Below are 50,788 nucleotides of genomic sequence, written 5' to 3'. Positions count from 1 at the left end.
GCCGCGCTTGGCGACAATCGAGCATGGCATCTTCACGACAACGGATTAAATCTCGGACCGCTTCATCATCGGCATTGGGCACATGAATAGAGTGAATCAATCCTGCTCGCGCCATTCTCGCTAAAGCGATGGCATCACGCCTATCGGTTTTAACTTTATCACCGGGCGCTTTAGGGATAAGGGCGGGAGCCACTACCCAGCATTCAATACCGTGTTTAACTAAATGACGATAAAGCCAAAATCCGCAGGGCCCAGCTTCATAAACTACGCAGAGATGAGTAGCCAAGCCTTTGTATTTTTTGATAAGTTTGTTGATAGAACGAATATTGGTGGGAATGGTGCCATGGAATATAGGCTCATCTCTCGAGTTATCAACACAATAAGCGACATCTGTGGTTTCTTTGTGAACATCTAGTCCAATGAAAAACGTGCTAGATGTAGACATGTCGATCTCCTGTTCTGTTAAGACTTTGCATCTAACAGTGTGGCTCTAGTTTGACTAACCCACGATAAACGCAGGAGGTCGGCACTTTCACCGGGGATCATTATGTCTAGAGTTTTTTCAAGGTATGAATAATATGTCAGGTGATACTAGTACGACCCCTAGTAAGTGTAACTCTTGCAAGGAAGACTTAAATCAAGGCTCCACGAAATGTCAACATTGCGGTACATCTCAGGGTAATGGTAGGTACATAAATATTTTTTCATTGTATGCTGGTGCCCTCATAGCATTAGTATCGTTAGTTACAATTGGTGTTGGTTTTTTTAAAAGTCTAATTGAAAATGATTCAGCAAAAATAGTTGCTTATGTTTCTGACTTTGATGCTACAAAGATTAACATATCAGCTTCTAATTTGGGAAAAAAGCCTGGTTTACTATATGACATAAAGCTTAGTCACCCTGATGCTATAAATTGTAAAAAAGGCACAAATACAAATAGTGAGAATCTAAAGTTTTCTGCCACCGTCATTGAGTCGAGTAAAACGATTGCGATTCCAGTCGAGAGTAATGTTGCTTATGGTGCTTTTGCTAATTTTGTTCCAGAAGCACTATCTGACCAAAAATCAAAAAAACAACTTGAAGGTTTTGAGGTATGTTCAATAACTTATGCATATTTAGATTATGACGGAACGCATAAATCAGACACATCAAAATTCCATTGTAATCCCCAAGGTAAGTGCAAATAAAACTCTAACAAGTACTTCAAACGGAACAAAAAACAGTTGGTTAGGTTCCGTTTCGCTTCACATTTTAACCAACTATTTTTGTCCGCTTAAGTGGGCGTTAAATTTTCACAGGAGGTGAACTATGAAATCATGGATCATTATTTTGGCCGGTTTGTGGTCAACATGGCACTTCATGGACATTGAGTCTGATAGTGGGTTTTTCAGTGTGCTTCTTCCAATCATATTTGGTCTTTTTGTTCTTGCCTTAGTAATAAAACTTACTGGAGTTTCAGGTACAAGTGGTGGCGGTTATTGCGGCGGTGGCTTTGGTGGTGGAGACTCAGGCGGCGACTCGGGTGGTTGTGGCGGTGGTGATTAACGCTACACGATTTAACAATCGTTTCTAGCGGAACAAATAGCGCCGCTTAGCAGCTAAATACAATTGTCTGCTAAAGGTGGCGTCAGCGACTATTATAGTTCACACACATTGCAAAGATTGAGGGATTTATGAAAGGTAAAGGAACGTGTCTATGTGGTTCGGTTAAGTTGGAAGTAGAGTACGTCAGTAACGAATTGGCCGCTTGTCATTGTAGTATGTGCAGAAATTGGTCTGGCGGCCCGATGTTAGCTATTGATTGTGCTGATTCAGTTAAAATATCAGGTGAATCAAACGTTGTTAGGTATCAGTCATCGGATTGGGCTGAAAGAGGTTTCTGCGGTAAATGTGGTACTCACTTGTTTTACTATTTAGTGCCAAGTAACCAGTATCACCTTCCTGTTGGGTTATTGATATCAGAGGATGATTACACGCTAACTCATCAAATATTCATTGATGAAAAGCCCGAATACTACGAATTTAAAAATGAAACACAAAATATGACGGGTGCGGAAGTTTTTGCCCACTTTGAAAGTGGAGAGTAAATGGCTAATTGGGCGTTAACCCCGCCTATTCAATGCTTCCGTTAATCTTAATCCCTTTTGAATAAGAGAATGCGCTAACGCATTTCTGTACCGAAACGCGTTTGAAATGACCAATATTTATTGTCTTCCGGCACTTTGTTGTTTTACTTAAAGGCTATTGCCAATAACGCTTACTCGTCAAAACAAAGCAAGCAAATTCAAGTGGTAGCAGCAAGCGCTTGCAGAAATTTGTTCGATAACTTTTCCGTTTAATATTTTAACGTATCGTCTGTTGCAAGATGCAAAAGGCTTTAGTTTTTCTTTTATTTACCTCATTTAATTTCTTACTAATCATATTGTTACAAGTTTGGCTCGGCTCTTGCTGATAAGCAGTATCTGACCTAAATCAGTAAACGATAGGATTACTTATGAAACCATGGAAACCTTTAGCTTTTGCCTTACTCTGCTCACCCTTGAGTAGTTATGGTGCAGCATTTTCTAGTTGCCCTACACAGGCATTTCTCGTGCAACAGAACGTGGCGCAATTGTATGGCGTTAATCTCGCCACTGGCTATTACCAAACGCTATCTGAAGACATGGGAACCACCGGTAAACTCAATGCCATTGGCTTTAATCTGCATGACGATTATTTGTATGCTTGGAGTTACCAGCACAAGACGCTGGCGCGAATTGGCGACGACTACCAAGTAGAGCCTTTAGCGCTGAATTGGAATGGCTTTGCTAGCGATGTGAGCTTTTATGTTGGTGATGTGGCTGTAGAGAGCAATGCCCATTACCTTTACCGCAGCGGTTCGGCATATGGCTTGTTTAGAGTGTCGTTAGACTCAGCAGATGCAGATTATTTAAGCATGCAACGTGTTATTGATGGCAGTGCGCTTAATCTTAGAATTTTTGATATGGCGTTTCACCCTGATAACGGCATGCTTTATAGCGTAGATAACCAAGGGCGTTTATGGCGAATTAACCCAGAAACTGGCGCCAGCGAGAACCTTGCCAATGTTGGCCAAGTAGGTACGTTTGGTGCGGTGTATTTTGATGTGAGCGGTCATTTGTACATTAGCCGTAATTCAGACGGTTTAGTGTTCCAAATTGATATTGCGTCTAACTCTCCTGAGGCTCAGCTTTATGCTCAAGGACCTGCATCAAGCAATAATGACGGCGCACGTTGTGCTATTGCTCCTATAGTAGCCGCCGATGATGCCAATATTGACTTTGGTGATGCACCAGACAGCTTTGGCACTTCATTAACTAACAATGGTGCTCGCCACCAGTTAGTTGATGGGGGGATTCAGCTTGGTTCAAATGTTGATGGTGAGGCAGATGCTTATGTTTACCCAGCTAGTGATGATAGCTCACGCTTATTTGATGATGAAGATGGGATCGCATTTGTTACCGATGTGCAAGTAGGTTTGGACTTTGTTATTCAAGTGGACAGCTCGGCGAATGGCTTTTTAAGTGCTTGGTTCGACCTTAATGGCAATGGCACTTTTGATAATGAGGAGCAGTTGCTTACCGACCAAGCAGTGGTGGAAGGAGTGCAATCACTATTAGTATCGGTGCCCGAAGGCTACGAAAGTGGCGACCGTTGGGCGAGGTTCAGAATCAGCTCTGGCGGCGGAAACGCTGCTACAGGTGGTGCGCCAGACGGTGAGGTAGAAGATTATCAAATCTATGTGGGCGACTCTGCTACGCAAGTGAGTTACTACCCAAGTGCTGATGGTTATGCCACGGTAGCGTTTGAAGATAACTGGCCGGCTGCCGGTGATTACGACTTAAATGATTTAGTGGTTAATCTGCAAACCAAGGTACTGAGCTTTGCTAACGGCCATGTAGCCCGCATTGAGCTGCAAGGTGAAGTACGTGCAGTAGGTGCCAGCTTCCATAATGGTTTTGCTATACGCATACCGGGGATTGATAAGTCACTAGTTGATGTTGCCGCCATTCGTTATGAGATAAACGGTGAATTATTACTAGCCAGTGTATTGGACGAGAATACTAACGATATTACCGCCATTATTGCCGCTGACGTACGTGAATACATTAACAATCAAAATCAATGTGACTTTTATAAAACCCAAGCTGATTGTAGAGGGGCCGGGCAATTGCACTTTAAAGTGTTACTACCGATGCATGAGGGCTTAGCTAAAAATGCTTTACCGAGTGCGCCGTTCGACCCATTCATTTATGCCACAGAGCATTCTCGTAACCCTTATTTTGCCAGCTCGCCAGGGCGTGGTTTAGAGATTCATAGTAAAAATCAAAGCCCAAGTGCCGCTGTAGATAGCAGCTTATGGGGAAGCTTTGATGATGTATCAAATCCCTCTGCCAGCAGCTACTACCAAACAGGTAACGGCTTACCGTGGGCGATTATTGTGCCGTACAACTGGCAGTATCCATTCGAGCGTATCAGCGTGGCTGATGCTTATCCAAAATTCCTAGAGTACGCCCAAAGCGAAGGCCAACAAAGCAGTGATTGGTATCTGCTTGAAAATGCCCGCGGCGAACTTATTTATCAAGATTAGGAGCAAGATGATGACTCAGTTAATTAAGCTAAAACAGTGTGTAAGCAATAGCCTATTGGTATTAAGCGTTAGCGTATTGGTGGCCTGTGGTGGCGGAGGCGGGGGTGGAGAGAGCGCGACAGTTGTTGATACCACAGAGCCTAGCCCTGAGCCGGTAACAACAACGCCAACCGAGCCTACTACGCCAGAACCAAGCCCAGAGCCAGTGGCAACGAGCTTAGAAGAAGTACAAGTAGCAGAAAGTTTTACGTTTAGTAACCAGCAAGATGTGGCGGTAAATGTCTCTTACCCCTATCAAGAAAGTGAGCGTGCTTACTTAAACATTTGCACTCAATGGAAGGATCTTGCTAATAACAGTGTTGAATACAGCTCTTGTGTATGGCGTGGTCAAATTAGCCAAGCACAAATGGCAATCAACTTTACATTGCCTGCACATGCTTCAACCTTAGTTGCCGAAGTGTGGCAGCTATCTTCGGGCAATGTAACACGTATTCATCAAGAGCTAAGTATTGATGAGCTTAGTGCTGCTACACCTACGTTTAGTTTTTAATAGGTGACCACTATGCAAGCCTATATCACCAGCATCACTAAGCCTCGACAGGATGCTGTTTGGCTGTTTATCGACAGCCAAACAGTGGGGGGCATTGAGTCTCATGTGGCTAATTTAGCCATTGCGCTACACCAGCGAGGTCATAAGGTGTCGGTGGTGTTTTGGCGAGACTACGCCCAAACACACCCGATGTTGCAGCAGCTTAATCAGCAAAAAGTACCTTGGCTGATTTTAGATGGCAGCGTTGGCAGCTTATTGCATGCGGTGAACGACTTGTTACCTAGTGTGATACATAGCCATGGCTATAAAGCGGGTTTAATCAGCCGTATGTTACGACTCATCAAACCCATTAAGCTGGTCTCTAGCTTTCATGCTGGCGAAGTGAGCAAAGGGCGCTTAGCCTGGTATGACTGTATCGATCGTTATTCTGCGGGTCTGTCTCATGTAAGAATCGCAATAAGTGAAGACATTGCGAACCGTTTAGCGGCTAGCTCAGAGATCATCAATAACTTTGTTGAAATGCCAAACCAAGTGCCTTCAATTGATAGCCAAGATAAACCCACCATAGGATTTGTTGGTCGTTTAACCCACGTTAAGGGGCCTGATCGTTTCTACCAGTTAGCGAAAGCCTTACCGCAGTTTAACTTTGTTGTGTTTGGCGAAGGTGAGCTTAAGCCCAGTAAATCATATGCTTTGCTGGAAAACTTACAATGTCGTGGAAAGCAAAATTGTATGGACGCCTGTTGGCAGGAGATTGATTTGTTGTGTATGCCTTCGCGAAACGAGGGATTACCTTTAGCGGCACTTGAAGCGATGGGGCGGGGTATTCCGGTAATAGCGAGTGATGTTGGCGCGTTGCCTACGCTAATTTCAGATCATGAAAATGGCTTTTTGTTAGCGGGTTTTGATTTACAGCAGTGGATTTCTTCTATTGTTGAGTGGTCTGAGAATGCAGCACTAAGGCAGTGTGTAGCCATTCAAGCTAGCAAAACGGTAGAGCAGCATTATTCTGCGCAAGCGGTACTGCCGCAATTTGAAAGTATTTACCAATGTTTAAGTGATGCGTAGCAGGCGGTTGAGCTGAAGAGTATTGCCTTAAAGTGGCTTAGATCATGTAAAAAAGCAGTGAATTCATCACTGCTTTTTTGTTTATGCTCGACGCTAGTTTTTCATTTTCATCTTGCAATCATCTATCACCGCTTTTGTGATAGGGCCACGAGACTGCTCGCTTTTAAGTACCTTAGTACAATCGAAATCTTGATTGAAAACGTAAATACCGACTGCTTGAGCAGAGCCCGCTGCAAAGGCAAGCGCTAAAAATAAACTTAATACTTTCATAGTTATCCCTTTTTCAAAGACCTCTTTTTGCACAACTACCAAGAGGTAAAACCGTTAAGTAGATTGAGAGGCCAATGCGTTCATTAACGATACTGCAATGATCCATCATGCAGTGTAAGTAATGAGTTAACTTACAGTTAAATGTTAGATTAAAGATTCAAATTTGTGAAATAAAATAAAGGTGAAGTATTAGTCTTTTCTTTTGACGTGGGTTGGTTTTATTTTTATTTTTATTAAACAATGGCTTGAGAGGATTGGTCGATACTAATATTTTATAATGATGGTTTTTGTAAACGATATTTCGTAACTCGCTTTACCTTTTAGTCTTTACTTAAAAAGCAAAGCGAGTCATGAATGCTTCATTTTAATAGGAGTAAGTTGCGAGCATCTGCCAAGGTTTCGATGACGCGGCGTTTATCTGGGGATAAACTTAAGGCTTTTAGTCTCATCATCATCGCTGACATTCGTTGTTTCCTTTCATTGAATAACTCCGCTTCAGCAGTGGCTATTCTGGCTTTCGCTTGGGTGAGAGCGGCAGTGGATTGGCTGCTGATGTTTGTAGCATAGCGCTGATAAATAATATGCATTGCGTTAAGTCTCTGCTGACTTTTACTGCTTTCAGAACCATCGCGCATTAGGTATTCGCAGTCACAATAGCTGCCCACAGCCACCGGCCCAGTTAAGGCGAGTTTTAACCAAAGATCCCAGTCTTCTGCAGATGGCAGTTGTTCGTCAAAACCGAAGCATGATAACAAGGCCTCTCTAGACGCTAGCACGGTTGATGTGCCCACTACGTTTTCAGCAAATAACTTGGCCGCTGCATTAGTTTGGAATTGGTATGATTCTTTTTGTTGGCTAAGGTGGCGATAGCTGGGCCAAAACTCAAAGCAGGTTCCGCGGTCTTCGCCCTGTTCGCTTACGTGGCGATAGTCGGTAAAGCTAAAGCTAAGTTCGGGGTGTTGTTGATGGTAGTCAATTTGGCGCTGTAACTTACCTTCCAGCCAAATATCGTCGGCATCTAAAAAGGCAATGAGTGGGGCATTAGCTTGTTTTATCGCAGTGTTTCGCGCATAGGCTGGCCCATTGCCGCTTAATTTTATACTGCGTAGGTGAGGGTGGCTGTGTTGATACAGTTGTAGCCATTGCCAGGTTCCGTCACTGGAATTGTCGTCGACAACAATGATCTCTAAGTTGTCTACGCGCTGCTGCTCTACGCTCGCTAAAGCTTGCTTTAAATAGTTTAAGCAGTTGTAGCTAGGAATTATCACACTACAAACGGGGCTTGGCTTAGTGGGCTTCGACATATTGGTGTCCTTGGCATTGAGGTTGCTTATGTAGCTACATAAGCACGACTTATGCCAGAGAGATAGAAAGATGAATTTAAGCCTTAAGCAACATGCAAGCATTCCCCGTAGTTACTTAGCTGTAGTGAGCGCTTTGTTAGCGGTAGCCTTAATTAGCTTAGTGTGGCTTAAGGTTCCTAACATACTGATTCCAATGGCTTTAGGGGTTATTCCTTTGTGTGTTGTGGTGGTGTTTAAGCTGCCTTTTTGGGTTGTGTTAGGCTTTGTTTGCTTCTCATTTTTTCGTATTCACGAGGCTTTTCCGGCACTGTATGTATTACGAATTCCGCAGCTTTTGGCGCTAGGTTCGCTAGCCTGTTTAGCTTGGCATTTGTTTATCTCTCGCAAATTGCAAATCTTCTGGAGTAGAGAGTTAAGCTGGTTAATGGCTTTTTTTATTTTGTGTGCAATTGGGGTTGTTTTTGCAAGTAGCAGACCCGTAGCCATGGCTTACTTTAATGGTGTATTTAGTAAAATTGGTTTAATGACGGTAGCTATTGCATGGTTAATGCGTAAGCCGGAAGACTTTAGTAAAGCTGCAATCGCCTTTTTTATCTGCGGTTTAATGATTGCCATTGTGGCCTTGCAAAATGCTGCTGCTGGCAGGGAGATGGTAGAGGGGACTCGCGTTACTATTGGTCGATCTATGGGATCGGTACTGGGAGATCCTAATGACTTAGCCTTAACCTTATTGTTTCCTTTAGGTTTTGCCTTAGCATTTAGTTTGCAGCGAGGATCTTGGTTTATTCGGCTGTTAGCCGTTTGCAGTACCATTGCGATTATTGCGGCTATGTTAGCCACTCAGAGTCGCGGCGGATTGCTGGGCATTGCTACCATTAGCGCGGTATTGGCGTGGCGACGGGTTGAAAACAAAGCCTTACTAATCAGTATTGGCGCCTTAGCTCTACCCATTTTGTTTGTGCTAGCCGGGGTGTCAGAGCGCAGCTCGGGTGGTGCCGGCGAAAGCGGTATTGACGAATCCTCAATGGGGCGTATTTATGCCTGGCAAGCGGCATTTAAAATGGCCCTGTATAACCCCTTAACCGGGGTAGGTTTAGATAATTTTTATGCCAATTACTATTTCTTTTCATCGCATTGGGATGGAAAAAACCATGCTGTTCATAGCACATGGTTTGGGGTATTGGCTGAAACAGGTTTTTTAGGGTTTACGGTCTTCTGCATCTTAGTATTTAAGGTTTGTCGCTTGGCTCATGGGAACCTGCATTTGTTAGCCAAACAGCAAGCCAATGCTAATCTAGGTTTGCTTGCATGCGCAGAAGGGGTGTTTGCTGGCTTACTCGGCACCATTGTATCTGGCACCTTTTTAACTCAAGGCTTTACTTGGCCAGTGTATATTTTTACCGCCTTAGTGGTGGCTATTGCTCAACTACTTCGTCAACCATTGCAGAATGCAAAACCCGCCATTTAGTGTAAATGTAATTTGCTATTTCCCTCCTTATCTTACTGAAATTATTAAACTTTAAATTAGTGGTCTAGCTCTTGCTGTATTGCTGTTATAGGCGCTGCTTTATTAAGTTTAACCATTATCGGCAGCATCATAACAATGAGGGCTATCCCATGTTTAATGTGTCGATAATCGTTCCGGTATACAAATCTGAACAATACCTAGCCAGCTGCTTAAAGTCGCTAGCCAAACAAACCTTAGAAAACGTAGAGGTAATAATAGTGATAGATGCTTCTCCTGATAGCTGCGCCGCTATTGCGGGAGAGTATTGCTTAAACTACCCGGAGCGTTTTCGAAAAATCGTTTTAGAGAAAAATGTCGGTGTATCAATGGCTCGCAATATTGCCATGCAATCAGCTCAAGGTGAGTATATTGGTTTTGTAGATAGTGATGACTACGTTGAAGCCAACATGTTTGAACTGATGTTTTCCGAAGCGCTAAATAGCAACGCTGACGTAGTGAGTTGCCAAATGCGCTCATTTGAAACACATGACTCTAGTGTTGAGTATCACAACCTTCCTACTAAAGAGTATTACGACGATACCTTTGTTACCAATAAGCTATTTCGTCGAGTGTATCTGCTGTCTAAGCAAATCAATTTTTACAGCAATGTGATTTTTGAAGATGAACCTTTTGCTTACACGGCGCGTTTCGCCACCGATAATCTCGCAGAGGTAAACCAGGTTCTTTACAACTACCGAATGAGCCCCGAAGGACTTTGTAGGGGTGATAATCATGGCCGATTTAACCTTTACGACAAGCAATTAATGCTGGCGCGTTTCTTAGCTGACATGGAACGCCGAGGTGCGATTGATGCTCACGCTGAAGAGTTATTGCAGTGTTTAGCTAATCACGCTTTAAGCGCACTCTACTACCACATTTCTGCGATTGATTTGGTCGGCTTCTTTAGTTTTGTCGATCATTTAGTGATTAAGTATCAACTATTAGTGCGCGCAGGTGATTGCTCGCAGGACTATAAGGTGAGTCGCTACCTTAAGTTTAGAGGCTCTGCTCCCCGCATCATTTTGCTCAGCTATTTTGTGAAGGCTCGTCAAGCAAAGCAAAAATTCTTAGACAATATTGATCTTGCCAACCTCACCGCACAGGGAGCGAAGTAATGAGTGTGATTCTTAATCGTTCGCCTAGTGTTTCAATTGTGGTGCCGGTGTTTAATACCGAACAGTATCTGTGGCAATGCCTAGAAAGCCTAGCCGAACAAAGCTTAACGTCAATTGAAGTGATTGTGGTGATTGATGCTTCGCCAGACAATGCTTATCAGCTAGCTAAACAGTTTGCCGAGCAATCAAACTTGGCGATGAGAATAGTCAACCTTACTACCAACGTAGGATTGGCTCAGGCTCGCAATATTGGAATGAGTCACGCCAAAGGGCAGTACCTTGGTTTTGTGGATAGCGACGATTACGTAGATAACCAAATGTATAGCCATTTGTTTAACCAAGCGGTTGCTAACAATGCTGATTGGGTGAGTTGTGGTTTTAGTAAGTTCTCTGCTCAAGGGGTAGAGCAATACGCACATAGCAACATAAGTGAGAATACTTCGGTATGTAACAAGTTGTTTCGTCGTAGTTTTATTCATCAACACCAAATCTGTTTCCCTGCAGGGGAATTATTTGAAGATGAAATCTTCTCTTATATGGCGGAGCTATACGCCCAAACAATATTGCATATTGAAAATCCGTATTATTTTTATCGCCATAACGCCAACGGTATTTGCCGCAAACCGGGGGCTGACAAAAGCCGTTTGTATGCGCGTATGTGCTCAATTGGCGACTTTATGCAACGCATGGAACAAAGCGAGTTATTGCCAAGTGCAGCGCCATTATGCTTAGAAATGCTTTGTCGACATGCCTATTTGCAGTTACGTACCCAGGTGAGTTGGTTTGATTTACTATGCTATTGGCGCTTCACTCAACATTTGATCGAGAAGTATCAATTAGCTCAAAGCATCGACTTGGTGAAAGACAATTATTTTGTGAGCAGCTTTAACAAGTGGCAACATCGCGAATGGGCTTTATGGCTAATTCGCCTTCGAGCGGGGAGAGCCAATTATGCTGTGGAATAAGATACGCAACGCTCGCCAATCGCTGCAAGAAATGGGTGTGTATGGGCTACTAATGTTGCTGCAAAAAGGCATGGGGCTGATGATGCTGCCTGTCACTACGCGTTATCTGAGCTTGCATGAATATGGCCTGTTAGAAAGCTTAGTTGTGGTATTTTCTCTGTGTTCATTACTAGAAATTAGCGCAGGCGCCTTGCCGCGCTTTTATCCAGAATGCAAAACGGCAGCGGCAAAAAGTAATCTTATTTCATCTTCATTATTACTCAGCCTCACTTATGGTTTATCACTGGCTGTTTTAGCCGCTGTTAGCTTGGCAATGTTGCCTTTTGATTTGTTCTCGACTTTACACTTTTGGCAGTTTGCTGGGGTAGCTGCGGTGATTGCTTTTTCGATTGCCCTGCAGCCTTTAATGATGTGGTTGCGAATTGAGCGCCGAGCCGATTGTTACTTCTATTTGGTTGTTTGCCAGTGCCTTACCCAAGTAGGGCTTACTTTGTGGGGGCTGCAACAAGGCTGGGCTATGGACGCCGTTATCGTCGCCAGCGTTGCAGCAAATGCCGTGGGGCTAAGTTTAGGAATTTGGTTTTGTCGGCAACAACTCAAGCTTAAACTTGATTGGGCTTTAGCTAAATTAACCATGAGTTACCAACGCTGTTTAATTGGAGCGTCGTTAGCCTTGTTTGTTATGCACGGTCTTGACCGACTGTTATTAGCTGAATGGTTGGGCGCAGAAACGCTGGCGCAATATGCCATTATGATTAAAGTGGTAGAAGCAACCGCGATGGCATTTGGCGTATTAGAAAGCTGGTGGTTACCGCGCCGATTTGCGGTATTGCAGCAAGCCAATGGCCAAGCGGAAGTGGCCTTAACTCATCAGCGTTTAATGTTGGTGATTATGTTATTGCTATTAAGCGCTGCGCTATTTGCCCCCTTACTGATTAAACAAGTGCTGCCGTTAGCTTATTTGGGCGGTATAGATTGGCTGCCACTAATGCTGCTAGCGCTAGGCTTTAAATTAGCGACAGCGGTAACAGACATTGGCTGTTATTTACCTAATAGCCCAGTATGGCTACCTAGAATTAATATTGCTTCTGCACTATTGGCGGTTGTGCTTTATTACAGCTTGATTCCTACTTGGGGAGTGTGGGGCTTAATTGTTGCCTCAAACATTGTCTTTGCGTTGCGCTTTGTATTGTTCACCGCCATTAGTTTGGTTCTACAACCTTTGCGCTATCGCGTATCGACTTTGCTAAGTGCTTTTGTTCCTCCCTTATCTGTGTTGCCTGCATTAGCCTGGTTAAATCACAGCATGTGGTTACACATTCTGCCCGCTTTGGCGTTATTGTGGCTGTTGGTGTGGGCTGTTTGGATCATAAAGCCTAGCCACGATGTACCCAATGCTGCCTTGGGCACCGTTGCTAATCAGTGATTTTATTTAAGGCTGCACCAATGGGCGCTTAGTCAGGTTTTAAGTGCTTTGTCTGTGTCTTCTTTTTATCTTGGTGTAAGCACTGTGAGTGCTTACACGTTCCTTCCCCCTTCTCACTCCTCGTTTTAGCTAAAGCTCGCTCTACGCGTAATGCGTTTGGTCGATAAAGCTTAGTCATTTAGCCCTTATTGCGACCTTAACTTATCAGTTAACCGCTGATTTTCATTTTGCAAAACCACTTTTCGAAAGGTTGTAACTAATTGTTTTAACGTTGATTTATTTGCTGGCACGGATGCTGCTAATACCTATTCACTAGCAACAATATGATGAATAGAGGAAAAGCGGATGAGCAGCCTTTTTTTGCACAATACCAAGTTATGGTTAAAACGTAGCGAATCGCCGTTAGCGAAAGCAGTGTTTTCATTCTTAAAAAACCTACGGCTTTTTCAATTACCTAAAATCCCCGTGTTGTTTAGCGGCTTGTATCGTTTACACAAACTGTTGAGTGGTGTGATGCAAAGTACGCTGAGGATCTTATGGTGGACTCCGCTATTTAGAAGCAAAACGCTGGGGCCGTCAAAACGCCTCTACTTATATGGCGGAATGCCGTTGCTCGGAGAAGGCTTGGTTGTTCACTTAGGCAACGATTGCCGTGTTTCGGGCGCAACCACATTTAGTGGTCGCTGCAGTGCTGCGCAGCAAGCGGTATTGCACATTGGCAATAATGTTGATGTGGGTTGGCAAACAACTATCGCAGTGGGTAGCAAAGTAACGATTGGGAATAATGTGCGTATTGCCGGACGCTGCTTTATTGCGGGTTATCCGGGGCATCCATTAAATGCCGAGCAGCGAGCGGCCGGATTACCAGAAAAAGACGAGCAGGTAGGGGATGTAATACTGGAAGATGATGTTTGGTTGGCTACGGGAGTGTCTATTATGGCCGGCGTCACTATTGGCAAGGGAACCGTTGTAGCGGCGGGCAGTGTAGTAACTAAAAGCCTGCCAAGTGGTGTTATGGCTGCTGGCGTTCCTGCCAAAGTAATAAAAGCGATTGAGGAGAAGTGATATGAAACGCGATCTCATTGTATTTGGTGAAGATTGGCAACGTCACCCTAGTAGTAGCCAACATGTAATTACCGAGTTGGCTAAAAACCATCGTATTCTTTGGGTTAATTCTATTGGTTTACGTCGTCCGCGTTTAAGTTTTCGCGATGCAAAGCGGGTTATAGAAAAAGCTAAGTCGATGTTAAGGACAACTAAAAAAGCATCTGGAGTAAAGGAACCGTTGACGGAGTTTTCGGGTAAGCCTTCAATTAAACCAAGCAGCATTCATGTGTTATCTCCGATTGCATTTCCCGCACCTCGTAGTCGCTTTTTTCGTTGGTTAAATCGCTGTATTTTGAAAATGCAGGTTAACAAACAAGCTGAACAGTTGGGTATTAGTAAACCTGATCTTTGGATAGCGTTACCTACAGCAGTAGATATGCTGGGGCACCTTAACGAGCGCCAAGTGATTTATTATTGTGGCGATGATTTTAACGCTTTAGCGGGAGTGGATCATCAGCACGTGACCCATTGCGAACGAGAGCTTGTGAATAAAGTTGATCATGTACTAGTGGCTAGCGATATGCTGTTGCGTAAATTTAGTAAACAACCTGCGGTAGCAGCAAAAACCCGAGTACTACCTCATGGCGTTGATTACAATTTATTTGTACATCCATCAAGTCCTGCGCCTTCATTGTTGGAAGGTGGGCCTGTAGCAGGATTTTACGGCAGTATTGCTGCTTGGTTAGACATTCCGCTAATCGTAAAAGTAGCGAAAGCACTGCCAGAATGGCGCTTTGTATTTATTGGCGATGTACAAACCGATGTATCCGCGTTTAAAGCGGTGAGTAATATTGAAATTGTTCCAGCGATAGCGCACAACGAGTTACCTCGTTACGTACAACATTGGCAGGTCTCTTGGTTGCCGTTTAAAGCCTGTAAGCAAATTACGTCGTGCGACCCACTTAAGTTGCGCGAATATCTCGCAGCGGGTAGGCCGGTGGTGAGTACGCCGTTTCCCGCTCTAAAACCTTATGCCGGAATGGTGACTCAAGTGAAAGAAGCCTATCAAATGGTACAGGCTTTAGAAGATAGTTTGAATACACCACAAGCCTTGCAGCATCGCAGAACGTCATTCCAACGGATGAGCGTGCGGTCTGAAAGTTGGTACGAACGGGCTAAGCAAGTGAATCAATTGCTATCTTGTTAGGTATAACATAGCCATATAAAAGGTGAGGCTTTGCAAATGAGCAAAGTCTTGGTTTTATTAAGCCACATTTTGCTGGTTCTTTTCATCGAGTGAGGAGAGATTTATTAAGCTTTTCGAATCTTGTTGATTCTCCGCTTGCTGAGGAATAGCTTGGTTGTTTACTGTTGTGGTTGCCGGTCGAGCGATGAACTCGCCACCACAATTGGGATGAGTTAAACCGGTAGCAATGCTATGTGGTTCATGTTGTTGCCAAAACTGCTCGATGAGGTTGATTGACGAATTAATCACTGAAACCTCTAGAGAGCCACAGTTTATACATTTGGCTTTATTGGAACGCTGCCTAGCAACATCTAGCTCAGCTCCTAGCGTTAATAATGTTTCCACTGAGCGGCGGCGCATACGGCGTAGCTTTCGGTTAAACAAGCGTTGCCAATAATTAGTTTTAAGGGTGCCCTCGTAAGCGGCTACCTGTTGTACCAATTCACCCATTTCTTTAATGATAAGGTCAAGGTCTCTCAATTCTTCGGCGCTAACCAGTTGTTCACACTGCTTACACCAGCCTAAGGTTTTACGTAACGGTAACGCCAAACCATGGTGTAAAAATACTCTCCAGCCATTCACTTGTTTAGTGGTGGTTTCACAATCACAGCGGTTACAAAGTATTTGGGTAAGCGGCTTCGGCATAGCGTCATCCTTTAGTGATACTGATTTAAGTGTGGCTTATGATTGATAGTTTTGAAACCGCTTACTGGTTTTAGGGGGGAGATTCAAAATATTATTTTTTGAATAAGCGCTTTTCGACCCGCCAGTGGTATAGTATTTGGCAAAAATAGCTGGAGATGAACATGGCTAATATTCCAAATAATTATGCAAGCTTAGAACAAGGGTATCGCGAGAAAGCGCTAAAGCTGTTTCCTTGGGTATGTGGGCGTTGTGCTCGTGAATTTCCTTATTCAAATTTACGCGAATTAACGGTTCACCACATTGACCATGACCATACCAACAACCCCAACGATGGCACTAACTGGGAGTTACTGTGTTTGTATTGTCACGATCACGAGCATTCTAAATATACCGAGGCGGCACAATATGGTTCAACGGTAGAAGCAGGGGCCGACTTAAAACAAGAACAAGCTACTTCTAATCCTTTTGCTGACCTTAAAGCAATGATGGCAAACAAGAAGTAAATACCTCTCTGTGCCTTTCATTTATGTTGAGTTGCGTTGCTGCTTAAGCCCACTATGCTATTTAGTGGGTAGGGGAGTCGTCCAATTATTGTTATGACAGATTGAAAAAAGGCTTTTTAGGCTAAAGTTTGCTAGTTATTGCGTTTTTAATTAACCAATTGCTGCAGTTTGAGATACTTTTTTTAAGAAAATTTGCAATAAATCGCTCAAATACAGTTCACCCTCTCGCCTTGTGCGACAGTAGTGGTATACTCCCCGCGAATTTGAAACAATTGATTAGAGTTGAACAATGGCTGATTTATCAAAATATAGAAATATTGGTATTTTTGCTCACGTTGATGCAGGTAAAACTACCACAACTGAGCGTATCCTAAAACTTACTGGTCAGATCCACAAAACTGGTGAAGTACATGACGGTGAGTCTACTACTGACTTCATGGAACAGGAAGCTGAGCGTGGTATTACTATTCAGTCTGCAGCAGTAAGCTGTTTCTGGGATGACCACCGCTTCAACGTTATTGACACTCCTGGACACGTTGACTTCACTGTTGAAGTATACCGTTCACTTAAAGTGCTTGATGGCGGTATTGGCGTATTCTGTGGTTCTGGTGGTGTTGAGCCTCAGTCAGAAACTAACTGGCGCTACGCGAACGAATCAGAAGTTGCACGTATTATCTTCGTTAACAAACTAGACCGTATGGGCGCTGACTTCTACCGTGTTGTTAAGCAAACTCAAGACGTACTAGCGGCTAACCCGTTAGTAATGGTTCTGCCTATCGGTATCGAAGACGATTTCGTTGGTGTTGTTGATCTACTAAGTGAAAAAGCGTACATCTGGGATGACACAGGTCTTCCAGAAAACTACGAAGTAACTGATATCCCTGCGGATATGGTAGAAAAAGCGGCTGAATACCGTGAAATGTTAGTAGAAACTGCCGTTGAGCAAGACGATGACCTAATGGAAGCTTACATGGATGGCGTAGAGCCAACTATTGAGCAACTTAAAGCGTGTATCCGTAAAGGTACGCGTACTATGGACTTCTTCCCAACTTACTGTGGTTCAGCGTTTAAGAACAAAGGTATTCAATTAGTGCTTGATGCTGTTGTTGATTACCTACCAAGTCCAACAGAAGTTGATCCACAACCTCTTATGGACGAAGAAGGCGAAGAAACTGGCGAAAAAGCTATCGTTTCTACTGATGAAACATTCAAAGCATTGGCATTCAAAATTATGGATGACCGCTTTGGTGCATTAACCTTCGTACGTATCTACTCTGGTAAATTGAACAAGGGTGACACCATCCTTAACTCGTTTACTGGTAAAACAGAACGTATCGGCCGTATGGTTGAAATGCAAGCTGATGACCGTAACGAATTAACGAGTGCGCAAGCTGGTGACATTATCGCCATCGTGGGCATGAAGAACGTACAAACTGGTCACACCTTATGTGATCCTAAAGACCCTTGTACGCTAGAGCCTATGGTTTTCCCTGTTCCAGTAATTTCGATTGCTGTTGCGCCTAAAGATAAAGGTGGTTCAGAGAAAATGGGTATCGCAATTGGTAAAATGGTTGCTGAAGATCCATCTTTCCAAGTTGAAACTGACGAAGATTCAGGCGAAACCATTCTTAAAGGTATGGGTGAGCTTCACTTAGATATTAAAGTTGATATCTTGAAGCGTACATACGGCGTAGATCTTGTTGTTGGTCAACCACAGGTTGCTTACCGCGAAACTATTACTCAAGAAATTGAAGATAGCTACACGCACAAGAAACAATCTGGTGGTTCAGGTCAGTTCGGTAAAATTGATTACCGTATTAAGCCTGGTGAAGCAGGTTCTGGTTTCACTTTCACCTCTTCGGTTGTTGGTGGTAACGTACCTAAAGAATTCTGGCCTGCAGTACAAAAAGGCTTCAATTCAATGATGGAAAACGGTCCTCTAGCGGGCTTCCCATTATTGGATATGGAAGTTGAATTGTACGATGGTGCATTCCACGCAGTAGATTCATCAGCCATTGCTTTTGAAATTGCAGCTAAAGGCGCTTACCGTCAATCTGTTCCTAAGGCGGGACCTCAACTTCTTGAGCCAATCATGAAAGTTGACGTATTCTCTCCAGAAGATCACGTTGGTGATGTTATTGGTGACTTGAACCGTCGTCGTGGCATGATTAAAGACCAAGAAGCTGGCGTAACCGGTGTACGTATTAAAGCTGACGTACCACTAGCAGAAATGTTTGGTTACATTGGTTCTCTACGTACTATGACTTCTGGTCGTGGTCAGTTCTCTATGGAATTCTCGCACTACGCTGCTACTCCACAAAACGTGGCTGAGTCAGTAATTGCTGAAGAAAAAGAGAGACAAGCTAAAAAGTAACTTAACTTTTTAGTACGAAGCCGCTCCTAGAGCGGCTTTTTTTATGCCTAAAATAAGGTTCTATCTATTTAAGTTAGCGATTAAAAAAAGCAGCCACTGGCTGCTTTTTTTGATTTGATAAGGATGAAGGTTGCCGGTTAAAACTTGATTGAGTGGCGGCCGGTTTTTTGATTCTTTTTAGACGTATCTGCCGGTTGTTGACGTGCTTTGGTTGATGGCTTTTTGCTCTTGGCTTGTTTGGTCGCTTTATTATTGGTTTTAGACGCGGCCTTTTTTGATGTTTTATCTTGGGGGAGCATCGCAGGCGTTTTTGTCTCTGTAACAGCTTGATCGCACACGACATACAAAAATTGGCCATTAAACTCAATGATGTCGCCAGCATAGATCTTCTTACGCTTTTGTTGCTCTAACTCACCATTTACACCAACGTAACCCTCGGCTATGGCCAGTTTAGCTTCGCCACCACCGTTCACTAAGTTACCAATTTTCAGTACCTTATAGAGCTCAATGGGCTGTTGTTCTACAAAGACTTCAAGTGCTTCTACTTCAATTTCTTCGGGAGAGTCTTCGTATTCGTTCATTGATATTGGCCATTCTTTTAAAGTGCAGGGATTATCGCGAGCCGCTTTGCTGGGGTCAAGCGAGTAATCGCGTCATTAATGATGAAATAATAGTAGCCGTTTGGCTTTCTAGTGCATTAAGGACTAATAATATGTTCAGCTAATAGTGTATCGAGGGCCAAGTAGAATGGGCGTACGCCACGGATTAAGCATACTCGTTTTGGGCGTTCTGACAGCTTGTAGTCCAATGCCTGAGGCGATTCAGCAGCAACAAGACTTTATTAAAATAAACTTGTTAAATAACCCTAATGTTAACCATTACCAAGTAGTTGATGGTGAATTTTCTCTCAGCGCACACAGCAATGGGCGGGCTAAAAAAGCGGTGATGCTTTGGATACATGGCACGCCAGGTTCCTGGCAAGATAGCGCTTATTTGATCACAGAACCGAGCTTGCTTAGTGAGGTATTAGTGGTCAGTATCGATAGGCCAGGCTGGGGGGAATCTCAATACACAGCTGCTCCTCAACCTGTTGCGAGTATGTTTGACCAGGCGCGATTGATAAGCCCTCTTATTCAACAACTAAAACGGCAGCATCCTGATGTGCCGTTGATTGTTGTGGGCCACTCTTGGGGAGCGTCTTTAGCGCCTATTTTAGCCCAACAACATCCCAGTGACGTAGGCGGCTTACTATTATTGGCTGGGGGACAAAGCGCTGAGCTCACCGAGCCTCGCTGGTACAACAAATTTGCCGCTAACGGAGTGGGCCATTTTTTGCTGTCTCTATCTGAAATGGGGAGGCAACTTAATCAAGCTAATTTAGATATGTACGCTTTACAAGATGGGTTAGCTAACTCTGCTGAGCGTTTAGCATCGATAAGTATTCCGGTCGTTTTGGTGCAGGGCGGTGAAGACCATTTGGTTGATCCTAAAAATGCCGATTTTGCTGAGAAGTATTTATCAACGGAACATAGCAAGGTGATTCGTCTGCCCAAGCAAGGGCATTTTATGCAGGTTGAACAAGTTAGCTTAATTGTTAGCTGCACATTTGCATTAGCAGCCAATCAGCTTGACGATTGTAATCCCGTTTAGCCACTATTTGTTAGCAAACTGCTTTACCTGAAAATTAGCAAAGTCGACATGCGTTTCTGGCTTGAGTTTGTGCGCTTCGACTGTTGAGCGGTAGATCCCCCATTTCGGGCGCACAAAGTGCTTGCTAGTGTTACCACGCCACATATCAAGGTTGTTCTCATGAAGATTAAAAATCTGATGGCCGTCGCTCAGTCGAGTGAGGCTTAAGCTAAACCAACCTTGGTCACTGTATTGAGCTTTTACCACAGCTTCTAGCCATTGACCTTGTACCAAATGCCAATCGTTACGAGCTAACACATTGGTTTTTACTAAAGGGCTATGACGAACTTCTATACCTGATTTGCCATTTCGGGTATTGCCGGTGAGGGTAATAATTGGCATTGAATCCTCGCCCCCTACGGCTTTTAGCTGAAATAAGTGCGTAAACTTGTTGGTTACTTGCATTTGCTCACTGATTCGAAACTTCCAAGAGTATTCGAAAACGCTATTTTCATAGCCTTTTAGCTTGTCTGGCGAGCCACCGTATATTTTGATCTCGTTGCGTTGACGGTCAATGAACTTACCTTTGTGACCATCTGCATCACGATGCAAGATAAAACGAAAGTAAGGGCCTATTTCTGGGTCTCTGTGTTCTTCAATGTGGGCTACACCTTGATGGTCGCCGCTGAATCTATCGGGAGATTCTGCGGCGTTGCTTCCAAACTGTGCTTGCACTAATTGGTAAGGTGTTAAACCGCTATTTTCACCATCTGCGTTTAAACGAGCATTGGCTATAACTCTTTCACCAAGCACTTGGCTTGAGGACTCAAGCTTAAGCGCTGAGTGAGTAGGTATTGCGCTACTGCAAGCCAGTAGCGCAGGTACACTAACCAATACCAATAAATACCCAACGGTGTGTTTAGCTTGAACATTCATCCTGTTTACTCTTGTTTAAGTGTATGTGCTTAAGTGGTTAATGGTTGCTCAGAAGCTGCAATGCAGTCTTTAAGTTTAAAGATGGCTAGTTGGCCAAGCTGTTGCTCAGACTTAACCTTTAATGATTCACTGGCTTGCTCATTGTGCTCCGCGTCTTTATGAGCAGAATGACCGAGATCTACTATTTTTTGTACATTGTTTGCAACTTGCGAAGCTACTGCCATTTTCTCTTCAGCAGTGCTGGCAATTTGTTGACTATAGGCGCGAATTTGCTCCAGCATTACTGCAATATTCTCTAATTGCTGGTCACTTTGCTCGGCTTGGCTTAAGCATTCAGCCACCATTGACTCACCTTGTTTCATTAACGCAACCGCAGCGTTTGCACCTTTTTGTAGTCCGTCTATCACACTGAAAATCTCGGTCGTTGAGTTTTGGGTTCGGCTAGCCAGATTGCGCACCTCGTCTGCAACGACCGCAAAACCGCGACCTTGTTCACCTGCACGGGCTGCTTCAATAGCTGCATTTAGCGCAAGTAGGTTAGTTTGCTCGGCGATGCCTTGAATAACATCAAGGATAGAGCCAATGTCGTCGGAATTCTGTTTTAAGGTATCTACTTTCTTGGCGGCATTTATGATGGTGGCTTTAAGTTGATTGGTTGTATTGCGAGTAGTATGTGCGGCTTTTCGCCCTTGTTCAGTGAGTGCTGATACATCGCCAATATCATCGCGCGAGGTATTAGCTTGCTGGGAGACATCTTGTACGCCTTCTTCCATAGCTTTAACGGCATCGGCCACAATGTTGGTTTGTGCGCGTTGCTCGGAAATAATGGTGCGAGAATGTTGGCTAGCATTTAGGCCGGTTTCGGCACTGCTTTCTAGTTGCTTAGCACTGTTTACCATAGAGCTTATAACTTGGTTAAATTGCTCGGTGAGTAAGTTCAGTTGTTGGGCAATTTGGCCAAATTCATCATTCTTCTCAATAGTAATTTGCTCACTAAAGTCACCGTCGACTAACTTTTTCATTTGTGCCAAAGTGCGTTTTAGTGGCCCTTTGATGCTAGAGGTTACGCTCCACGCTACCACCAGTGAGATAGTTAACGAGGCTAACACCACCGCAATCATGGTTGTTATGGCAGTTTGAGAGGTGTTGCTTACTTGGGCTTTTGCCTTAACAATCATGGATGACACCGCATCGCTGGCGAGTGTTAGCTGTTCTAGGGCTTCTGCGGTTTGGGTATTAATTACCTCAAAGTTATTGCGTTGTTGTTGGCTCAAATGAGCTAGGCGATCAATTTCACTAAACAAACCATTTTTGTTAATGGATTCATTGAGCAACACAAAGTAGTTCACGACACTTTCAATATCATCTTCAATGTAGAACTCAAGCTCGTCGCGTTTTTCTATCATTTGTGCATAAAGCTTTTTAAGTTGAACCAATTGCTCAGTGGTTTGTTTGACCGTTTTGGCATAAAAGGCTTCGTCTAGCTGGCGCTCTAAAATGGCACCATCGGCTTGTAAAGCAATGGCTATCCATTGAGCGTCACCATCTACAGAGTCAGCAATAAACTGAAGATCCTCGTGGTAGCCACTCCATTGCTGTTTAAATTGGCGACGCAGGCTTTGAACGGCTTTGTTAGTTTTTACCCACTGTTGGTGATTGGCAAACTGGGTGCTAGCTGTGGTAAAGGTTGTTTCAGCGTGGGCTTTAACGGGTTTAAGTATTTGGTTTAGCTCAGGGTAGCTTTTGGTGAGTGTCAGTAAGTCTTGATAGGTGTTTTGATAGGTTAGGGTAAGGGAAGCTGCTTGGTCTTCTAACTGATTCATTTGCTCAAGAGATTCGGTGTTGCTATGTAAGCCAATCACCCAGGCTGAGTTAAGCAGCAAGCCCGATAAACGGTTGGATAGCTCTGCAGTGGGCGTTAGCCTGTCAACAGTCTCGTTGAGTTGAGACTCCAAACTTCTAATATTAAATTGGCCAATCAATGCGATGGCAATTAACAGCACCAGTAGAGTGGCAAAACCGATTAGCGTTCTCATCACAACAGAAATTTGCATGGGCCATCCTTAGCGTTCAGTTGATTTACAGCTTGTTTATTGCGCAATGTATTTATGTTGTTATGGTATTACAAATAAATTATTGCGCAGATGTGATTAAACCAACACTTATGCCATAAATGAAAAGCGTTAAAGAGAGCTAACGCAGGTGCTTTGAGAGCGATATGTTTAGAAGTGGGTCAAGAGAGCTTAGATAGAACTTGAAACAGCAGACTTCATACAAAGTCTGCTTACAGTTTAGTTTACTTTGGGGTGTATTCTAGATAATCGTAGTAAGCCCAGTTGTTTTGATTGAAGTACTCTTGTGGAAAGTACTGTGCATCTGCTGAGTTATCACCATGCCAATGATTAATCATTATACGCGTGGGATCGACTGGCCAAGCATATTGTGGAACTTCATTTGCAGCGACATAACCATCTCCATTGTCTTTATACAAGCTGCGAATGATTCGCGTATTTCCTGAAGAGTCTATTAAGTACCAATCGATTTTCCAGCTCGACCAATCAAAGCCTATATGGACCATATCTTGGTGAATGTTGAGTCCGTATTGGCCTAAATCTATATCTTGCTCCCAACTCTGATATTGGCCTCCTTGGGGTTGGTAGATAAGATTAGTGTGCACCACGTTGCCAAGGCTAGGCAAAAACTCGATATCAATTTCTTGCCAAGCTCGGCCTGGAACATCGTGCCATGAGGTGTACGTAAAGATTGAAGATACGGTGCCGCGCGCGTTACCTGTTTTTAGGCTCGATTGCACTTTGCCATAACTTAGTAACGATTTTGTTCTAAGTTCGGCGCATTGGTTTGGCGCTACGTTAAGTGTAATTCCGTGTGAACTGGGTGAGATTTTGGATGGGGTAAACTTACAGCCAAAAGGGCTGCCGTTACTGCCATCGCGAGCTTGCCAAATGCCAGACTTGTACCCCCAGCTAAAATCATCTTTAAAATAATTAGCATGCGCTGGTGCGACCGTCACTACGGTTAATGCAATTGCAAATATAGAGGTAACTTTCATTTCTATCATTTTCCTTATGTAGAGTTTGTTGTTTTTTTAATGGTGTTACTTTTGTCTAAACGTCACTAAACCCAATAAATACTGAGCTTGAGTAGCGTTTGGGACTCGATGCAGCCTTGCCTAACATAAGGTCAACAGCTCAACATTAACTGAAGAGGTATTGATTTAGGCACTGCTTTAAATGCGTTGTTGATAGCGATTAACCACTGACTGCGTAATGGCTTAAACCTTTGGTTATCGACACGTAAAATAGCTAGTCGAATGAGTGAAGCGGCTAGATAATCTATCCACTCAGTAGCGTTAAATTCTGTAAATGAGTTCATTAGTCGTTAATGGCGTTCATAAATTCTTAACAATTGGTTAATACTTTTATCTTGAACGCTTGGTAAAACAATTGTTGTTTTATTAGGCTGTGACAGTTTTAACGATTAAGAGCGTTTGCCTGAAACACCATCAAGAAACTTAGCTTTTGCTGATCTTAAGAATGCAATACTCTAGAAAATGGCCTGCCAATAAATTTAAGCAGTAGCGTGAGAACACTTGTCTCAGAGAAATTGTTGGAATGCCCAAATTTAGCTGGGCTAATATTCTTGGTATGTATGGTTTTTTAGATTTACTTACTATTTTTTTACCTAATTGATATAAATCAATTTTTGACTTGGGTGGTCGGAGTAGTCTGATAGTTGAGCTTAAACTGAAATTTTCATCCTTGGTTGAGCATAATAATTCTAATAAATTCAAACTAGTATTTGATACGCGTAACTAAACCTTGTCGATTGTATTTGCAATTAGTTAAGGCTCCAGAATGCATTTATCTACTGCCCAGTTACTAGAAATCGTTTCAGCATTTCCTGATTCGACTCTCGTGTTCACTGAAGACGGCTATTGTATCGCTCACCTTGGCGATCAAGAAACGCACTCTTTTTCCTGTAGTCGCTTGTTAACCGGACGTTTTGTTGCGGACGTATTTTGTGAAGAAAAAGCTAAGTGGTTTATGCAGCAAATACGAATGAGTATCTTTGAGCAAAACTTACGCGTATCTGAATATTCCATCTCTCCCATGGATATGAGACTGCCTTGCAGCGAGAGCAGCAAACTACAGCGTGAAGAGTGGTTTGAAGCTCGAATTTTGCCATTACAGTCCTTTATTGATGGGCATCGCGCGGTGGTGTGGGCTGCACGCAACATCAATGAGCGCTATAAGTTGGAGCAGCAGTTGCGCTTTTTGAGCGAAACCGATGCGCTAACAGGCGCTTTTAATCGTCGTCGATTTTTCGAAAGCTTAGCGAATCATTTTCAAACCTATCATCGCCATTATTTGGATTGCAGTTTAATAATGATCGATATTGATCACTTTAAAGCAATTAACGATGAGCATGGTCACCCTTGCGGTGATCGCATTTTGAAGCAGTTATATGAGGTTATTAAATCTCAGTTAAGAGATGTAGACCTATGCTCACGTATGGGCGGAGAAGAGTTTGCGATTTTGTTACCGCATACTGAGGTTAACGACGCGTTCGTTAGCGCTGAGCGAATTAGAAAGGCCGTAGAACAGCAACTGTTTAGTTATCAGCAAGGTTGTTTACATGTCACCGTTAGTATTGGAGTTAGTAGTATTGAATCAAGTGATATTAGTCGTGATAGTGTTTTACAGCGGGCTGACGATGCCCTTTACCAAGCTAAAAAATCTGGTCGAAATCGTAGCTGCCAACATCGCCAATTAGTGAAGGTTTAACTATAACTTTCAATAGCTTGTTTATTATTTTAGCAATTTTAAATCTCCGCCAACATTATTAGTTTGTGGTTTTCCTTGATCTATTTCTTTGAGATAAATACTATCAATTTTTGCTGAATAAATGCTCATGGCCTTAGCCATTTCATACCCTTGTTACCTTGAGCATTTTTGTTTCAGATACTAAGGATAGTTTTAAAGACCAAGGAGTTGTCTTGTTGAAGCCTTCAACTAGTGCTTGTTTTTTGTTGTTTTGCGCAAGCAGTCTGGTCGCAGAAGAAAATAATCCTCTGTCGAGCTTAGAATTAGAATCGCTAATGGCCACTGACGTGCAAGCTACGTCGGCGATGAAGCGTGCCCAATCTGCGTTTACCACAGCCGCCTCTTTATATGTATTAAGCAAAGAGGACATTAAAGCATCTGGTGCGGTTACCGTTGCGGAATCTTTAAAGCTGGTTCCTGGTTTAGAAGTGAGACAGCTTGATAATAATCAGTGGGCTATAACAGCAAGAAGTGTGGCCGGCCGTTATACCAGCAAACTGTTAGTGATGGTAGACGGACAAAGTGTATATAACCCTGCTTTTGCCGGCGTCTACTGGGAAACCTTAGATGTGCCTTTATACGATATTGAACGTATTGAGGTGATCCGCGGACAAGGTGGCTTGTTATGGGGCAGCAATGCCACAAATGGGGTGATTAACATCATCACTAAAAGCAGCCTGGATACCCGAGATACATTGGTACAGGTGAGCAGCGGTGACCAGCTTAACTACGATGTGGGTCTGCGTCATGGCGGCGATTTGGGTAATAACGGCAGTTATCGTGTATATGGTAGCGTACGTGATTCCGATGCGTCGAAACATGGCACTAAAGCAGAACCTAACGATGATGCTAAGCAAAAAAGCATCGGCTTTCGTTTAGATTTTGCGCCGAATGATGATTTGTCTATTCTTACTCAGCTGAACTATACCCATACCGACATGGGTCAGAATTTAAAAGCTTTATCAGTAGAAACTAATCAAAACACACTTCATCAAGACAGGTTTCAGCGCCAAGATGGGCGGGTAATGGCAAGAGCGGAACACCGCATGTCGAACTCCTCTAATCAAATGTTACAAGCTTCGTGGGCAATTCAAGATGGCGAGCAACTTTATTTAGATGAACGCTTTCAGTCATTAGACATCGATTATCAAATGAATACTTTATTTGGTCGTACTCAGTTTGATTGGGGGCTAAATTACCGTAATAGTGACCTACCTTTCGAAGAAAATGCGTTAATTAGCAGCGACGCAGACCTATCGCGTTTGCAACATTATGGCGCATTTGTTCAAGCTCAGTTTCCGCTTGTTCCGGAAACCTTAAATTTAATTGTGGGTAACAAGTCTGAGCACAATAGTTTTACTGGCTGGGAACACCAGCCAGTGGCACGATTGCTATGGCAACCAAGTAATAACCATGTAGTTTGGGGAGCCGTATCGCAAGGGGTGCGCATTCCTTCGTTGGCCGAGTATGATTACGACTCGGCGCTCAACGGCACGCGCGTAGGGGAGTTTATACAAACCGGTATCGATGCTATTGATCAGTATCACTTGCGAACGGTTTTAAATGGTAACCAACAAGTCGAGCCCGAAAAGTCCCTGTCTTATGAATTAGGCTACCGTTTTAGCCAGTCTAACTGGTCTTTAGATGTGGCGCTGTTTCATACCCAATCTAAAGATGTATTTGCAGTACAGCCTAATACGTCTCCTGAAGGCGTTGATGAAATTTTTGCGTTGTTAGCGGCCGGCAAATACCAAGAAGCGCAGCAAGCGCTTACTGAAACGGTCGTAGAGTTTGATGTTGTATCTAATGCAGAACTCAATGTGAAAGGCGGCGAGGCCTTAATTGCTTGGCAGCCTAACCCTCGATTTACCAGTGAGTTGGGCTATAGCCAAATGTCGTATCGCTATAATTTACAGCCAGATACCCAGCCGGCCATTGGTTACGATTCTGATTCAAAGCAATTGTTTGCTAAAGCAGGTTGGCAGGTATTTAAACAACATTCTTTATTTGCGCTATTCCGTTCAATCAACAGCGATGCCTATAGAGTGGATGACTATGATGTTTTAGATCTTAGTTGGAATTGGCAGTTCAAACCCAGCACCCAATTATCTCTTAGCGGTAAAAATCTGTTAGCTGGTAGCCATGTTGAGTATAACAATACCTCGGAAACATTTACTGTCCCAAACTATATTGAGCCCAGTGTAGTGATTCGTTTAATGGCTGAGTTTTAGGTTGTTTAATGCGATTAATTAAGCGCTTTTGCAAATCAATGGGTGTGCTATTACTGCTACACGTAGCAGCAGTAAACGCAGAACTCAATGATAAAGAAGCGGCGCTAAAAGCTGGCTTTTTGTTTAACTTTGCGCGTTATAGCGAGTGGCAAGTACCGGCGACTCCGGTGGGGTATTTTAAGTTATGTAGCCCCGATAGTGACTTTTTGGATACTGCGAGTTGGGTATTACACCAGCAAACTATTCATGGTTTAGACATTAAAGTCGCCCTTGTAGAGCTAGACTCATTAAGTATCAACCAATGTAACTTATTGTTTGTTACTCATCGTTATCGTGAGCAATGGTTCAACACCGATAAAAGTTTGCTGCTACATACTATGCTAGTGGGCGAAACCCCCGATTTTATTAAGCTTGGCGGTCATATACGATTTTTCTTAGCATCTGGGAAAATTCGCTTTGAGGTTGCTCCAGAGTCGTTGAAAAAGGCTGACATTGTTATGAGCTCCAAGGTATTAAGGCTGAGTAGAATTGTTAAAGGGGGCGAGCAATGAAATCCTTTTTTAGCATGAATACCATGAGCAAAAAATTGCTACTGATATTAATGAGCATGGCTATTTTTTCCAGTGCGATGGTGGCGGGTGTATTTAGTGCTTACGAAGTTGTCAGTGCCAAGCGCGATCAAACCGAAAGTCTGCAGAATATGGCTGACATTTTGTCACCCAATATAACCGCTGCCTTGTTGTTTGATGATCAAGAAGCGATGCAAGAGCTGGTTGAGTCTTTGTTGTTACGTGAAGACGTAATGAAAGCAGAAATAAGAAATACCGAACTAAAGGTACTCGCTAGCATTCAAAGTATGACTAAGCATCATGAGTTTGGTGAAGAACCTAATGAGATTATTGAAATCATCAGTTTATTGATACTCGATGAGCAAGTGTATGGGCAGCTGATTGTTTGGGCTAACGATAGCTATATTGACCAGCGAATTGGCTTTTATAGCCAGTTTTTGGTCGTACTTTTATTGTTTACCTTTGGTTTGAGCCTGTTTTTGTCACTGTTTCTGCAACGCGGTTTTTTACGTCCTTTATTACACCTTTCCCTGGTGGCAGAACGAGTAACGCGTAGCAGCGATTATAGCTTGCGCGCTCAACAATCTAGTGCCGATGAAGTGGCTGATCTCACCGAGTGCTTTAACAGCATGTTAGAAACCATTGAGTTACGTGAACGGATGTTAGAGAAGCAAGTGAGCGTGCGAACGCAAGAGCTTGAGAATGCCAATGAACAATTGTTGCAATACGCCTACACCGATGGGTTAACGGGTTTACCTAACCGTCATTATTTCTACGAAAAAATCCAAGAGTTAGTTAAGCAAAATAGTCACTTTGGTTTGATATTCATTGATTTAGACGGCTTCAAAGAGATTAACGATACCTTAGGCCACGATTATGGCGACATTTTGCTTAGCCAAGCTGGTCAGCGGATCCTTAGATGTGTACGAGAGCAAGATACGGTCGCGCGCTTGGGGGGCGATGAGTTCACCATTGTTATTGAAGGGGTGAGTGAACAACAACCATTGGCCAACATTGCAGAAACCGTGCTGCAAGGTTTAGCTAAGCGCTTCACGATTAAACAGGAAGATGCCTATGTTAGTGGTAGTATCGGCATCGCTTTTCATCCTCTAGATGGCACTAACGTAGAAGAGTTAGTGAAACATGCCGACCAAGCGATGTATGTTTCAAAGGACCGTGGGCGTAATTGTTATCAGTTTTTCTCATCTGCTATGCAGGTAGAAGCTCAACAAAAACGGCGCTTGGTTGAAGAGTTGCGTACCGCTTTGGTTGAGCAGCAATTTGAGTTGTATTTCCAACCCATTACCGCCCTTGAGTTCTCGGCAGAAACAAGCGCGGTGACTAAGGCTGAAGTACTCGTGCGCTGGAATCACCCACAACGTGGTTTAGTTTATCCAGGCGAGTTTATTGAGGCAGCGGAACAAGCCGGGCTAATCAGAGAGCTTAGCCAGTGGGTCATGCATCAAACCGTAGAAACGGTGGCTGAGTGGTATCGACAAGGGGAGTGCAATATTCAAGTGGCGGTTAATACCTCTCCCTCGCAGTTTAATGATGGCGGTAAATGGATTGATGATTGGTTGCATGCCATCGCAATGCATCAACTTCCAGCTCATAGCATTATGATTGAAATCACTGAAGACGTGTTAATGACTACCGATGCATCGATTAAAGATCAACTCGCGCGCTTACATCAACGGGGTATTGATGTTGCGATTGATGATTTTGGTGTGGGGTATTCATCGTTAGCGTACTTGCAACAACTCGATATCGATTTACTTAAAATTGATCGTTCGTTTATTCAGCACTTAACGACCGACAAAGATAGCGTGGCTTTAGTTAAAGCGATTGTAACGATGGCTCATCATTTGGGGTTGAAAGTTGTTGCAGAAGGGGTGGAAACTGAGCAGCAACGCCAACAGGTATTAAGCGTTGCTTGTGATTATGTGCAGGGTTACTTAGTCTCTAAGCCAATACCTAAAGACTTGTTTAGTCAGCGCTATTTGTTCCAAACTACCGAATAGCTTTGTTAATTAAATTCACTTAACGCTCCCAGTAAGCCTCTTCTAGGCTTTCTTCTCGCTCTGGCAGACCACGTGATAAACGTGGACTGTGCTGGGCGAGTACTTCATAACTTACGCGGTTAGCGTATTTACAAATTTGTGCAAATGATGAATAGCTAAGTGCATCGAAGCGATGTTTGCTAGATTGCTCAACATTGCTACGGTGGAACACATTGGCTGCCATGTCGTGCAATAGTGCAGACAATGCGCCATCGCCCGCACCGTTGGTATTGGTGATTTTTTCAGGCCCACCCATAAATGGTGCAATATGCGAGTACACCTTAACTGCTTGTTTACAGTCTTGTTTTAGCATGGGGCGAGAAAACTCATATTGATTAAATTCTGGTATCGCTCCTGGCAATAGCGTGTGGCTTGTTACGCGTTTATGGCTTTCATCGGTGTAACCTGCCATAAACAGCCCCCGAGAACCGGCAGTACAAAGGATTAAATCGCACCATTCAAGTGCGGCTTCACAAGCTAGCAATACATCACTATGTCCGGTTAGGGCTTCCGCCTCTTCTTCGTTCATTGCTAGCACAGTAACGTGCTCCGCGACAAACTGTTGCCACCACTTTGGGTCGTCTTCAATTAAAAAGCGAGTACCTAATGTGAGAACAACAGGGACCTCTGCTTGCTTGGCGTAGTCAATCGCCTGCATGGCGGCTTGAGTAATAGGGTCATTACCCGCTCGCATCAAATAGGCGGTAAGCGCTAATGCTGCGCCAGATTTAACTAAGCTTTCATCAATGTATTCTGGGCTTAGTTTGTCCATATGCCCTTTAGAAATGGCAAAGGTACGCTCGCCGCACTCGGTAATTAATGTAAAACAGCGGCCAACAGGTCCGTCTACGGATTGCAGGTGGTTTAAATCAACTCGAGAAGAGGTATTACAAAGATAGCGGTAGGCATAGTCACCTACAGTAATGTTTTGGCTCATCACGCCAAACATGACAGAACGGCCGTCAGCAAGGGTAGAATAATTGTGTAAAGTATTGCCAATAGTGCCGCCAGCAAATTCTGCTGCGATCAGTTGCTTGTCTTGCAGCTCTTGATACAAGGATTGAGCGGCTTGGTCGTCAATCAGTAACGAATTTCCTTTTACCAGTTTATGGCGCTGAATAAAGGCGTCATCTACGTGTGCCTCTATATCCACCAAGGTTTGGTCAATGCCAGTAATATGGGTGAGTTTTGGGCGTAAAACCGGGTTTAGCTCGTTCGTTAGTGGATCGCGAGACTCAACCGGGAAATAGTGCTTTGACTTACGTTGACCAGGAAATTTCATGTAAAAGATCGCTTGTTTTTATTTAGTCATATTTTAGCAGTGTAGTTGGCTCACTACTCAAGGGCGGCGATTCTAGCACACCCAATACAAAATGTTGCTTATTGTTTTATATGGAGATTTAAATATTTTATTTATTGAATATAAGTGATTGATTCGGCCTCTCACTACCATTCGTTGAGTAGAGTTTGGTAGGCCAGTAATGCGGGGTGAGCATGGCTAACACTTATACGTTGGTAGTGAGCGATGGTTTTTTCTAAATACTGCTGATGTTCAGGGTTATTGGTCTGCCACATTTGGCTGCCGGTTAGGCTTATTGTTTGTGACACTTCAGTGCTAAAATGAAGAACTTCGTAATAGCGTTTGTTTTCAAGTACTAGATGTTCGCTAACTAATCCCAGTTTTTGTTGGCGCAAAAACTCACGAAGTTCGTACTGGTGATGTACTGGGCATAAAATCAACTCAAAGCGTTTACCGACATTTTGGGCAAATAACTTTTTCAAAATACTGATACACAACTCTCCACCAACGCCGGCGATAATTACTAGTTGCTTAGCGGTATCTTTAAGTGAAACCTCAGCAGAATCCATACAATAGACCTGCCACGAACTGGTGTTGGAGTTAGCCGAGTAGGGCAGGTGCTTTGCCAGTTTTATCTCAAGTTGTTGAGTGATCTTGGGGACGCAATCTACAAAGTGAACACGCTCGGCCGCCTTGCGCTGAACTAAGTGTGCGCCAAGCATTCCATGGTCGCAGCAGCAGTCCCAAATATCTTGATAAGAGTGTGTTATCAGTTGGTCGATACAGGCTAAACGGTGGCTGAGTTTCACAAAATACTCCTTAGTAAGGTTATGAATAGTAGTTATTTATTCAGTGGTGGCAAGAAACTTTGCCAGCTTGAATAGAAGTAAATAGCAAGAAAGAACACATACACGCTAAAAAACACTGATTCTTTGTTGATTATTAACAAACTTCACTAAGTTACTCATAAGCCTATCAATGTCAGCATTATCTTCTTACAACAGCCAGTTTGTTCATTTAAAGATTCGTTACTACGCTAAATTTTGGGGTGTTTAACTGTTAGCACAATTTCCCACCTCATTTGTGAAGAGTTTATGAAGAAAGCTCAAACCAAGGAGTGAACATGAATAAGTTAATTGCAGGGCTCGTACTTAGTGCGATGGCAAGTAGCGTCTCAGCCGCTACTATTTATGAAAATGGTAAAACAAACGTCAGCATAGGTGGCTATCTAGGTATAGAAGCCTTTTATCAGGCGGGATACGGAGATGGGGCTAATAAAGACAGCTCGTTTGAACTACAAAATAAGACCTCACGGATCCGGTTTGCCTTTGAGCATGAAATGGTCATGAACTGGATAGCGGGTGCTCAGCTAGAGTGGGGGTTTAACCCTACAGAAGGCTCTAGTGCTAGTGACCCTCTGTTTAGTAATCGTTTAGGTAACATCTACTTTAATAACGATGGCTTTGGAGAATTGCGGGTTGGTAAGCAATGGTCTGCTTATTACGACATTGCAGTATGGACCGATCAATTCTGGAAGTTTGGTGGTGATGCCTCTGGCACCTATGACGGTCGTAACGGTGGCGATGAATCTGGTATGGGTCGTGCCGACGAAGCGATTGTTTATCGCAAGTCATTTGGTGGTTTTGGTATAGCCGCTCAATATCAATTTGAAAAAGATGATAGTGCTCGGGATTATGGCTATCAAATTAGCGGTAAGTATGATTTTGATTTTGGCTTGTCCTTTGGTGCTGCGTACGCGGCGAATGGATATGACAACACTAAAACAGGTTACGTAGGTGCTGCTGATCAAGATAAAGCCAAATCTTGGTTAGCGGGTGCGGTGTACGAAGACGATATGTTTTATGTGGCCGGTTCCTACGGTGAGTATGAAAACCTGAGTCGGAAGTTTAGTACCTTAGCCGATAAAGCTAATGGTGTAGAGCTAATAGGTTTCTACAAAATCGATGGTGGTCTCTATCACGTATATGCCGGTTATAACGGTTTAGAGGATAAAACCAGTGGTAGCCAAGGCGAGTTAAGTTACGCCGCGGCGGGTGTGGGTTGGAAGCCAGGCCAAGTATTGCTAGCACTAGAGTACAAATTCGGTTTAGAAAATAAAGACGCAGCAGGCGCTGACAAAAAGCAAGATGAAATGTCGATTCAAGCGCGTTACTACTTCTAGCTAAACGTTAAGGCGCTAGGTCAGCTAGCGCCGCTTTTTAATCTGGGTCAACACGCTTCATTTGTAAAAGCTGATACAATTGCTTCTTTTTAGTTAGAGATTGAAAATGAAGTGGTTAACGGTGTCTTTTCTGGTGATTATTGCTTTGGTTAACTTTGGCCCTAGAATAAGCGCTATGTTTTTTTCTAAACCTAATACCACGGTGTTGTTTCACAGCGGGTGTTTTCTTTACGGTGAATTACGGATTAACCCCGTTAACCTTTCTTACTTTATCGTGCTAGATGATGGCCAAGAGCTGTCTTTTGCTGATGATAGTTATGCGGAAATTTCTTCTGAAGATAACCCTATCGATATCTCTGATGTAGATTTTTGCGTATAGTTTGATTACAAAATATTTACATTTGTAAGCCTGAGTCCTCAGGCTTTATTCTTCTTCTCCAATGATTTTTCACCCACATAGCTGAAGTGGTTTGGTGTTCAGCTTATCCCTCAAAATAATTCCACTTATTTTTATAGCCTAGATCTCAGTTTTTGCCTATATCACTTGGGTTTAGACTAAAGATTAATACCTAGCCTGTTAATCGTTTGTTAACTTTTACTTCGATAGGCTTGAATTGAGTTTATATGTGTATCTATCTGAGTAGCTGCAGATAAAAACTCAATGATTTGTTCGGCCGTTAACATTTTGGTTACATTCTTAATACCATAACACTGCAGTATCCTTTGCGATCTGCTTGGAGAAATATCATGGAAGAACAGACTACATATTGGCAAGAAAACTTGCGTCTAATATTTACCTGTCTCGTCATATGGTTCGTGGTTTCATTTGGTTTTGGTTTGCTATTAGTAGAGCCGCTAAATGAAATTCGATTAGGTGGTTACAAGTTAGGTTTCTGGTTTGCACAACAGGGCTCAATTTACACCTTCGTAGCTTTAATATTTTGGTATACCGTCAAAATGAACAAGCTCGATAAAAAATACCATGTTGAGGAGTCTTAGATGGACGAGTTAAAACTCTATACATACATCGCTGTATTCGGTTCGTTTGGTTTGTATTTTGCTATTGCTTGGTGGGCACGTGCGTCTTCTACTAGTGACTTTTATGTGGCTGGTGGGGGGGTTACACCTATTCAAAACGGTATGGCAATTGGTGCTGACTGGATGAGTGCAGCTTCGTTCATCTCTATGGCGGGATTAATTGCCTTCCTTGGATATGGTGGTTCTGTTTTTCTAATGGGCTGGACAGGTGGCTACGTTCTATTGGCCATGTTACTCGCCCCGTATATGCGCAAACACGGTAAGTTTACCGTCCCTGAGTTTATTTCCGACAGATATTACTCAAAAGGTGCGCGTATAGTTGCGGTGCTGTGTTTAATCATTGCATCTCTTACTTATATTATTGGCCAAATGAAAGGTGTAGGTGTTGCCTTCTCTCGCTTCTTAGAAGTTGAGTACGACATGGGCCTATACATAGGTATGTTTGTTGTTTGGGTTTACGCAGTACTAGGCGGCATGAAAGGAATTACCTATACCCAAATTGCCCAATATTGTGTACTTATCTTTGCTTACACAATTCCTGCTGTGTTTATTTCATTGCAACTTACCGGTAACCCGATCCCTCAAATTGGCTTGGGTAGTACCTTGGCCGATGGCAGTGGTGTATATCTGCTAGACAAGCTGGATATGGTAGTTACCGATTTAGGCTTTAAGGAATACACCACCGATAACTTGGGTGGCACACTTAATATGTTTGCTTACACCATGTCGTTGATGATTGGTACTGCAGGCTTACCTCACGTAATTATGCGCTTCTTCACTGTTCCTACGGTACAAGCTGCGCGTTCTTCAGCGGGTTATGCCTTAGTATTTATTGCCTTGCTGTACACCGTTGCTCCTGCGGTAGGTGCTATGGCTCGTTTTAACTTAATGAATACTATTGTTCCAAGTGCCGGTGATAACCTGGTTTACAACGAGCGTCCTCAGTGGTTTAAAGATTGGGAAAAAACTGGCCTACTTCAATACGAAGATAAAAACGGCGATGGCAAGATCCAATATGTTGCGGATAAAGAAACCAATGAAATGGTGAAAGTAGACCGAGACATTATGGTATTGGCTAACCCAGCTATTGCTAACCTACCTAACTGGGTAATTGCCTTGGTGGCTGCTGGTGGCTTAGCCGCAGCATTGTCTACAGCAGCGGGCTTGTTGTTGGCTATTTCGTCCTCGATATCTCATGATTTGATGAAAGGGGTGCTTACACCTAATCTCTCGGATAAAAATGAACTGTTAGCTGGGCGAATAGTGATGACCTTGGCCATTTTGGTATCCGGTTATCTCGGTTTAAATCCGCCTGGCTTTGCCGCAGGTACTGTAGCCTTGGCCTTTGGTCTTGCTGCATCCTCTATCTTCCCGGCATTGATGATGGGTATTTTTGCTAAGAAAATGAGTGGCACTGCGGCTGTAGCTGGTATGTGTTCAGGTATCGGTGTAACTATGCTGTATGTATTCCAGCATAAGGGCATTATGTTTATCCCTGGCACGTCATTCTTGGGTGATATGGGACCAAACTGGTTCTTAGGTATTTCTCCAAACGCCTTTGGTGTAGTGGGTGCCTTAGTGAACTTCGCTGTTGCCTTTGCTGTATGTAAAGTAACAGGGCCAGCGCCTCAGCATATTCAAGACATGGTAGATAACTTCCGCGTTCCGCATGGTGCGGGAGCTGCTCACGACCATTAATTTTGAATGAATCTAATCCCTAGTAAGCAAAAGGCTCCCTAGTGGGGGCCTTTTTTTGTAATAGTATTTGCAAAAGTTGTTACTATTCAAAGCGCTGCCTATTAGGTAAAGAGAACTAAATAATCGAATACAGGAAGTAGTAAGGATGAATAGACATACCAAGTTGGCTTTATTAGTAATGCCTTTTTTGGCGGTTGGTGGTTACATTGCATCCGACATTTACTTAGAGCATGACGCAGACAAAGACCGAATTTACCAACTGAGTACTTTTGGACATTGCGACATTATTAATCAAAAATGTATTCTCGAATCTGGTGAGTTTCAGTTAAACATTAGCGATGAAATGGGCACCACCATTGTAAATTCCACTTTCCCGCTCGACAGTGCCACGTTGTTTTTAGTGGACAGTTCTAACGAAGCTACTGCTTATCCGCTAGGCATGAGCGACAGTCCTTATTATTGGCAAAGTGAGACTCAACTACGACGTTTTATCCCAAACCAAGGGGATAGTTACAAGCTTAGGGTGATAGCAAATATTAAAGGCGGTAAATATATTAGTGAGTTTTATAGTCAAACGGTACGTTAATCTCCACGCTGTGGGTAGGAAACCATGGTGGTCAGTGCTACAGTTTAACTAATAAAATCAATACCCTGATAGGTACCGCATGCACATTACTCCTGAACGTTTGATTTATTTGGTCACAGTTGCAGAAACACGTTCGTTTTCAGCTGCGGCGCGAAAACTTGGAGTGAGCCCGTCGGCAGTAAGCCAAGTTATTCAAAATATGGAGTTAGATTTAGGCGTTCGCTTGTTTAATCGTGTGTCAGGGCAAGCACCTACTTTGTCGGATGTGGGGAAAAGCTTGTATGTACAAGCTTTAGAAATTTTACCGCGTTTACGCGCGATGGAGCAAAAAGCACAGTCTTACTTAGATGGTGTGGAAGACAAGCTTACTATCGGAGTATCGGGCTATAGCTTTTTCCCGATTTACAGCGAAAAAATTAAAAGCTTAATGGCGAAGTTTCCCCAACTAACCCTAAATATTATCGATGTCGATGAGTTTGACTCAAGTAATTTTGGTATTGATACCGCAGCCGACATTCTGATTACTCCTGCAGAATTAATTCCTCGCAGAGGAGTTGAGAGTATCCTCATAGGCCGAATTAAATGGCTGTGCGTATGTGCGCCTAATCACCCCTTAGCCCAGGTTAAACATGCTTTATCGGTGCAAGATTTGTTGTCACATATTCAGATAACGCCTGCAGTTTCAAACTTTATTAGTGACGAGATGGCCGAGTCTGTGCGCTTAAGCTCGCAAGTGGTGAACTGTTCTAGAATGTATCAATTCAAGCAGTTGCTTTTAAGTGGTGTTGGTTTTGGCTTGTTTCCAGAGCCTTTGGCGAAAGAGTTACTTGAAAGTAATCAACTGGTGGAATTAGAACGTGATTTCATTATTGATGACTTTGAATGGCCGATAGAAGTGGTGTGGAGCCAAGCAATTGGCCCTGCAGGCGAGTGGTTTATTGAACAGCTAACCCGCATTGATGAGTAAAGCTGTTATAATTGTTACCGGTCGGCGATGGTAAATCACTGGCTAGATCATTAATTGTTTAAATTGTTGTGATTAATCCGAGATGATCAAATACACTTAGTAATTATGTCTTTTACCCCTTGTTTGTATAGGAATGAGTAGTGAGCTCTAATCAAAAATGCCCATCTTGTGGCGGCCATAAACCAGCACTCATGGCATGTCGCGATTGCGGCTTTACATATACGGTAACTAGCCGTCCGCCTGCCGCTGCAAAACCAGTCACTCCCGTCGCTAAATCTGTACCGCGCAGTGAGTACCGCGCAGTAATGGAAGAAGGTGGTCCTAAATCGCAGGTAGTGATTAAAACCAAAAAACGTCGTACTTACACTATCCCTAGTGAAGAGTGAGCTCTAATCTAAACTAGATATTTCCCGCCAAATAGCGCTTATACCATTGTTTCTAGATTCACTTAAATGGTGAGCCAAACCTAGCTCTTGTAGGGTATGGTTAAAAAGCGCTTTAGCCTCTTTAGTTGGTTTGTTTAAGCAAGCGAGTACAATGACTAATAGGCCTTTTATGATGCGAGCATTGCTATCTACATAGAGCTTATTATCGTGAAGGTGGAGCCACACTTCGCTTTCACAGCCTTCAACTTGCTTCTCTTCTATTTTCAACGAAACATCCATGGGTTTAAGTTGTTTGGCTAATAGTAATAGCTGTCGGTAGCGTTCTTCCCATGCGCCACAGTCTGCGAAACGTAGTGTTATGGCCTCTAAATCAAGTTCTATTTGTGGAGTGTTAATCATCAAATAACTCCATAACTTTGTTGATGGCGTCTAAAGCTTGGTCAATGTCTGATTGCTCACTGTAAATACCTAGCGACAAGCGAATACTGCCTTGCGGAGATAAAGTATTGCTCAATGGCATGGCGCAGTGGTGCCCGCAACGCAAGGCGACATTATATTGGTCGAATAGCGTGGCAGCGTCTTGTGGGTGAACATTTCTTAGATTAAAAGCAATGATGCCCACACGCATCATTGGTTTGCCAACCAGTTCAACCTGAGGATGCTGCTCCAGTTTTTGCAAAGCATAGTTGAGCAGTGAGCGCTCAACACTAAGGCGTTCTTTAAGAGGGAATTGGTTCAAAAACTGGACCGCAGAAGCAAGACCAATTGCACCAATAATATTTGGAGTACCTGCTTCTAGCCGGTAGGGAAGAGTATTCCAAGTGCTTTGCTCAAACGACACCTTGCTGATCATTTCCCCGCCAAACACGCTTGGCTGTATTTGCTCAAGCGCTTGCTCGGCACCGTAAAGCACGCCAATGCCGGTTGGTCCGTATAGTTTGTGTCCGGAAAACAAATAGTAGTCACAGCCTAAACGGTTTACATCAATGTCTAAGTGAGCCACTGCTTGTGCGCCATCTACTACAATTTTAGCGCCTACTTGATGAGCGATACGAGAAAGCTCTGGTATTGGCTGCATTGCGCCTATGCTGTTTGAGACATGCGTAACGGCAACTATTTTACATTTATTACTGATGTGTTGACGAAAATACCCAAGGTCTATATCACCATTCTCTAATACCGGAATGACTTTTAGCTCGGCGTTGTTACGTTTAGCAAGCTGTTGCCAAGGAACTAAATTTGAATGGTGCTCCATTTCCGATAACCAAATGTGGTCACCTTCAGCGACTAGGTGCGCTAATCCATCGGCGAGTAGATTTACCGCTTGGGTGGTGCCACTAGTAAAAATGATGTTTTGCGCTTTGGCACCTATAAACTCTGCTATAGTTTTTCTTGCCAACTCAAAGGCGTTGGTCGCGTTGCGAGCAAAGCTATGGCTTGCGCGGTGTACATTTGCGTGGCCCTGGCGGTAGTATTGTTCTATCTCTGACAATACCTGTTCAGGAACTTGAGTTGACGCGGCGCTATCAAGATAAGCAATTTGTTGATTGTTACCGTTTAGCGACGGGAAAAACTGGCGATAGCGAGTATTCTTAAGTGAAGTCACATTGATTCTTTATTTGGCAACTAAAACCGATATTGTAGCCTTAGGCGCTTAGCTAAACTAGCTTATATCGGTGTTCTCTTCGATTTAACATTAGGAGTTAAGGGTAAGATGCAACAGCCTCCCGTTTCGCAGGCATGGAAAAGTGTTTTTTTAGGTTTCCCCCTTCCTAGTCAAGAGCGGCAATTTAGTAATTTTCAATGGCAGCAACAACGGCGGTTTCTCGCTTGGGTACAGCTTGTTTATTGTGGCTGCATATTAGGTTTTTTACTTTTCACTGGTTTATTGCTCGAAGGGTGGCAGCAAGCTAATTGGCAAGCGTCTTTGGGTTTGGCGTGCTGGCTACTTTCACAGTTGATACTGACTTGGTGTAGCTTACAGATTGTAAAAGCGCGGGTCGCGCATTGTTTGTTTGCGGTACTGACACTGCAGCATTTTGTGTTAATGGCTGTATTAATGAGTTCGGAGAGTTTGCTTAGCATCAGTGCGCCTAGTTGGTTAGTGTTTAGCCTACCAGTATTACTGATGTTGTTTTACATGCCATTTTTCTTAGCATTGCTCGTGTTACTAGTCGCTAGCTCATATTCCTTTGTTGCAGCAAGTTCATTGCATATAGAGACTCAAAGCGATTGGTTTAATAGTGAGCTGGTAAATACTTCACTCATTTACGCTTTACTGGCCTTGCTTATTGGTTTGTCACATAACTTAAGGCGCTTCCGCTATACCTACGAACAAGGCATTGATTTATGTAACGATAAAGCAGAAGTGTCCGCGGGAGCTTCAAGCTTAGAGCACTCCTCGAGCGATACTGATGAGTTAACGGGCTATGCTAATTTTGTACGGTTTAGGCAGTTTTCTGAAATAGAAATTGAACGTAGCTCCCGTTATCAAAATGCCTATTCGATACTTTTGATTAACGTCAACCATTTCAGCGTGTATCGTGATAAGTTAGGCAGTGATGACGCTAATCAGTTGCTGGTGAAACTTGCCAATTTTTTACAGTCTAAAATTCGTAAAGTTGACCTGCTAGCTCGTTGCGATAATGACCAATTTGTTATTGGTTTACCTGAGTCGAGCCTCTATCAAGCGCTAGATACCGCCGAGCGGGTCCACGATGCGCTGAATAGTGAATTTTGGGAAATGTTTCCTGATGATTTAGATTTAGGATCGCGCTTAGGTGTTGCTTGTATAGACGGTACAACAAACACCATTGACCAGTTAATGGCCAAAGCTGAAAATGCAATGAACAATCATCGAAGTGCAAGTGCGCTAAGCTACGGGCGTTAGCACTAATTTCAAAAAACAATCGTTAAACAAAATCAGCATTCGCCTAAGGAGTGGGAATTGATGCGTATATTGTTGTCCTTACTATTGTTGTTATTCTCTTCCGCCAGTTATGCCTCTGAAGGACTCAACTTAGTGAACTCTTGGGTGGGTTATACCGCCTTGGTTATTTTTGCTTTTGCCTATCTACTGGTTATGAGCGAAGAAGTGATTCATTTAAGAAAATCTAAACCAGTACTAGTGGCCGCTGGCTTAATTTGGTTTTTGATTGCCATTTATTACCGGGGGTCTGGCCAAGAAGAGCTGGTTACCGCGGCCTTCAGGCATAATCTTCTCGAATTTTCTGAGTTAATGTTGTTCTTACTAGTGGCGATGACCTACATCAATGCCATGGAAGAGCGCCGTTTGTTTGATGCCTTACGGGCTTGGCTTGTGAGCAAAAAACTCAGCTATAGAAAATTGTTCTGGCTTACTGGTTGCCTCGCGTTTGTGATTTCTCCGGTCGCCGATAACCTCACTACAGCCTTGTTAATGTGTGCAGTTGTCACCAAGGTGGCTCACGGTAACAGCCGCTTTATTAACTTGGCTTGTATTAACATTGTGGTAGGTGCTAATGCCGGCGGAGCCTTTAGTCCGTTTGGTGATATCACTACCTTAATGGTTTGGCAAAAAGGTTTAGTTACTTTTGGTCAGTTCTTTGATTTGCTGGTTCCGTCTTTTGTTAACTTTGTAGTGCCTGCTTTCATTATGTCGTTTTTTGTTTCTGCAGAAAGAGTTGAGGCTGAAAACGAAACGGTTGAGTTAAAACGTGGTGCACGCCGTATTGTGGGTTTATTCCTAGTTACTATTGCTACCGCTGTTATGGGGCACAGTTTGTTCCATATGCCGCCAGTGATGGGCATGATGATGGGCTTAGGTTATTTGCAGTTCTTTGGTTATTTCCTACGTACAACATTGGCTAGCAGCTTACACAAAAAAGCAGTAAACGCGATTTCTCACCGCGATGATGCTCGTTTAAAAGCCCTAGGTAGCGTGGTGCCTTTCGATATCTTTAACCGGGTTGCGCGTGCCGAATGGGACACCTTGCTGTTCTTTTATGGTGTTGTTATTTGTGTGGGAGGCTTAGGTTTTATTGGTTACCTAGAAATGGCCTCTAATATGATGTACCTGAACTGGGATCCTACCTACGCCAATATTGCGGTAGGGGTATTAAGTGCCATTGTTGATAACATTCCAGTGATGTTTGCAGTGTTGACTATGGAGCCTAGCATGTCTTTAGGCCAGTGGTTGCTAGTGACCTTAACGGCTGGTGTTGGCGGCAGTATGCTATCTATTGGTTCTGCAGCGGGTGTGGCATTAATGGGGCAAGCTCGTGGTCACTATACTTTTATTAGCCACTTACGTTGGGCGCCGGTAATTGCAATTGGTTATGCAGCTTCTATTGTGTGTCACTTAGCCATTAACAAAGCCTTGTTTTAATCGTGGTGTATAATGACAATGTTTAGTTGAAGTAAAAGCCACCCTAGGGGGGCTTTTTTATTGGCTGAGTCACAATGCAACTATTCGGGCTTAGGGCAACGAGCTAGCTCTTGTATGCTGCCGTTGTCATCCACTTGTTCTAGTATCACATCAAAGCCCCATAAGCGGTGGAGGTGCTTTATTACTTCTTCTTTGCTTTTACCTAGGGGAATGTTTTGGTGGGGAACATAACGAAGTGTTAACGAACGATCGCCTCGTAAATTAACATTGTGTACCTGAATATTGGGTTCAATGTTACTTAGGTTGTATTGCGCGCTTAACGCCTCTCTTACTTGTTGATAGCCATGGTCATCATGAATCGCTTTCACTTTAAGATAAGGTTTGCTTTCGTTGTCATCAAGCGTAAATAGCTTTAAATCGCGAATGACTTTAGGGGATAAAAACTGACTAATAAAACTCTCATCCTTAAAGTTTTGCATGGCGAAATGTAAGGTTTTTAACCAATCACTACCGGCAATATCAGGAAACCATTGTCGGTCTTCATCGGTCGGATTTTCACAAATTCGACGAATATCAGTCATCATGGCAAACCCTAATGCGTAAGGATTGATGCCATTAAAGTATGGACTGTTATAAGCAGGCTGCATCACCACGCTGGTATGGCTATGCAAAATCTCAAGAATAAAACGCTCGCTTACTTGTCCATGGTCGAACATATGGTTAGTAATGGTGTAATGCCAAAAGGTGGCCCAGCCTTCATTCATGACTTGAGTTTGTTTCTGCGGATAAAAGTATTGACTAATTTTACGCACAATACGTACGACTTCGCGTTGCCACGTCTCAAGCAAAGGAGCGTGTTTTTCGATGAAATAAAGAATGTTTTCCTCAGGCGATGCAGGAAAGCGTTCGCGCTGTTCTACATCTGGGTTTTCTTTAGTGGGAATGGTTTTCCATAGCTCGTTAATTTGGCTTTGTAGGTACTCAGCTCGCGAATCTTGTCGGGATTTTTCTTCTTCCATAGAAATAGGGGAAGGGCGCTTGTAGCGATCGACACCGTAGTTCATTAAGGCATGGCAAGAATCGAGCAGATCTTCAACCGCTTGCACACCGTGGCGAGCCTCACACTTGCTGATATAGTTTTTAGCAAATACTAGGTAATCAATAATTGAACTGGCATCAGTCCATGTTTTAAATAAGTAATTGTTTTTAAAGAAACTGTTGTGGCCGAAACAAGCGTGGGCAATCACCAATGCCTGCATCGGCATGGTGTTTTCCTCCATTAAATAGGCAATACATGGATCTGAGTTAATCACTATTTCGTAGGCCAAGCCCATTTGACCGCGTTTATAGGTTTGCTCAGTTTGAATAAACTTTTTGCCGTAGGACCAGTGATGATAACCAATTGGCATACCTACACTGGAGTAAGCGTCCATCATTTGCTCTGCAGTTATCACCTCAATTTGGTTGGGGTAGGTATCTAACTGGTAATGCTGAGCTACCTTTTCAATTTCTTGATGGTATAGCTCTAACATTTCAAAGGTCCAGTCTGGTCCATCGGGCAACATTTTTGTTTTGCTCATGTGGGCCTCACGCAGTGGTTTTTTTGAAGAGGTCTCTAAAGGTCGGCAGAATTTCTTCAGCATTTTTCACATGACGAATAGAGAAGTTGGGGAAAATTTCACTGAGTTGTTCGTATTCGTGCCATAAGCTTTGGTGGGCTCGGCTGGTGATTTCTATATATGCGTAGTGACGGCTTAGCGGAAGTAAGGTTTTTTCTAACAAGGCGCGACATTTTGGGGAGTCGTCAGCCCAATTATCGCCGTCTGACGCTTGCGCGGCATAAATATTCCATTGGTTTTTAGGGTAACGCTCTTCAACGATCTTATCCATTAAGTTGAGCGCACTGGATACAATGGTTCCGCCCGTTTCTTGGGAATAGAAGAATTCGTGTTCGTCTACTTCTTTAGCTTGAGTGTGGTGGCGAATGAATACAACGTCAATTTTTTCGTAGCTGCGGGTTAAGAACAAATACAGTAATAAATAGAAACGTTTAGCGATATCTTTAGTCGCTTGATCCATCGAGCCTGATACATCCATTAAGCAAAACATGACCGCTTGGCTGCTGGGCACAGGATGTTTGGCAAAGTTATTAAACTTCAAATCAAAGGTATCTATAAATGGGATATTCTTGAGTTTTCTTTTTAGCTCAGTTATTTCGGCTTTTATCGCTTCAATTTCGCTGTGAGGAACGTGTGAGTCCTGTTTATTCTCTTCAAGCTGAGTCTCTAATGCCCGTAAACGCTTGCGTTTATCGCCACCCATGGCCATACGCCGCGCTAAAGAGTTTTGCAAAGAACGCACAATATTAATGTTGGCTGGCACACCTTCGTTAGTAAAGCCAGCACGCGCAGTACGGTATTCAACAATACTGTCTACGTCGGTTTCCTGCAGGTTAGGTAGTTCTAAATCGTCAAACAGAATGTCTAGATATTCATCTTTTGAAATGTTGAATTGAAATTCTTCAGACCCTTCGCCTTGGTCACTAGCATCGCCATCACCAGGGCCTCCGCCGCCTTCTCCTTGAGGCGGCCGTTCTATTTTGTCGCCGGTGCCAAATTGGTCATTACCGGGTAGGGTACGTTGGCGATGTCCGCCTTCGCCCTGATGAAAAAACGGCTCGGTAATGTCTTTATGCGGAATGCTAATGCTTTCGCTGTTTTCCAAATCTTGAATACTACGCTGATTAACCGCGTCGTTTACGGCGCGTTTGATTTGGCTTTTATAGCGGCGAATAAAGCGCTGGCGGTTAACCGCGCTTTTATTCTTGCCGTTTAAACGTCGATCGATAAAATGAGCCATAGGCGCCCTCCAACAAATCTATGAAGATTTACGAACGCGTAAATACCATTCCGATAACAAACGAACTTGTTTACGGGTATAGCCTTTTTCCATCATGCGAGACACAAAATCGTCGTGTTTTTGTTGGTCGTCGGCAGAGGTTTTGGTATTGAATGAAATAACCGGTAATAGATCTTCAGTATTTGAGAACATCTTTTTCTCAATCACGGTGCGAAGTTTTTCGTAACTGCTCCAGTTTGGATTTTCGCCTTCGTTTCCGGCGCGAGCGCGGAGCACAAAGTTGACTATCTCGTTACGGAAGTCTTTGGGATTGCTGATACCTGCCGGCTTCTCTATTTTTTCCAGCTCAGCATTTAAGGCTGCACGGTCAAATAGTTGACCTGTATCTGGGTCTCGATACTCTTGATCTTGAATCCAAAAATCAGCGTAGATTACGTAACGATCGAAGATGTTCTGCCCATATTCGGAGTAAGATTCTAAATAAGCGGTTTGAATTTCCTTACCTATAAAGTCTACATACTTAGGAATTAAGTAGCCTTTGAGGTGCTCTAAGTAGCGGTCTGATACTTCTTGGCTGTACTGTTCGCGTTCAATCTGTTGCTCTAATACGTAGAAGAGATGCACCGCATTGGCGGCGACTTCGGTGGTATCAAAGTTAAACACTCGGGATAAAATCTTGAAAGCAAAGCGAGTAGACAAGCCTTCCATGCCCTCGTTTACTCCGGCAAAGTCTCGGTATTCCTGATAAGACTTCGCTTTAGGATCGGTATCTTTTAAGGTTTCGCCGTCGTAAACCCGCATCTTAGAGTAGATACTTGAGTTTTCAGGGTCTTTGAGCCGAGATAACACAGAGAATTGAGCGAGAAGTTCTAAGGTGCTAGGCGCACATTTTGCTGTGTTTAGTTCGCTATTATCTAGTAGCTTCTGATAGATGTTTATTTCTTCGCTTACTCGTAAACAGTAGGGCACTTTTACAATGTAAACGCGGTCTAAAAAGGCTTCGTTATTTTTGTTATTTCTAAATGTTTGCCACTCAGATTCGTTAGAGTGGGCCAAAATAATACCTTCAAATGGAATGGCTGATAAACCTTCGGTGCCGTTGAAGTTACCCTCTTGAGTGGCGGTAAGTAGCGGATGTAGCACCTTAATTGGGGCTTTAAACATCTCCACAAACTCCATCAAACCTTGGTTGGCCCTACATAACGCGCCAGAATAGCTGTAGGCATCAGGGTCATTTTGAGCGAAATGCTCTAACTGGCGAATATCAACTTTACCCACTAAGGATGAGATATCTTGGTTATTTTCATCACCAGGTTCAGTTTTCGCGACAGCTATTTGATTCAGTATTGATGGGTAACACTTAACCACTTTAAACTTGGTAATGTCCCCGCCATACTCTTGCAAGCGTTTAGCGGCCCAAGGCGACATAATGGTCCTGAGGTGGCGCTTACTAATACCATATTCTTTTTCGAGTATGTGGCCATCTTCATTGGCGTCGAATAGGCAAAATGGGTGGTCATTAACAGGTGAGCCTTTAATACGGTATATAGGTACTAGCTGCATTAACGCTTTAAGTTTTTCGGCTAAAGATGATTTACCTCCACCCACAGGCCCAAGTAAATACAATATCTGCTTACGTTCTTCTAGGCCTTGAGAGGAATGTTTTAAGTAAGACACAATCTGCTCGATACTGTCTTCCATGCCATAAAACTCTTTAAAGGCCGGGTAGCGGGCAATAACACGGTTGGAAAATAGTCGGCTTAAGCGGGGGTCTTTAGAAGTATCGACCATTTCTGGTTCGCCAATGGCCAACAACAAGCGTTCGGCGGCACTGGCATAAGTGCTAGGTTGTTCTTTACAAAGTGTTAAAAATTGATCGAGAGATAACTCTTCTTCTTGAGCTTGCTCATAACGCTGTTGATAGTGGTCAAAAATACTCATGGCCTAGGCCTCCTAAAACAAGCTATCTCTATAAAAGATAGAATTTGGAAACAAAAGATTTCATGAAGCGCTAAAATAAGCTTATACCATGGTCAAAATAAATTTATAAAAAATAAGCATTTTTTTGCAAAGTTAAAGTCATCAATTGTTGCCACGCGGTCAGATAAAATCAGATTGTTCAAAATTCGGTATATTCAAAAATTTTTTCTAAAAAACATGAGTTGTTATTAAGTAAAGTACGTTTGAAACCTTAAAAGAGATCGAAAAATGGTTCGTTTCTTCAGCATGTTAGCTTGTTCACATAAAGTTAATGAATTGTAAAATTTAAGGTTGACCTTCCAAATTAACATGCTAATTTAGATTGGTAGCTTGAACCTTCTAGCTTTGGTCGGCGAGCACTACATCGAGGGGAGTAGTGTTGAAGGTTTCCAAAAAGCACGTTTCCATTGGCTCTTGCTTTGCAAGAGCTCTTTTTTTGTCTTTTCCTATGTGTCCTACGTTTGTATCCGGTTGAATTATCCTCGTTAGACTAAAGGATAGCTTTTTAACCCTTAGTCTTTACTCTTTGTATTTCATGTTGTTACAGCGTCAATTAAATTGAGAGCTGGGTTTATCACTATTGAGTCACTCATCTATACCAAAGTCTAAGTTTCAAGCACTTAATAAACACCTAAGTTGATACGTAACAATTATTTAACCTTTGGGTTGTTGTGACAGATTTATTCAGTGAGCAGCTAGCACTATCTTTTAAAGATGCAGCGCAGCATTAGATGGATATTCAAACTTGGACATCGATATTTATCGCTTCTAGCTTTACCCTGTATATGATTATTGCGGTATGGGCTAAGGCCAAGACCACCCACGATTTTTATCTCGCCAATGCACAAATTCATCCTCTTACAAATGGCCTCGCTAGTGCTGCTAATTGGATGTCGGCTGCTTCTTTTATTTCCTTGGCAGGACTGATTTCTTTTTTAGGCTACGACGCTGCGGTTTACCTCATGGGCTGGACCGGCGGGTATGTGTTGCTCGCTTTATGCTTAGCCCCGTATTTAAAGCGCTTTGGTCAGGTAACCGTGGCAGACTTTATTGGCGAGCGCTATTACTCCCAATCGGCGCGTTTATTGGCTGTAACCTGTACGGTGTTTATTAGCTTTATCTATGTTGCAGGCCAAATGCGCGGCGTAGGCGTAGTGTTTGCTCGATTTCTCGATGTAAATGTAAACCTTGGTGTGATGTTAGGCATGGCTATAGTGTTTGTTTACGCAGTGTGGGGAGGAATGAAAGGCATCACCTATACGCAAGTGGCGCAATATTGCGTATTAATTTTTGCCTTTTTAGTGCCGGCTATTTTTACCTCGTTCGCGCTTACCGGGCAAGTATTCCCACAAATAGGTCTCGGAGCCAGTTTAAGTGGCAGTTCTGAGGTGTATTTATTAGACCGCTTAGATGGTTTGTCGCAACAGCTAGGTTTTAACTCTTTCACCAATGGCGCACGAAGTTTAGCCGATAGATTCTTTATTACCGCTGCATTGATGATGGGAACAGCGGGCTTGCCGCATATTATTATTCGCTTTCAAACCGTTGCGAAAGTAAAAGATACCCGTTTATCGGTGGCTTACGCTTTGGTGTTTATCGCTATTTTGTATACCGCCGCACCTGCTGTGGCCGCTTTTGCCAAAGTGAATATTATTGAATCAATTAATGGCGCAAATATGCAGGGTGTTGCTGAAGAGCATAGCCCTGCCTGGTTGAGTAATTGGCAGCAAGCCGGCTTAGTAGAGTGGAGCGACAACAACGGTGATGGACGGTTGTTTTATTCAGGCGACCAGCGAAATGAGATTGGCATTAATCCCGATATTATTGTGTTAGCTTCCCCTGAATTAGCCCAGCTACCTAACTGGGTGGTCGCCCTAGTGGCGGCCGGTGGCTTAGCGGCCGCATTGTCTACCGCTGCAGGTTTATTGCTGGTGATTTCTAGCTCAATTTCTCACGACATACTTAAGCAAACGCTGAACAAAAATTTGAGTGACCAACAAGAGCTAAAGTGGGCGCGAATAAGTGCGGTTATAGCGATTATTGCTGCCGGCTATTTTGGTGCTAATCCCCCTGCGCTTGTGGCTGAAGTGGTTGCTATTGCTTTTGGTTTGGCGGCGAGTTCGTTGTTTCCGGCAATCATCTTAGGCATCTTTGTCCGTAAAATGAGTCGACAAGCCGCTATCGCAGGCATGCTTAACGGAATGTTATTTACGCTTGGTTACATTGTTTATTTTAAGTACCTGAATCCTCCAGCCAACAACGCCGACGGCTGGCTTTGGGGAATATCACCAGAGGGTATCGGTGCTTTAGGTATGGTGATTAACTTTTCCAGCGCATTTGTGATTCAATATTTTGTTAATCCTGCCCCTAAAACTATCCAACAATTGGTTGTCAGCTTGCGCCAACCTTAGTCTATTGGCTATGTTTTTGTGGTTTAGCCTGCTCGTCACTGTTCATTATCTGCTACAGCCAAATCGGCAAATATTGGCTTTGCTGACAAGCTAATATCGCGAAACGTCAGGTTTCTT

At 43.3% G+C, this 50,788-nt stretch carries 44 protein-coding genes; 29 read left to right on the top strand and 15 right to left on the bottom strand.

Going from position 1 to position 50,788, the window contains the following annotated elements; genetic code table 11:
* A partial coding sequence (locus FFR00_RS09290) for a transposase (RefSeq protein ID WP_137673111.1) occupies nt 1–445 on the bottom strand: 445 nt, incomplete at its 3' end.
* A 133-nt stretch (nt 446–578) separates the two neighbouring features.
* Between FFR00_RS09290 and FFR00_RS09285 the strand changes: the two genes are divergently transcribed.
* The 6 genes from FFR00_RS09285 (at nt 579) to FFR00_RS09260 (ending at nt 6,227) form a co-directional block, all read left to right on the top strand.
* Nucleotides 579–1,187, top strand: coding sequence for a hypothetical protein (locus FFR00_RS09285; RefSeq protein ID WP_137673110.1), 609 nt, complete (start codon nt 579–581; stop codon nt 1,185–1,187).
* A gap of 121 nt (nt 1,188–1,308) precedes the next feature.
* On the top strand, nt 1,309–1,545 hold the full coding sequence (locus tag FFR00_RS09280) for a hypothetical protein (RefSeq protein WP_137673109.1): 237 nt from the start codon (nt 1,309–1,311) through the stop codon (nt 1,543–1,545).
* A 128-nt stretch (nt 1,546–1,673) separates the two neighbouring features.
* Nucleotides 1,674–2,087, top strand: a complete 414-nt coding sequence (locus FFR00_RS09275) for a GFA family protein (RefSeq protein ID WP_137673108.1) — start codon at nt 1,674–1,676, stop codon at nt 2,085–2,087.
* 407 nt (nt 2,088–2,494) lie between these two features.
* Nucleotides 2,495–4,609, top strand: coding sequence for an LruC domain-containing protein (locus tag FFR00_RS09270; RefSeq protein ID WP_137673107.1), 2,115 nt, complete (start codon nt 2,495–2,497; stop codon nt 4,607–4,609).
* 7 nt (nt 4,610–4,616) lie between these two features.
* A complete protein-coding gene (locus FFR00_RS09265; protein WP_137673106.1) occupies nt 4,617–5,159 on the top strand; it encodes a hypothetical protein in 543 nt (180 codons plus the stop codon).
* A 12-nt stretch (nt 5,160–5,171) separates the two neighbouring features.
* Nucleotides 5,172–6,227, top strand: a complete 1,056-nt coding sequence (locus FFR00_RS09260) for a glycosyltransferase family 4 protein (protein WP_137673105.1) — start codon at nt 5,172–5,174, stop codon at nt 6,225–6,227.
* A gap of 93 nt (nt 6,228–6,320) precedes the next feature.
* On the opposite strand, the gene FFR00_RS21625 is transcribed toward FFR00_RS09260, so the two are convergent.
* Both FFR00_RS21625 and FFR00_RS09255 read right to left on the bottom strand, forming a co-directional pair.
* Entirely contained in the window at nt 6,321–6,497 is a 177-nt protein-coding gene (locus FFR00_RS21625) for a hypothetical protein (protein WP_154675871.1), read from the bottom strand.
* A 359-nt stretch (nt 6,498–6,856) separates the two neighbouring features.
* On the bottom strand, nt 6,857–7,801 hold the full coding sequence (locus tag FFR00_RS09255; protein WP_161985133.1) for a glycosyltransferase family 2 protein: 945 nt from the start codon (nt 7,799–7,801) through the stop codon (nt 6,857–6,859).
* A gap of 70 nt (nt 7,802–7,871) precedes the next feature.
* Here FFR00_RS09255 and FFR00_RS09250 point away from each other — a divergent pair, with 70 nt between their 5' ends.
* The 6 genes from FFR00_RS09250 to FFR00_RS09225 all read left to right on the top strand — a co-directional run bounded on the left by FFR00_RS09250 (nt 7,872) and on the right by FFR00_RS09225 (nt 15,068).
* Nucleotides 7,872–9,269, top strand: coding sequence for an O-antigen ligase family protein (locus FFR00_RS09250; protein ID WP_137673103.1), 1,398 nt, complete (start codon nt 7,872–7,874; stop codon nt 9,267–9,269).
* 149 nt (nt 9,270–9,418) lie between these two features.
* Nucleotides 9,419–10,423, top strand: coding sequence for a glycosyltransferase family 2 protein (locus tag FFR00_RS09245; RefSeq protein ID WP_137673102.1), 1,005 nt, complete (start codon nt 9,419–9,421; stop codon nt 10,421–10,423).
* Entirely contained in the window at nt 10,423–11,388 is a 966-nt protein-coding gene (locus tag FFR00_RS09240; RefSeq protein ID WP_137673101.1) for a glycosyltransferase, read from the top strand. Before FFR00_RS09245 ends, FFR00_RS09240 begins: the two co-directional genes overlap by 1 nt.
* Nucleotides 11,375–12,814, top strand: coding sequence for a lipopolysaccharide biosynthesis protein (locus FFR00_RS09235; protein ID WP_137673100.1), 1,440 nt, complete (start codon nt 11,375–11,377; stop codon nt 12,812–12,814). Before FFR00_RS09240 ends, FFR00_RS09235 begins: the two co-directional genes overlap by 14 nt.
* A 345-nt stretch (nt 12,815–13,159) precedes the next feature.
* Complete coding sequence (locus FFR00_RS09230) at nt 13,160–13,879, top strand: acyltransferase (RefSeq protein WP_137673099.1); 720 nt, start codon at nt 13,160–13,162, stop codon at nt 13,877–13,879.
* Between the two features lies 1 nt (nt 13,880).
* Nucleotides 13,881–15,068, top strand: a complete 1,188-nt coding sequence (locus FFR00_RS09225) for a glycosyltransferase (RefSeq protein ID WP_137673098.1) — start codon at nt 13,881–13,883, stop codon at nt 15,066–15,068.
* A gap of 57 nt (nt 15,069–15,125) precedes the next feature.
* Here the strand turns inward: FFR00_RS09225 and FFR00_RS09220 are convergent, their stop codons facing one another.
* On the bottom strand, nt 15,126–15,752 hold the full coding sequence (locus FFR00_RS09220; RefSeq protein WP_137673097.1) for a hypothetical protein: 627 nt from the start codon (nt 15,750–15,752) through the stop codon (nt 15,126–15,128).
* A gap of 161 nt (nt 15,753–15,913) precedes the next feature.
* On the opposite strand from FFR00_RS09220, the gene FFR00_RS09215 reads away from it, so the two are divergent.
* Both FFR00_RS09215 and fusA read left to right on the top strand, forming a co-directional pair.
* Entirely contained in the window at nt 15,914–16,255 is a 342-nt protein-coding gene (locus FFR00_RS09215; protein WP_137673096.1) for a YajD family HNH nuclease, read from the top strand.
* A gap of 289 nt (nt 16,256–16,544) precedes the next feature.
* Nucleotides 16,545–18,629, top strand: a complete 2,085-nt coding sequence (gene fusA, locus FFR00_RS09210; RefSeq protein WP_137673095.1) for an elongation factor G — start codon at nt 16,545–16,547, stop codon at nt 18,627–18,629.
* A 137-nt stretch (nt 18,630–18,766) separates the two neighbouring features.
* On the opposite strand, the gene FFR00_RS09205 is transcribed toward fusA, so the two are convergent.
* On the bottom strand, nt 18,767–19,210 hold the full coding sequence (locus tag FFR00_RS09205; protein ID WP_137673094.1) for an RNA-binding S4 domain-containing protein: 444 nt from the start codon (nt 19,208–19,210) through the stop codon (nt 18,767–18,769).
* 166 nt (nt 19,211–19,376) lie between these two features.
* On the opposite strand from FFR00_RS09205, the gene FFR00_RS09200 reads away from it, so the two are divergent.
* Nucleotides 19,377–20,279 (top strand): alpha/beta fold hydrolase, encoded by a 903-nt coding sequence (locus FFR00_RS09200; protein WP_137673093.1) that lies wholly within the window; start codon nt 19,377–19,379, stop codon nt 20,277–20,279.
* A 3-nt stretch (nt 20,280–20,282) separates the two neighbouring features.
* Here FFR00_RS09200 and FFR00_RS09195 read toward each other — a convergent pair whose 3' ends face one another.
* The 3 genes from FFR00_RS09195 to FFR00_RS09185 all read right to left on the bottom strand — a co-directional run bounded on the left by FFR00_RS09195 (nt 20,283) and on the right by FFR00_RS09185 (nt 24,264).
* Nucleotides 20,283–21,194, bottom strand: a complete 912-nt coding sequence (locus FFR00_RS09195) for a heparin lyase I family protein (protein WP_137673092.1) — start codon at nt 21,192–21,194, stop codon at nt 20,283–20,285.
* Nucleotides 21,195–21,223: 29 nt separating this feature from the next.
* Complete coding sequence (locus FFR00_RS09190) at nt 21,224–23,248, bottom strand: methyl-accepting chemotaxis protein (protein WP_137673091.1); 2,025 nt, start codon at nt 23,246–23,248, stop codon at nt 21,224–21,226.
* A 242-nt stretch (nt 23,249–23,490) separates the two neighbouring features.
* Entirely contained in the window at nt 23,491–24,264 is a 774-nt protein-coding gene (locus FFR00_RS09185; protein WP_137673090.1) for a family 16 glycosylhydrolase, read from the bottom strand.
* 805 nt (nt 24,265–25,069) lie between these two features.
* On the opposite strand from FFR00_RS09185, the gene FFR00_RS09180 reads away from it, so the two are divergent.
* From FFR00_RS09180 to FFR00_RS09165, 4 genes are all read left to right on the top strand, one after another.
* Entirely contained in the window at nt 25,070–25,999 is a 930-nt protein-coding gene (locus tag FFR00_RS09180) for a GGDEF domain-containing protein (RefSeq protein WP_137673089.1), read from the top strand.
* A 212-nt stretch (nt 26,000–26,211) separates the two neighbouring features.
* Nucleotides 26,212–28,269 (top strand): TonB-dependent siderophore receptor, encoded by a 2,058-nt coding sequence (locus FFR00_RS09175; RefSeq protein ID WP_235836192.1) that lies wholly within the window; start codon nt 26,212–26,214, stop codon nt 28,267–28,269.
* 8 nt (nt 28,270–28,277) lie between these two features.
* Nucleotides 28,278–28,820, top strand: a complete 543-nt coding sequence (locus FFR00_RS09170; protein WP_235836191.1) for a YfiR family protein — start codon at nt 28,278–28,280, stop codon at nt 28,818–28,820.
* Nucleotides 28,817–30,859 (top strand): bifunctional diguanylate cyclase/phosphodiesterase, encoded by a 2,043-nt coding sequence (locus tag FFR00_RS09165; RefSeq protein WP_137673088.1) that lies wholly within the window; start codon nt 28,817–28,819, stop codon nt 30,857–30,859. The genes FFR00_RS09170 and FFR00_RS09165 overlap by 4 nt, the downstream gene beginning before the upstream one ends.
* Before the next feature lie 19 nt (nt 30,860–30,878).
* On the opposite strand, the gene FFR00_RS09160 is transcribed toward FFR00_RS09165, so the two are convergent.
* The gene (locus FFR00_RS09160; protein WP_137673087.1) at nt 30,879–32,180 is read right to left on the bottom strand and encodes an inosine/guanosine kinase; all 1,302 of its coding nucleotides are present in this window, start codon (nt 32,178–32,180) and stop codon (nt 30,879–30,881) included.
* 164 nt (nt 32,181–32,344) lie between these two features.
* Nucleotides 32,345–33,007, bottom strand: coding sequence for a tRNA (adenine(22)-N(1))-methyltransferase TrmK (locus FFR00_RS09155; RefSeq protein ID WP_137673086.1), 663 nt, complete (start codon nt 33,005–33,007; stop codon nt 32,345–32,347).
* Between the two features lie 314 nt (nt 33,008–33,321).
* On the opposite strand from FFR00_RS09155, the gene FFR00_RS09150 reads away from it, so the two are divergent.
* From FFR00_RS09150 to FFR00_RS09120, 7 genes are all read left to right on the top strand, one after another.
* Nucleotides 33,322–34,380, top strand: coding sequence for a porin (locus tag FFR00_RS09150; RefSeq protein WP_137673085.1), 1,059 nt, complete (start codon nt 33,322–33,324; stop codon nt 34,378–34,380).
* Between the two features lie 106 nt (nt 34,381–34,486).
* Entirely contained in the window at nt 34,487–34,759 is a 273-nt protein-coding gene (locus FFR00_RS09145) for a hypothetical protein (protein WP_137673084.1), read from the top strand.
* Nucleotides 34,760–35,127: 368 nt separating this feature from the next.
* A complete protein-coding gene (locus FFR00_RS09140; RefSeq protein ID WP_137673083.1) occupies nt 35,128–35,379 on the top strand; it encodes a DUF4212 domain-containing protein in 252 nt (83 codons plus the stop codon).
* Nucleotides 35,380–37,116, top strand: a complete 1,737-nt coding sequence (locus FFR00_RS09135) for a sodium:solute symporter family protein (RefSeq protein ID WP_137673082.1) — start codon at nt 35,380–35,382, stop codon at nt 37,114–37,116.
* A gap of 145 nt (nt 37,117–37,261) precedes the next feature.
* Nucleotides 37,262–37,702, top strand: a complete 441-nt coding sequence (locus FFR00_RS09130) for a hypothetical protein (RefSeq protein ID WP_137673081.1) — start codon at nt 37,262–37,264, stop codon at nt 37,700–37,702.
* Between the two features lie 79 nt (nt 37,703–37,781).
* Nucleotides 37,782–38,669 carry a LysR family transcriptional regulator gene (locus FFR00_RS09125; protein WP_137673080.1) on the top strand — a complete coding sequence of 296 codons (888 nt, stop codon included), beginning with the start codon at nt 37,782–37,784 and terminating at the stop codon, nt 38,667–38,669.
* A 140-nt stretch (nt 38,670–38,809) separates the two neighbouring features.
* Nucleotides 38,810–39,055: a hypothetical protein gene (locus FFR00_RS09120; protein ID WP_137673079.1), complete on the top strand. Its 246-nt coding sequence runs from the start codon at nt 38,810–38,812 to the stop codon at nt 39,053–39,055.
* Between the two features lie 3 nt (nt 39,056–39,058).
* On the opposite strand, the gene FFR00_RS09115 is transcribed toward FFR00_RS09120, so the two are convergent.
* Together FFR00_RS09115 and FFR00_RS09110 are read right to left on the bottom strand one after the other, a co-directional pair.
* Nucleotides 39,059–39,454: a SufE family protein gene (locus FFR00_RS09115; RefSeq protein ID WP_137673078.1), complete on the bottom strand. Its 396-nt coding sequence runs from the start codon at nt 39,452–39,454 to the stop codon at nt 39,059–39,061.
* The gene (locus FFR00_RS09110) at nt 39,447–40,661 is read right to left on the bottom strand and encodes an aminotransferase class V-fold PLP-dependent enzyme (protein ID WP_161985132.1); all 1,215 of its coding nucleotides are present in this window, start codon (nt 40,659–40,661) and stop codon (nt 39,447–39,449) included. Before FFR00_RS09110 ends, FFR00_RS09115 begins: the two co-directional genes overlap by 8 nt.
* A 108-nt stretch (nt 40,662–40,769) precedes the next feature.
* Between FFR00_RS09110 and FFR00_RS09105 the strand changes: the two genes are divergently transcribed.
* Nucleotides 40,770–41,945 carry a GGDEF domain-containing protein gene (locus tag FFR00_RS09105; protein ID WP_137673076.1) on the top strand — a complete coding sequence of 392 codons (1,176 nt, stop codon included), beginning with the start codon at nt 40,770–40,772 and terminating at the stop codon, nt 41,943–41,945.
* A gap of 60 nt (nt 41,946–42,005) precedes the next feature.
* Complete coding sequence (nhaD, locus tag FFR00_RS09100; protein WP_137673075.1) at nt 42,006–43,421, top strand: sodium:proton antiporter NhaD; 1,416 nt, start codon at nt 42,006–42,008, stop codon at nt 43,419–43,421.
* Between the two features lie 80 nt (nt 43,422–43,501).
* On the opposite strand, the gene FFR00_RS09095 is transcribed toward nhaD, so the two are convergent.
* From FFR00_RS09095 to FFR00_RS09085, 3 genes are read right to left on the bottom strand one after another with little or no spacing between them, the layout of a single operon-like run.
* Nucleotides 43,502–45,001, bottom strand: coding sequence for a SpoVR family protein (locus tag FFR00_RS09095; protein WP_137673074.1), 1,500 nt, complete (start codon nt 44,999–45,001; stop codon nt 43,502–43,504).
* 7 nt (nt 45,002–45,008) lie between these two features.
* Nucleotides 45,009–46,280 (bottom strand): YeaH/YhbH family protein, encoded by a 1,272-nt coding sequence (locus tag FFR00_RS09090; protein WP_137673073.1) that lies wholly within the window; start codon nt 46,278–46,280, stop codon nt 45,009–45,011.
* A gap of 18 nt (nt 46,281–46,298) precedes the next feature.
* On the bottom strand, nt 46,299–48,221 hold the full coding sequence (locus FFR00_RS09085; RefSeq protein ID WP_137673072.1) for a PrkA family serine protein kinase: 1,923 nt from the start codon (nt 48,219–48,221) through the stop codon (nt 46,299–46,301).
* Between the two features lie 770 nt (nt 48,222–48,991).
* Here FFR00_RS09085 and FFR00_RS09080 point away from each other — a divergent pair.
* Nucleotides 48,992–50,671, top strand: a complete 1,680-nt coding sequence (locus tag FFR00_RS09080; protein ID WP_137673071.1) for a sodium:solute symporter family protein — start codon at nt 48,992–48,994, stop codon at nt 50,669–50,671.
* Nucleotides 50,672–50,788: the final 117 nt, after the last annotated feature.

Origin of the sequence: Agarivorans sp. Toyoura001, from assembly GCF_005405585.1 — a bacterium.
GTDB lineage: Bacteria > Pseudomonadota > Gammaproteobacteria > Enterobacterales > Celerinatantimonadaceae > Agarivorans.
The sequence above is the reverse complement of the archived record's forward strand: the minus strand, read 5'-3'. Positions and strand labels throughout refer to the sequence as shown.

What these genes read in the sequence shown, in the direction of transcription:
- FFR00_RS09285 (WP_137673110.1), top strand. Translation starts at nt 579, where the DNA reads ATGTCAGGTGATACTAGTACGACCCCTAGTAAGTGTAACTCTTGCAAG.
- FFR00_RS09280 (WP_137673109.1), top strand. Translation starts at nt 1,309, where the DNA reads ATGAAATCATGGATCATTATTTTGGCCGGTTTGTGGTCAACATGGCAC.
- FFR00_RS09275 (WP_137673108.1), top strand. Translation starts at nt 1,674, where the DNA reads ATGAAAGGTAAAGGAACGTGTCTATGTGGTTCGGTTAAGTTGGAAGTA.
- FFR00_RS09270 (WP_137673107.1), top strand. Translation starts at nt 2,495, where the DNA reads ATGAAACCATGGAAACCTTTAGCTTTTGCCTTACTCTGCTCACCCTTG.
- FFR00_RS09265 (WP_137673106.1), top strand. Translation starts at nt 4,617, where the DNA reads ATGATGACTCAGTTAATTAAGCTAAAACAGTGTGTAAGCAATAGCCTA.
- FFR00_RS09260 (WP_137673105.1), top strand. Translation starts at nt 5,172, where the DNA reads ATGCAAGCCTATATCACCAGCATCACTAAGCCTCGACAGGATGCTGTT.
- FFR00_RS21625 (WP_154675871.1), bottom strand. Translation starts at nt 6,497, where the DNA reads ATGAAAGTATTAAGTTTATTTTTAGCGCTTGCCTTTGCAGCGGGCTCT.
- FFR00_RS09255 (WP_161985133.1), bottom strand. Translation starts at nt 7,801, where the DNA reads ATGTCGAAGCCCACTAAGCCAAGCCCCGTTTGTAGTGTGATAATTCCT.
- FFR00_RS09250 (WP_137673103.1), top strand. Translation starts at nt 7,872, where the DNA reads ATGAATTTAAGCCTTAAGCAACATGCAAGCATTCCCCGTAGTTACTTA.
- FFR00_RS09245 (WP_137673102.1), top strand. Translation starts at nt 9,419, where the DNA reads ATGTTTAATGTGTCGATAATCGTTCCGGTATACAAATCTGAACAATAC.
- FFR00_RS09240 (WP_137673101.1), top strand. Translation starts at nt 10,423, where the DNA reads ATGAGTGTGATTCTTAATCGTTCGCCTAGTGTTTCAATTGTGGTGCCG.
- FFR00_RS09235 (WP_137673100.1), top strand. Translation starts at nt 11,375, where the DNA reads ATGCTGTGGAATAAGATACGCAACGCTCGCCAATCGCTGCAAGAAATG.
- FFR00_RS09230 (WP_137673099.1), top strand. Translation starts at nt 13,160, where the DNA reads ATGAGCAGCCTTTTTTTGCACAATACCAAGTTATGGTTAAAACGTAGC.
- FFR00_RS09225 (WP_137673098.1), top strand. Translation starts at nt 13,881, where the DNA reads ATGAAACGCGATCTCATTGTATTTGGTGAAGATTGGCAACGTCACCCT.
- FFR00_RS09220 (WP_137673097.1), bottom strand. Translation starts at nt 15,752, where the DNA reads ATGCCGAAGCCGCTTACCCAAATACTTTGTAACCGCTGTGATTGTGAA.
- FFR00_RS09215 (WP_137673096.1), top strand. Translation starts at nt 15,914, where the DNA reads ATGGCTAATATTCCAAATAATTATGCAAGCTTAGAACAAGGGTATCGC.
- fusA (WP_137673095.1), top strand. Translation starts at nt 16,545, where the DNA reads ATGGCTGATTTATCAAAATATAGAAATATTGGTATTTTTGCTCACGTT.
- FFR00_RS09205 (WP_137673094.1), bottom strand. Translation starts at nt 19,210, where the DNA reads ATGAACGAATACGAAGACTCTCCCGAAGAAATTGAAGTAGAAGCACTT.
- FFR00_RS09200 (WP_137673093.1), top strand. Translation starts at nt 19,377, where the DNA reads ATGGGCGTACGCCACGGATTAAGCATACTCGTTTTGGGCGTTCTGACA.
- FFR00_RS09195 (WP_137673092.1), bottom strand. Translation starts at nt 21,194, where the DNA reads ATGAATGTTCAAGCTAAACACACCGTTGGGTATTTATTGGTATTGGTT.
- FFR00_RS09190 (WP_137673091.1), bottom strand. Translation starts at nt 23,248, where the DNA reads ATGCAAATTTCTGTTGTGATGAGAACGCTAATCGGTTTTGCCACTCTA.
- FFR00_RS09185 (WP_137673090.1), bottom strand. Translation starts at nt 24,264, where the DNA reads ATGAAAGTTACCTCTATATTTGCAATTGCATTAACCGTAGTGACGGTC.
- FFR00_RS09180 (WP_137673089.1), top strand. Translation starts at nt 25,070, where the DNA reads ATGCATTTATCTACTGCCCAGTTACTAGAAATCGTTTCAGCATTTCCT.
- FFR00_RS09170 (WP_235836191.1), top strand. Translation starts at nt 28,278, where the DNA reads ATGCGATTAATTAAGCGCTTTTGCAAATCAATGGGTGTGCTATTACTG.
- FFR00_RS09165 (WP_137673088.1), top strand. Translation starts at nt 28,817, where the DNA reads ATGAAATCCTTTTTTAGCATGAATACCATGAGCAAAAAATTGCTACTG.
- FFR00_RS09160 (WP_137673087.1), bottom strand. Translation starts at nt 32,180, where the DNA reads ATGAAATTTCCTGGTCAACGTAAGTCAAAGCACTATTTCCCGGTTGAG.
- FFR00_RS09150 (WP_137673085.1), top strand. Translation starts at nt 33,322, where the DNA reads ATGAATAAGTTAATTGCAGGGCTCGTACTTAGTGCGATGGCAAGTAGC.
- FFR00_RS09145 (WP_137673084.1), top strand. Translation starts at nt 34,487, where the DNA reads ATGAAGTGGTTAACGGTGTCTTTTCTGGTGATTATTGCTTTGGTTAAC.
- FFR00_RS09140 (WP_137673083.1), top strand. Translation starts at nt 35,128, where the DNA reads ATGGAAGAACAGACTACATATTGGCAAGAAAACTTGCGTCTAATATTT.
- FFR00_RS09135 (WP_137673082.1), top strand. Translation starts at nt 35,380, where the DNA reads ATGGACGAGTTAAAACTCTATACATACATCGCTGTATTCGGTTCGTTT.
- FFR00_RS09130 (WP_137673081.1), top strand. Translation starts at nt 37,262, where the DNA reads ATGAATAGACATACCAAGTTGGCTTTATTAGTAATGCCTTTTTTGGCG.
- FFR00_RS09125 (WP_137673080.1), top strand. Translation starts at nt 37,782, where the DNA reads ATGCACATTACTCCTGAACGTTTGATTTATTTGGTCACAGTTGCAGAA.
- FFR00_RS09115 (WP_137673078.1), bottom strand. Translation starts at nt 39,454, where the DNA reads ATGATTAACACTCCACAAATAGAACTTGATTTAGAGGCCATAACACTA.
- FFR00_RS09105 (WP_137673076.1), top strand. Translation starts at nt 40,770, where the DNA reads ATGCAACAGCCTCCCGTTTCGCAGGCATGGAAAAGTGTTTTTTTAGGT.
- nhaD (WP_137673075.1), top strand. Translation starts at nt 42,006, where the DNA reads ATGCGTATATTGTTGTCCTTACTATTGTTGTTATTCTCTTCCGCCAGT.
- FFR00_RS09095 (WP_137673074.1), bottom strand. Translation starts at nt 45,001, where the DNA reads ATGAGCAAAACAAAAATGTTGCCCGATGGACCAGACTGGACCTTTGAA.
- FFR00_RS09090 (WP_137673073.1), bottom strand. Translation starts at nt 46,280, where the DNA reads ATGGCTCATTTTATCGATCGACGTTTAAACGGCAAGAATAAAAGCGCG.
- FFR00_RS09085 (WP_137673072.1), bottom strand. Translation starts at nt 48,221, where the DNA reads ATGAGTATTTTTGACCACTATCAACAGCGTTATGAGCAAGCTCAAGAA.
- FFR00_RS09080 (WP_137673071.1), top strand. Translation starts at nt 48,992, where the DNA reads ATGGATATTCAAACTTGGACATCGATATTTATCGCTTCTAGCTTTACC.